The sequence below is a fragment of the Paenibacillus sp. FSL W8-0186 genome, from assembly GCF_037969765.1.
GTDB lineage: Bacteria > Bacillota > Bacilli > Paenibacillales > Paenibacillaceae > Fontibacillus > Fontibacillus woosongensis.
The window spans coordinates 4,360,344-4,418,014 of sequence record NZ_CP150207.1 but is presented as its reverse complement, the minus strand read 5'-3'; the positions used below and the strand labels follow the sequence as shown (position 1 = coordinate 4,418,014).

General features: G+C 50.6%; 47 protein-coding genes and 1 pseudogene (2 of these 48 cut by a window edge). 26 read left to right on the top strand and 22 right to left on the bottom strand.

What is annotated here, in order from left to right:
• Positions 1 to 172 carry the 3' portion of an AAC(3) family N-acetyltransferase gene (locus MKX50_RS19675; protein ID WP_339157622.1) on the top strand. 632 nt of this gene lie to the left of the window's left edge, so only the last 172 of its 804 coding nucleotides appear in the window; the start codon falls outside the window, past its left edge; its stop codon occupies positions 170 to 172.
• Between the two features lie 878 nt (positions 173 to 1,050).
• Here the strand turns inward: MKX50_RS19675 and MKX50_RS19670 are convergent.
• From MKX50_RS19670 to MKX50_RS19655, 4 genes are all read right to left on the bottom strand, one after another.
• Positions 1,051 to 4,683, bottom strand: coding sequence for a glycosyl hydrolase 115 family protein (locus MKX50_RS19670; protein ID WP_339157621.1), 3,633 nt, complete (start codon positions 4,681 to 4,683; stop codon positions 1,051 to 1,053).
• Positions 4,684 to 4,823: 140 nt separating this feature from the next.
• Positions 4,824 to 5,678: an SDR family oxidoreductase gene (locus MKX50_RS19665; protein WP_213594337.1), complete on the bottom strand. Its 855-nt coding sequence runs from the start codon at positions 5,676 to 5,678 to the stop codon at positions 4,824 to 4,826.
• Position 5,679: 1 nt separating this feature from the next.
• On the bottom strand, positions 5,680 to 6,777 hold the full coding sequence (gene uxuA, locus MKX50_RS19660) for a mannonate dehydratase (RefSeq protein WP_339157620.1): 1,098 nt from the start codon (positions 6,775 to 6,777) through the stop codon (positions 5,680 to 5,682).
• Between the two features lie 11 nt (positions 6,778 to 6,788).
• Positions 6,789 to 7,463 (bottom strand): GntR family transcriptional regulator, encoded by a 675-nt coding sequence (locus tag MKX50_RS19655; RefSeq protein WP_213594551.1) that lies wholly within the window; start codon positions 7,461 to 7,463, stop codon positions 6,789 to 6,791.
• Positions 7,464 to 7,604: 141 nt separating this feature from the next.
• On the opposite strand from MKX50_RS19655, the gene uxaC reads away from it, so the two are divergent.
• The 8 genes from uxaC to MKX50_RS19615 all read left to right on the top strand — a co-directional run bounded on the left by uxaC (position 7,605) and on the right by MKX50_RS19615 (position 19,504).
• Entirely contained in the window at positions 7,605 to 9,014 is a 1,410-nt protein-coding gene (gene uxaC / locus MKX50_RS19650; RefSeq protein WP_339157619.1) for a glucuronate isomerase, read from the top strand.
• 69 nt (positions 9,015 to 9,083) lie between these two features.
• On the top strand, positions 9,084 to 10,688 hold the full coding sequence (locus MKX50_RS19645) for a response regulator (protein WP_339157618.1): 1,605 nt from the start codon (positions 9,084 to 9,086) through the stop codon (positions 10,686 to 10,688).
• Complete coding sequence (locus MKX50_RS19640) at positions 10,685 to 12,439, top strand: sensor histidine kinase (protein ID WP_213594345.1); 1,755 nt, start codon at positions 10,685 to 10,687, stop codon at positions 12,437 to 12,439. Before MKX50_RS19645 ends, MKX50_RS19640 begins: the two co-directional genes overlap by 4 nt.
• Before the next feature lie 136 nt (positions 12,440 to 12,575).
• Entirely contained in the window at positions 12,576 to 14,279 is a 1,704-nt protein-coding gene (locus MKX50_RS19635) for an ABC transporter substrate-binding protein (protein WP_213594347.1), read from the top strand.
• A gap of 159 nt (positions 14,280 to 14,438) precedes the next feature.
• Positions 14,439 to 15,362: a sugar ABC transporter permease gene (locus MKX50_RS19630; protein ID WP_213594553.1), complete on the top strand. Its 924-nt coding sequence runs from the start codon at positions 14,439 to 14,441 to the stop codon at positions 15,360 to 15,362.
• Between the two features lie 27 nt (positions 15,363 to 15,389).
• Positions 15,390 to 16,328, top strand: a complete 939-nt coding sequence (locus MKX50_RS19625) for a carbohydrate ABC transporter permease (RefSeq protein ID WP_213594349.1) — start codon at positions 15,390 to 15,392, stop codon at positions 16,326 to 16,328.
• Positions 16,328 to 17,374, top strand: coding sequence for an endo-1,4-beta-xylanase (locus MKX50_RS19620; RefSeq protein ID WP_244996835.1), 1,047 nt, complete (start codon positions 16,328 to 16,330; stop codon positions 17,372 to 17,374). Before MKX50_RS19625 ends, MKX50_RS19620 begins: the two co-directional genes overlap by 1 nt.
• 594 nt (positions 17,375 to 17,968) lie before the next feature.
• Complete coding sequence (locus MKX50_RS19615; RefSeq protein WP_213594351.1) at positions 17,969 to 19,504, top strand: glycoside hydrolase family 43 protein; 1,536 nt, start codon at positions 17,969 to 17,971, stop codon at positions 19,502 to 19,504.
• Between the two features lie 92 nt (positions 19,505 to 19,596).
• Here MKX50_RS19615 and MKX50_RS19610 read toward each other — a convergent pair whose 3' ends face one another.
• The 4 genes from MKX50_RS19610 to MKX50_RS19595 form a co-directional block, all read right to left on the bottom strand.
• On the bottom strand, positions 19,597 to 19,974 hold the full coding sequence (locus MKX50_RS19610) for a rhodanese-like domain-containing protein (RefSeq protein WP_213594353.1): 378 nt from the start codon (positions 19,972 to 19,974) through the stop codon (positions 19,597 to 19,599).
• Between the two features lie 49 nt (positions 19,975 to 20,023).
• Positions 20,024 to 20,947 carry a cysteine synthase A gene (gene cysK / locus MKX50_RS19605; protein ID WP_213594355.1) on the bottom strand — a complete coding sequence of 308 codons (924 nt, stop codon included), beginning with the start codon at positions 20,945 to 20,947 and terminating at the stop codon, positions 20,024 to 20,026.
• Between the two features lie 178 nt (positions 20,948 to 21,125).
• Positions 21,126 to 22,013 (bottom strand): hypothetical protein, encoded by an 888-nt coding sequence (locus MKX50_RS19600; protein ID WP_213594357.1) that lies wholly within the window; start codon positions 22,011 to 22,013, stop codon positions 21,126 to 21,128.
• 743 nt (positions 22,014 to 22,756) lie between these two features.
• Positions 22,757 to 24,724 carry an ABC-F family ATP-binding cassette domain-containing protein gene (locus tag MKX50_RS19595; RefSeq protein ID WP_339157617.1) on the bottom strand — a complete coding sequence of 656 codons (1,968 nt, stop codon included), beginning with the start codon at positions 24,722 to 24,724 and terminating at the stop codon, positions 22,757 to 22,759.
• Positions 24,725 to 24,946: 222 nt separating this feature from the next.
• Here MKX50_RS19595 and MKX50_RS19590 point away from each other — a divergent pair.
• From MKX50_RS19590 to MKX50_RS19555, 8 genes and pseudogenes are all read left to right on the top strand, one after another.
• Positions 24,947 to 25,534, top strand: a pseudogene (locus MKX50_RS19590) (5-formyltetrahydrofolate cyclo-ligase); the annotation flags it as partial.
• Between the two features lie 54 nt (positions 25,535 to 25,588).
• Positions 25,589 to 26,083, top strand: a complete 495-nt coding sequence (moaC, locus tag MKX50_RS19585) for a cyclic pyranopterin monophosphate synthase MoaC (RefSeq protein ID WP_213594557.1) — start codon at positions 25,589 to 25,591, stop codon at positions 26,081 to 26,083.
• A gap of 98 nt (positions 26,084 to 26,181) precedes the next feature.
• Entirely contained in the window at positions 26,182 to 26,667 is a 486-nt protein-coding gene (locus MKX50_RS19580; RefSeq protein WP_055105663.1) for a MogA/MoaB family molybdenum cofactor biosynthesis protein, read from the top strand.
• Positions 26,668 to 26,808: 141 nt separating this feature from the next.
• Entirely contained in the window at positions 26,809 to 27,036 is a 228-nt protein-coding gene (locus tag MKX50_RS19575; protein WP_213594361.1) for a twin-arginine translocase TatA/TatE family subunit, read from the top strand.
• 52 nt (positions 27,037 to 27,088) lie between these two features.
• Positions 27,089 to 27,847, top strand: a complete 759-nt coding sequence (gene tatC, locus MKX50_RS19570) for a twin-arginine translocase subunit TatC (RefSeq protein WP_339157616.1) — start codon at positions 27,089 to 27,091, stop codon at positions 27,845 to 27,847.
• A 317-nt stretch (positions 27,848 to 28,164) separates the two neighbouring features.
• Positions 28,165 to 28,446, top strand: a complete 282-nt coding sequence (gene groES / locus MKX50_RS19565; RefSeq protein ID WP_110931659.1) for a co-chaperone GroES — start codon at positions 28,165 to 28,167, stop codon at positions 28,444 to 28,446.
• 66 nt (positions 28,447 to 28,512) lie between these two features.
• Positions 28,513 to 30,132: a chaperonin GroEL gene (gene groL, locus MKX50_RS19560; protein ID WP_213594365.1), complete on the top strand. Its 1,620-nt coding sequence runs from the start codon at positions 28,513 to 28,515 to the stop codon at positions 30,130 to 30,132.
• Between the two features lie 187 nt (positions 30,133 to 30,319).
• Positions 30,320 to 30,877, top strand: a complete 558-nt coding sequence (locus MKX50_RS19555; protein ID WP_339157615.1) for a hypothetical protein — start codon at positions 30,320 to 30,322, stop codon at positions 30,875 to 30,877.
• Between the two features lie 290 nt (positions 30,878 to 31,167).
• Here the strand turns inward: MKX50_RS19555 and MKX50_RS19550 are convergent, their stop codons facing one another.
• The 9 genes from MKX50_RS19550 to MKX50_RS19510 form a co-directional block, all read right to left on the bottom strand.
• Complete coding sequence (locus MKX50_RS19550; RefSeq protein ID WP_213594375.1) at positions 31,168 to 32,091, bottom strand: AEC family transporter; 924 nt, start codon at positions 32,089 to 32,091, stop codon at positions 31,168 to 31,170.
• 244 nt (positions 32,092 to 32,335) lie between these two features.
• A complete protein-coding gene (locus tag MKX50_RS19545; protein WP_213594377.1) occupies positions 32,336 to 32,644 on the bottom strand; it encodes a histidine kinase in 309 nt (102 codons plus the stop codon).
• Positions 32,645 to 32,895: 251 nt separating this feature from the next.
• Positions 32,896 to 33,312: a Na+/H+ antiporter subunit G gene (locus tag MKX50_RS19540; protein WP_244996837.1), complete on the bottom strand. Its 417-nt coding sequence runs from the start codon at positions 33,310 to 33,312 to the stop codon at positions 32,896 to 32,898.
• On the bottom strand, positions 33,290 to 33,574 hold the full coding sequence (locus MKX50_RS19535) for a Na(+)/H(+) antiporter subunit F1 (protein ID WP_213594379.1): 285 nt from the start codon (positions 33,572 to 33,574) through the stop codon (positions 33,290 to 33,292). The genes MKX50_RS19540 and MKX50_RS19535 overlap by 23 nt, the downstream gene beginning before the upstream one ends.
• Positions 33,574 to 34,056, bottom strand: coding sequence for a Na+/H+ antiporter subunit E (locus MKX50_RS19530; protein ID WP_213594381.1), 483 nt, complete (start codon positions 34,054 to 34,056; stop codon positions 33,574 to 33,576). Before MKX50_RS19530 ends, MKX50_RS19535 begins: the two co-directional genes overlap by 1 nt.
• A gap of 41 nt (positions 34,057 to 34,097) precedes the next feature.
• Positions 34,098 to 35,576, bottom strand: a complete 1,479-nt coding sequence (locus MKX50_RS19525) for a Na+/H+ antiporter subunit D (RefSeq protein WP_213594383.1) — start codon at positions 35,574 to 35,576, stop codon at positions 34,098 to 34,100.
• Positions 35,569 to 35,907 (bottom strand): Na(+)/H(+) antiporter subunit C, encoded by a 339-nt coding sequence (locus MKX50_RS19520; RefSeq protein WP_155611439.1) that lies wholly within the window; start codon positions 35,905 to 35,907, stop codon positions 35,569 to 35,571. The genes MKX50_RS19525 and MKX50_RS19520 overlap by 8 nt, the downstream gene beginning before the upstream one ends.
• Before the next feature lie 4 nt (positions 35,908 to 35,911).
• Complete coding sequence (locus MKX50_RS19515) at positions 35,912 to 36,334, bottom strand: Na(+)/H(+) antiporter subunit B (RefSeq protein WP_155611440.1); 423 nt, start codon at positions 36,332 to 36,334, stop codon at positions 35,912 to 35,914.
• A complete protein-coding gene (locus tag MKX50_RS19510) occupies positions 36,321 to 38,723 on the bottom strand; it encodes a Na+/H+ antiporter subunit A (protein ID WP_339157614.1) in 2,403 nt (800 codons plus the stop codon). Before MKX50_RS19510 ends, MKX50_RS19515 begins: the two co-directional genes overlap by 14 nt.
• Positions 38,724 to 39,125: 402 nt before the next feature.
• Here MKX50_RS19510 and MKX50_RS19505 point away from each other — a divergent pair, with 402 nt between their 5' ends.
• The 6 genes from MKX50_RS19505 to MKX50_RS19480 all read left to right on the top strand — a co-directional run bounded on the left by MKX50_RS19505 (position 39,126) and on the right by MKX50_RS19480 (position 47,737).
• On the top strand, positions 39,126 to 39,824 hold the full coding sequence (locus MKX50_RS19505; protein ID WP_213594387.1) for a universal stress protein: 699 nt from the start codon (positions 39,126 to 39,128) through the stop codon (positions 39,822 to 39,824).
• A gap of 291 nt (positions 39,825 to 40,115) precedes the next feature.
• Positions 40,116 to 41,570, top strand: a complete 1,455-nt coding sequence (locus MKX50_RS19500) for a polysaccharide deacetylase family protein (protein ID WP_213594389.1) — start codon at positions 40,116 to 40,118, stop codon at positions 41,568 to 41,570.
• A gap of 35 nt (positions 41,571 to 41,605) precedes the next feature.
• Positions 41,606 to 42,919, top strand: a complete 1,314-nt coding sequence (locus MKX50_RS19495) for a nucleotide sugar dehydrogenase (protein ID WP_213594559.1) — start codon at positions 41,606 to 41,608, stop codon at positions 42,917 to 42,919.
• Positions 42,920 to 42,956: 37 nt separating this feature from the next.
• Positions 42,957 to 44,825 carry a glycosyltransferase gene (locus MKX50_RS19490; RefSeq protein WP_213594391.1) on the top strand — a complete coding sequence of 623 codons (1,869 nt, stop codon included), beginning with the start codon at positions 42,957 to 42,959 and terminating at the stop codon, positions 44,823 to 44,825.
• Positions 44,826 to 44,864: 39 nt separating this feature from the next.
• Positions 44,865 to 46,631 carry a polysaccharide deacetylase family protein gene (locus tag MKX50_RS19485; RefSeq protein WP_339157613.1) on the top strand — a complete coding sequence of 589 codons (1,767 nt, stop codon included), beginning with the start codon at positions 44,865 to 44,867 and terminating at the stop codon, positions 46,629 to 46,631.
• A 38-nt stretch (positions 46,632 to 46,669) separates the two neighbouring features.
• Positions 46,670 to 47,737 carry a glycosyl hydrolase family 18 protein gene (locus tag MKX50_RS19480; RefSeq protein ID WP_339157611.1) on the top strand — a complete coding sequence of 356 codons (1,068 nt, stop codon included), beginning with the start codon at positions 46,670 to 46,672 and terminating at the stop codon, positions 47,735 to 47,737.
• Between the two features lie 162 nt (positions 47,738 to 47,899).
• On the opposite strand, the gene MKX50_RS19475 is transcribed toward MKX50_RS19480, so the two are convergent.
• The 3 genes from MKX50_RS19475 to MKX50_RS19465 are packed head-to-tail and all read right to left on the bottom strand — an operon-like array spanning position 47,900 to position 50,864.
• On the bottom strand, positions 47,900 to 48,820 hold the full coding sequence (locus MKX50_RS19475; RefSeq protein ID WP_283925591.1) for a glycine betaine ABC transporter substrate-binding protein: 921 nt from the start codon (positions 48,818 to 48,820) through the stop codon (positions 47,900 to 47,902).
• A gap of 3 nt (positions 48,821 to 48,823) precedes the next feature.
• Positions 48,824 to 49,666, bottom strand: a complete 843-nt coding sequence (locus MKX50_RS19470; RefSeq protein WP_155611448.1) for a proline/glycine betaine ABC transporter permease — start codon at positions 49,664 to 49,666, stop codon at positions 48,824 to 48,826.
• Positions 49,650 to 50,864: a glycine betaine/L-proline ABC transporter ATP-binding protein gene (locus tag MKX50_RS19465; protein WP_213594398.1), complete on the bottom strand. Its 1,215-nt coding sequence runs from the start codon at positions 50,862 to 50,864 to the stop codon at positions 49,650 to 49,652. Before MKX50_RS19465 ends, MKX50_RS19470 begins: the two co-directional genes overlap by 17 nt.
• A 251-nt stretch (positions 50,865 to 51,115) precedes the next feature.
• Between MKX50_RS19465 and MKX50_RS19460 the strand changes: the two genes are divergently transcribed.
• Positions 51,116 to 51,664, top strand: coding sequence for a GbsR/MarR family transcriptional regulator (locus MKX50_RS19460; RefSeq protein WP_213594400.1), 549 nt, complete (start codon positions 51,116 to 51,118; stop codon positions 51,662 to 51,664).
• 94 nt (positions 51,665 to 51,758) lie between these two features.
• On the opposite strand, the gene MKX50_RS19455 is transcribed toward MKX50_RS19460, so the two are convergent.
• Positions 51,759 to 53,999, bottom strand: a complete 2,241-nt coding sequence (locus MKX50_RS19455; protein ID WP_339157609.1) for an alpha/beta hydrolase — start codon at positions 53,997 to 53,999, stop codon at positions 51,759 to 51,761.
• Between the two features lie 251 nt (positions 54,000 to 54,250).
• Positions 54,251 to 55,603 (bottom strand): lytic polysaccharide monooxygenase, encoded by a 1,353-nt coding sequence (locus tag MKX50_RS19450; RefSeq protein WP_283928496.1) that lies wholly within the window; start codon positions 55,601 to 55,603, stop codon positions 54,251 to 54,253.
• A 458-nt stretch (positions 55,604 to 56,061) separates the two neighbouring features.
• Between MKX50_RS19450 and MKX50_RS19445 the strand changes: the two genes are divergently transcribed.
• Positions 56,062 to 57,030, top strand: a complete 969-nt coding sequence (locus MKX50_RS19445; RefSeq protein WP_213594404.1) for an AraC family transcriptional regulator — start codon at positions 56,062 to 56,064, stop codon at positions 57,028 to 57,030.
• 81 nt (positions 57,031 to 57,111) lie between these two features.
• A protein-coding gene (locus MKX50_RS19440; RefSeq protein ID WP_213594406.1) for a BadF/BadG/BcrA/BcrD ATPase family protein crosses the window boundary here: on the top strand, positions 57,112 to 57,671 show its 5' portion. Its footprint extends 439 nt past the window's final position; the window shows 560 of its 999 coding nt (coding positions 1-560); the start codon lies at positions 57,112 to 57,114; its stop codon lies beyond the right edge, outside the window.

Genomic DNA, 57,671 nt, shown 5'->3' with positions numbered 1-57,671 from the left:
CTACATGGATCTGGACTATGAATCGGCTGACTTTGACCGGCTGGGTGCAGATTTTGAGCGTTCAGGCGGGCGGATCATTCGCGGACAAATCGCCGGTGCCAGCGTGATGCTAATGCCGCAGAGAGAGCTTGTGGACTACGGCGTCCAGTGGCTGGAGCAGCATCGCCGCTAGCGCGGGAAGGCAAGCCTGCCGCAAACTGCAGGATGAAGCTCGGAGGAGTGGGCACACTTCGGATTAGCGGCAGCACATAGCGGGTGTATGCTGAAGCCGTCGCGGATTGGCTAGCAAGCAGTGTGAAACGGTGTGCTCATTTGTGGGCGGGCCTGTAGTAGGCAGGGTGAGTAGTGTGCGCATGTGTGGGTGAGCGCCTATAGTAGGCGTGGTGAGTAGTGTGCGCACGTGTGGGCGCCTGTAGTGTGTGCACATGTGTGGGTGAGCCGACGGTCGGTGAGCGATGTGCTCCTGCGTCAGTGAGCCAGTCGTGGGTAGGCTGATAGTGTGACCCTTGCGTGGGCGAGCCAGTCGTGGGTAGGCGAACGGTGTGCATGCCGGGTGGTCGTGCAGTCGTTCTGGCTGCGGATTACTAACGGACACAGGTTCCGCTATTTCAGAGAAATTGCCCAAAATAAAGGACTAACGGACGCAGAGGACCTTATTTGCATACAAGCAATCAAAATTTAGCTGATTATTGCCTAATAAGGCTCCCTGGGTCCGTAACAATCGGAAAATCCGCCGAAATATCGAAATAGCGCCTTCTGTGTCCGTTAGCAATTTAACCACCGTTATGTAACGCCGGCTACCGCTAGCTGGATCATTACTCAGCCTACTACACTAGGTGAAGGTGTAAAGACGCCGAATTGGGGAAAGTACCGATAAATCGTGGAGCAAGCAACATCATTCGGACCCGATGCCATCGAGGAAAGGGAGCAGACGTCGGTCTGAAACCAATAAACCAATAAACCAATAAACCAATAAACCATCATGCTTAATTACAAATAGCTGCCGGGGACCCCGGCAGCTATTTTATCTGCAAGCCTATATAAGAAAAATCAAAGAATCCAGTTCGAGCAGTGCGTCCGCGTGATGCCGTCATAGGTTACGGCAAGCTTCAGCTTATAGCGGGAAGAAGCTGCATGGAAATTCCCGGCTTCGTTGCTGTTTATTGGATGGCCATGATTTAAGGCTTCGCTGCTGCTCATCGCCTGGCCACTAAAGCCAGGGGACTCATTCTCCGGCCGTGAACCGGCTAGGCAGACGCGCTGCACTTCTTCGCCGCCGCGCGGTACAATGCCCGTTACGGTTGCCTCGTCCAGCAGGTGATCGTCTTCGCTATAGAGCGAGATGGTCAGCGCATAGCGGCAGCTGCAGCGCCCGTCGATGCCGAGCAAGCCGACCTGGGCGACTAGCGGCTTCTCCGGCAGCAGCCCGCCGCGCTGCAGCGATGGCCGAATGCGCAGCCGGTCCGGCGCAGCGAGCTCGAGCTGCATCTCCCCGTTCAGGGCGCGGCAGCGCTCAGCGGTAAACTGCAGCGAATGCCGGCCCGCCTCGAGCGGGAGATTCTCTGCGACATAGCGCAGGGATCCGCTCCCGTTCTCGGCCGGCGTCAAGCAGATCGGCCCAGGCAGCTCGCGCCCGTCGATGCTGAGCCGAAGCATCGGCTTGTCGCCCGGCTTCACAATGGCCGCAAGTTTCAGCGAGTACAGGCCGCTCTGCTGCACAAAAATATCCAGCTTCTCTTCAGGGGAGGTGCAGCAGCCGCCTAGAACGCCGGGCACAACGAACGGATCGAAGCCATCCCGGTCGGCCTCCTGCGCGGACCATGGCGCCGTTCCAGCGGGCAGCCCGTTGTAATAGCTCTCCGGCGGGCCGAGCAGGCTTGGCTTCTGACCGCCGGTGTCGATTACGAGCTTCTGCAGGACGACGATCGGATCGACCATCCAAAGGCGCAGCGTATGATAGCCCGGCTGCTCGATAAGGTGCCGCGTTGTTCCGGTACGGATGTTATAAATGACGCTTTGCTCCCAGTCGCGTTCATCGAATCCCCCGTCAGGCAGCTTTGCGATCAGTTCGGCAATGTGTACGGGCCCGTCATCGAAGGAGACGCCGATCCGCAGCCCCTGTCCAGGCACAAAATCAATGGATGGAGCAGCATACAGCGTGACGCTAATCTCCCCCGTACTCGTCATGTACACGGGATATTCCAGGCTCGGCGAGTTTCCGGCATCCGGCTGCTCTGCACTAGGCCCGGTTACCGGGAATACGGCAACCGAGGATAAGGTGCGTCCGTAGCCTGCAATCGGCTGCCACGCCGCACCGTTTGCACTGCGGCTTGCGGAGTAATGCTCCGCCTCGATAGCGATAACGCCGCCCGTTTCGATATGGCCGATCAGCGAGTCGCGGGTTGGCTCGGCAGGATGGAAGACGACGATTTGCACCGCGACTTCTTCCCCCGTTGGGCCGCTGATCATGATTTCGCCTTGCACATCATGGCCAATTGGCGCAGCAGCCCAGTCGATATCGACCCAAATCCGCTTCTGCGAGACGACCTCTGCTGTGGTCAGGGACAGCCTGATCCAGGGAGCTCCTGCCGCCGCGCGGAAAGTGAACGGCTCCGTACCTTTATTGAAGACTTCGATGTACCGCGCCTCCCGGGTAAAGCTATCGAATGCGGGCAGCCGGCATACCGTATTGGCCTGCGGCCATACGTCGGCCGAGCCCTCTACAGCGATTCCCATCTCAAAGTATTCCTTCGCTTCGACCGTGCTGGTCTCCGGCATAGCGTTTACCGGCGGCTGGTTCCAGTAGGTGTATCCGATATGAGTCTGATCCATCAGGTGATCCCATTTGCCCTGCGAGAGCATTTTATTGTAGGCCAAAGTCAGCCCGCGATCGGCTTCAAAGATCAGCTCCGCCTCCCGGGCGGCGATGTTGGCCGCCCTTCTTCCTTGACGGGCATACAAGCGGCTTCGCGCGGCCTGCAGATGCAGCTCCAGCATTTGCGCGGAAGCCTTGGCCGGATAGAGGGCTAATTGGAAAAAGGCGTTCCGCATCGGTTCCGGCAGCTCTTCATGCAGCTGCTCTGCTTGGCTGGAAATGGCCTTCAGCTCTGTAACCGCCAGCTCCGCTTCCTTGTAATCCGTCAGACTGTACTGCTCTACAGCGTTCAACAGCTCGGGTTTGATTCTACCGTTGAACTTGGCGTAGCCTGTCAAAATCTCTGCAACGGCTTCGCCATATTTGGCGCCGAATTGCTGTTTTGCCCAATGGACGGTACATTCCCTGGCATTGTCCTTCGTAAATTGCGAAATATCCCAGGCCATGCGGAGAAAATATTCCATTGGAAATTCCATCGGCTTCAGGTCGCCTACATTGACAATCCAGATGCGATCTGCACCGTACTCGTAGGCTTTATGCATTTGCTCCCAAATTTTTGGAGCCGGCACGGTATTGATCCATTTGTAGGAGCGAGGTCCGCCGACGTAATCGAGATGATAATAAATGCCTGCTCCCCCCGAGCGTTCCCGTTCCTCTGAAGTAGGGACGCGCCGCAGGTTGCCGTGATTGTCATCGGACCAGAGCAGCGTTACATCACCGGGCACACGCATGCCGTGCTCGTAATAATCCTGTACTTCCTTGTACAGCGCCCACAGCTGCGGAACTTCAGACGCGTCGCGGCCGGTTTGTTCAGCAATGATCTTCCGCTGGTCGCTGACGATTTTCTCCAGCAGGGCGATTTTTTCCTCAAAGGTCAAATGCCCGTCCATCGCTTCGTCCCCGTCGCCGCGCATGCCGAGCGTGACGATGCTCTCGTAGTCCCGGCTGCGGCGGATGCCTTCCTCCCAGAAGCGGTAAAGCACCTCTTCGTTCATTGAATAATCCCAAGGGCCCTGCTTATGCTTCTTCCAGTCCCCGTGCGGGCGCAGCATCGGCTCGTGATGGGAAGTTCCGATGATGATGCCGTACCGGTCGGCCATTTCGGCGTTCAGCGGGTCATCCTCGTAAAACGTGTTGTCCCACATCGCCGGCCATAAATAATTCGCTTTCAATCTAAGAAGCAGTTCGAATATTTTCTCATAGAATTCATGGGTAAAATCACGAAAATTCGCCCGTACCCAAGCCATGAGGGACGGCCCCTCATCATTGAGGAATATTCCTCTGTATTTTACGGATGGTTCTCCCTGTTTATAGGTGCCGGGGTGGATGTAAAGACTGCCGCGCCAGGCGACAGGAACATCAGCCCACCAGTACCAGGGCGATACTCCGATTTTTTCAGACACATCGTAAATGCCGAAGATGGTTCCCCTCTTGTCACTGCCGGCGATGACCAGCCCTTGCTCGATGCCTGGCAGGGGGCTGGCTACTGTCTGGATGACGAAGGATTCCCATTTGCCGGCAACCTCGCCTGCATCCAGCTTGCCTTCCGCGATCAGCGCGTCAATGACCGGGTTTTTGCCGATCGTACCTATTAGGACGGCGTGCCCAGCCAGCAGCTTGTGATCATGCATAAGCATGGGGCTGCGTCCGGACACCCGTTCCACATCCGCCTGAAGATCCTTCGCCGCCCGGATAACACCGGCATGATCCTCATCGGACACGTAGATGTCTGCGGACGCTCCCTCGTGGACGAGCTGAAAGGCGCCGTCGCCGCTAGATTGCTGAATAACATAATTTTCGCTGAACATGATACTCCCCCTGCATAGAAAATGGTATTCATCTGAGTCCGGAATGTGATTCAGTATATAAGATCCCCGCATGGGTCCGGGAGGTTTAAGAACAACATGTTTAATTGCATGGGGAAAGTGCTAAAGTTTTCAAAGCTTGTTTATACTCCCGAATAAGCCATGAAGCCGCCGTCCACCGGAATGACTGTTCCGGTAACGAAGCCGGACGTTTCCGCATCGGCGAGCCAGAGCAGCGTGCCGAGCAGATCCTCCGGTACGCCGAAGCGCCGCATCGGCGTGTGCGTAATGATTTTGTGAGAACGCTCGGTCAGCGAGCCGTCCTCATTGGTAAGCAGGTTACGGTTCTGTTCCGTCAGGAAAAAACCGGGCGCAATCGCATTGACGCGGATACCCGATTCCGCCAAATGTACGGCAAGCCACTGCGTAAAGTTATTGATCGCCGCTTTCGCTGCACTGTAAGCAGGCACTTTAGTCATTGGGCAAGGAGCGCTCATCGAAGAAATGTTCAGCACGACTGCTCCTGGGCGGCCGAGCATGGTTTTGGCGAACACCTGCGTAGGAATGAGGGTGCCGACGAAGTTCAAGTCAAATACCGTTCTAACTCCAGGAATGCTCAGGTCGAAGAAGGTCGTGATGTCCGGATTTGCCAAATCCTCGGAGCGGAAAATTTCGTTTGTCGTATTGGCGCTAGGCTGATTGCCGCCGGCTCCATTGATCAGAATATCGCAGGGGCCCAACTGCTCCCGGACGATCTTCTCCGCTTCACGGACACTGGCCTCGTCGGTAACGTCGCAAGCGACGGCGATCGCCTGGCCGCCGCTCGCTTGAATCGCTGCTGCAACCTCTTCTCCCTTCTCCTTCGTCCGGTTAAGAATGGCGACCTTGACTCCCTGCCGGGCGAGCTCCTGCGCCATGGCCCGGCAGAGCACGCCGGAGCCGCCGGTAATGACTGCGGTTTTCCCTTCAAGGGAAGAATGCTTAGGCAATGCACACATGTTAATTCCCCTCCCCAGCGCTTGCGTTAGGGGATTGTGCCTGCTGTCTCGAATAGGCATCCCATAGTCCCCATAAGTACATGATTCCGAGAGCGCGGTCATATAATCCGTATCCCGGACGGCATTGCTCGCCCCAAATATGTCTGCCGTGGTCAGGACGGCAGTAGCCTGTGAAATCGGTGTCATAATACGCTTTCACAACGCCGCTGATATCGACCGTGCCGTCAGAGGTTTTATGGGAGGTCTCGATGAAATCCCCATTATCCATAACGCGAACGTTACGGATATGCGTAAACGGAATCCGCCCCTGGAATTCGTGGATCATGGAGATGATGTCGTTGCTTGGCTTGGCTCCGAGCGATCCGGTGCACAGCGTAATGCCGTTGGCCGGGCTGTCATGGAGCGACAGCAGGCGGCGGAAGCCGGCTTGGTCGTTCAGGATTCGCGGCAATCCGAAGATTGCAAACGGCGGATCGTCCGGATGAACCGCCATCAGGATGCCATTTTTTTCGGCGACGGGAACGATTCTGTCTAGGAAGTACTTGAGATTGTCCCATAGATCCTCTTCCGTAACGTCCCGGTATGCTTCGAACAAGGAAGTGAGATGTGCGAGACGCTCCGGCTCCCAGCCTGGCATCGTCAGATCGCTGTTCTGATTGATGATTTTTACGAGTTCGAATGGATCTACTCCGTCTATTTTCTCCTTCTCGAAGAATAGAGCGGTTGAGCCGTCTTCCATCTCTTTGAACAAATCCGTTCTCGCCCAGTCGAATACCGGCATGAAATTGTAGCAAATGACCTTAACGCCGATTTGGGCCAAATTCTCGATTGTGCGAATGTAATTTTCGATATATTGATCCCGGGTCGGAAGCCCGAGCTTAATATCCTCGTGAACGTTCACGCTTTCGACGACTTCCGTATGCAAGCCGTGCTTGCTGGCTAAGTCGTGGATTTCCTGAATCCGCTCGAGCGGCCATACTTCTCCGGCGGGCACATCATGAAGTGCCCACACGATACCCTCTGTTCCAGGGATTTGTCTAATTTGATCCAGCGTAACTGTGTCGTTGTTCTCGCCGAACCAGCGAAATACCATACGCATGCCTTCACCGCCTAATGAATTTTTGTTTGGTTATTAAAATAATCGGGAAATTTCTCCTGCAGCAGGCCGAGATTATAAATGCTAAGAGCCAGATGGGTCTGCATCAGACGCTCTGCCAAGGCTTCATCCTTTCGGCAAATTGCTTCATATATATCGCGATGCTGCTCGAATAAATGATCCCAATGGGGATCGGTTCTCATCCACAGGATGCGGCTCCGGTTCAAATGAGCGTTCATTTGTTGAATGACGCCCCAGGTCCCGAGCTTGTTCACCCCTTCGAACAAGATACGGTGAAATTGCTCATCCAACTCGAACATGGCCATCCCGTCGTGCTTCATCAGGGATTCCCGCTGCAGGGACAAGTTGTTGCCGAGTTCTTCGAGCAGCTTCTCAGGGAATTGCTTGCATGCTAGCCCGACCACGGCCCGCTCCAGCTGCTCCCGCATAAATTGGGCTTCCATAACGAGGTCCGGATCAATCAGGGACACCCGCGTGCCGCGCTGCGGAAGCACTACCACCAGTCCTTCCTGGGCAAGCCGGACAAAGCTCTCCCGCACGGGAGTACGGCTCACATTAAAAGTGATCGACATTTCCTTCTCAGACAACGTAGTTCCCGGAGCCAGCTCCATATTGACGATTTGCTTCTTTAATTCGTTGTACACGGTATTCCCGGCCGATTCTTGCATTGGGGGATTCCATCCTCTCAATCGATCACCTCCTTACTTCTTCCATACTACCACACTTGTATGGTAGTATGGAACTGGTATTCATCAAGAATTATCATAGTGATTAGGAAGCAACGATTATATTCTGTCAGGGGGATGGAGATGACACATTTTTACACGGAAAACTTGCTGCTTACGAACAATAGTGCAAAAAAGCTGTACTTCGAATATGCAGCGGGAATGCCGATTTACGATTATCACAATCATTTGAATCCGGCAGATGTGGCGGCGAACAAGCAGTTTCGCAATTTGACGGAGCTATGGTTGGATGGGGATCATTATAAATGGCGGGCGATGCGCTGGCTGGGCATCGATGAATCGCTTATTACGGGAGAGGCTGGGGATCAGGAGAAGTTCATGGCTTGGGCCCGTGCTGTTCCACGGCTTGTCGGCAACCCGCTTTACCATTGGAGCCATTTGGAGCTCGCCCGTTATTTTGGCATTGAGGAGCGGCTGAGCGAAGAGAATGCCGAGGAAATCTGGCATCGCTGCAACGAACGTCTGCAGGAGAAATCGCTTCGCGCGGCAGGCATACTAGAGCAGTTCGACGTACGGGTTGCGTGTACGACGGATGATCCAGCCGACACTTTGGCGGCGCATGGGCAAATTGCAAACAACGGGGAGATTGCAGCCAAGGTTCTGCCGACCTTTAGACCGGACCGGGCTTTGAATATTACGGCTCCGGGATTTCAGGAATATATGGCAGAGCTAGGTCAGGCGGCCGGCTGCACGGTTGGGAGCTACGAGGATCTGTTAGAAGTGCTGAAGAGTCGAATCGATTATTTTCATGCGAAAGGCTGCCGCCTATCAGATCATGGATTTGGGGCTTTCCCTTTTGAGCGAACGACGGAACGGGAGGCCGGACAAATTTTTGCCAAAGCGCTCCGCGGAGAAATGCTGACGGAATCGGAAGAAAATCGCTATCGGACGTTTACGCTGCTTCGCTTGGGTGAAATGTATTATGACCGCGGCTGGGCCATGCAACTGCATATTGGCGCCATCCGCAACAATAACGACCGCATGCTGAAGACGATCGGCAAGGACAGCGGGTACGATTCCATCCTCGATTATCATTTGGCGGCATCTTTGAACGCTTTTTTGAATGAATTGGAAACCGGCAATCGCCTGCCTAAGACGATCGTTTATAGTCTTTATCCTTATCATTATGAAATGCTTGCGACAACGATCGGCAATTTCCAATCCAGCGAGAGCGCTGGCAAGCTTCAGCTTGGCTCGGCCTGGTGGTTTAATGACCAGAAAGAGGGAATGCTGCAGCAGTTGAAAGCGTTATCCTCAATTGGGGTCATCAGTACCTTCGTCGGCATGCTGACAGATTCGCGCAGCTTCATGTCCCTGCCAAGACATGAATATTTCCGGCGTGTCCTATGCCGGTTATTCGGGGAGTGGATCGAAGAGGGAGAGCTGCCGGCGGATTATGATTATATTGGCGGTATCGTTCAGGACATCTGCTATCATAACGCGGTCCGTTATTTTGGAATTTCCTTGTCATAACGTTGACAGCACCACCAACATCATGATGCCGGCTGTATGGATTGCAGCCGGCAGAGAGGAGGCATACCGATGGAACTTCATCGTGTCATTCTTGTGGATGATGAGGTGTTTACGAGGAAGGGATTAATCAAGTTAATCGATTGGGAGGCTAGCGGCTTCCAGATATCCGGCGAAGCTGACAACGGGGAGGACGCGCTGGAGCTGATCCGGTCCCAGCGACCCGATCTGGTTATCACCGATATCCGCATGCCGGTATTGGATGGACTTGGGCTGATCCGTCAGCTGATTGAAGAGGATGAGGAGCCGCCTGCGTTTGTCATTATTAGCGGTTATGACGATTTCAGCTATGCCCAGCAGGCCGTTCGCTACGGAGTTCATGATTTCATTCTCAAGCCGATCGATGAGGGCGAATTTACTGAAATGCTGCGCAGGCTGAGCGGCCGGCTTCAAGAGGAGCGGGAAGGGAAGGAGCGGGAGCAGCGGCTGGAGAATCAGGCGATGATCGAGTCGATTATCAGGAATGAAGCAGGGGAGCAATTCATCTCGAATTGGGAGGCGCAGCTGAACCTGACTAGCGGTGATTGCCTGTATTATATGTTCGTGGAACTGAATGATCTGCATCCGTGGCGGCAGGGAGGGGAAGAGCTGCCTCTTTACCAGTTTATGGAGCAGGTGGAGAAAGCGCTGCAGGAAATCGTAGGCGAAGAACAGCCGCTCTACCTTCATGAGCACCGCAGCCGTATCGGGGTGATCGTGCCTGAACGCCTGCTAAAGCCGTTCCATAACAACATCCGTTCGTTTGCAGAAGCGCTTCACACCAGAATAAAGGTCTGGGAGGGGCGCGTCTTTATATATGCCAGCTGCCCGGTTCAGGGATTGGCAGGCCTTCGCCGCGCGTATGAAAGCGCCAAAGAGGCATTGTTATATAAATATGTTCACGACCATGACGGCATCGTGGTTCATAGCCAAACGAGCGAATGCACGGTCCAGTATGTGCCGGTCGATCAGGAGCTATACCATCGCTTGATTGAGCAGATTGAGGAATATCGCCTGGAGGAGCTTGGACGTTCGATGAAGCAGATGTTCCGGCGTTTTCAGGAGAGGCGATATGCTCCTGAGGCTGTGAAGATGAACATTCATCAATGCGTCCTCGGCGTAATCGATATTATTCGCGGCATGGACGGAGACGAACGGTCGCTTGTCTCGCTGGACCCGATTGTCGGCTGGCATGATTTGAACTTGTCCCTGCAGGAACTCCAGCGGCTTTTTACCGCTTTTGCCGAGGAGAGCGGCCAGTATATCAGCGTCTTGCGCAAGGAGCAGCAAAAGGGCGGTATCCATAAAATCCGCGCTTATATCGAAGAGCATTACCACGAGAATATTAGTTTGAAATCGATCGCCGCCAAATTTTACATGAACCCTGTTTATTTAGGACAATTGTTCCGCAAAACCTATGGCGTGTATTTCAACGATTTCCTGCTGCAATTAAGAATAGGTGAGGCCAAGCGGCTGCTTCGCCAAACGGATATGCGGATATATGAGGTCGCCGACCGCGTAGGCTTCAGCAATCCCGATTATTTCGTGACACAGTTCGAGAAGCTGGAGAAGCTGACGCCGAGCGAATACCGTTCGCGGCTAGTGAAGGGAGGGGCGTCCGTCAGGACGGGCCGATGATACCCAATTTAAATAATGTCCGGCTGCGGGACAAAATGCTGCTGCTCTATTTTCTATGCGTGTTCGTGCCGATACTGCTTACGAATTTCATTTTCTATAACGTGACTACGACGAGCGTAAAAAATCAGCGGATGCAGGACATTTCCCGGGCACTGGAACAAGTCAAGAACGAGTTTCTTCAAGAAGTGGAAGATACCCTGCAGGTATCTTCCGTTTTTTATACCGATCATCTCCTGAACGAGATCATTGAGACGGAATACGAGCATCCTGCCGAGTATGTGGAGGCCTACGACTCATATTTGCGGCGGATTATCAACACCTCCAGCCCGGCTTATAATTCGGTGGAGGCAATCACCGTATATGTCGATAATCCCACGCTGCTGTACTCGGGCGGCATTGTCTACATTGATCAGAACGTCAAGGAGCAGGATTGGTATAAAAAAATATCCACGGCCAAGCAGTCTGCGCCGATTTTTATGCGCACGGGTCGGGATGGCCAGCTGGATACGTTCAGCGTCATCCGCCGGATGGATTACTATTACTTCTCGCGGCAAGAGAACGGGCATTTTCTGAAAATCGATTTGCGCATGCCGGTGATCCGGCAAATATTTAATAATTTGAATTTGCAGGGCCGCATTTACCTGCTGAATGAACGCGGGGAGGTTGAATATTCTAACGACGCCAATCTCGATTTGCATGCAGGCGCCATCCCTTTCGATCAGATCGTCGCCCCGGAGAGAACGATCGAATTTCACAAAGATTACGGGCAGAGCAATAATTTGAACGGCTGGAGCATTGTAGGCAGAATTTCCGAGGATGAAGTATTCCAGGAGGTCAGGCAAAACCGAAATTTCATCGTGCTGCTGACTTGCCTCAATATTCTGCTGCCGACCTTGATCATCGTCTGGATCACCCGATCGCTCAATGTAAGGCTTATCCGTATTTTGAAGCATATGAAGAAGGTAAAAAACCAGCATTTCGAGACGATCCAGGATGAAGGCTCCCGTGATGAAATCGGCCAATTAACCGGCGAGTTCAACCGGATGACCCTGCAGATCCAGAGTCTGATCAATAACGTGTACGTCGCCGACATCCAGAAGAAAAATCTGGAGCTGGAACGCCGTCATGCCCAATTGAATGCGCTGCAAAGCCAGATCAATCCTCATTTTTTATTTAATGCCCTGGAGACAATCCGTATGCGGAGCTTGATGAAGGACGAGGAGGAGACCGCGAGGATCATTCATAATATGGCGAAGATTTTCCGCAATTCTCTCGTATGGCGGAAGGATATGGTTACTTTGAAGGAAGAGCTGGAATTCATTTATTGCTTCCTGGAAATCCAGAAATACCGGTTTGGCGAGAAAATTGAATATACGGTCGTTGCGAACGAAGCTGATTCTTCGATATTGATTCCCAAAATGTCCATCGTTACCTTTGTAGAGAACGCAAGCATCCATGGAATCGAACCTTTGAAGCAAGGCGGAAAAATCGAGGTGGAAATCAAGCAGTCCGGTGACGAGTTGATCTGCGCGATACGGGATAACGGCGTTGGCATGTCCGACCAGCAGGTCGAGAAACTGTACCGCTACCTGGAGGGCGAAGAAGAGATGGGGGAACGCATCGGCATTCAGAATGTCATCTATCGCCTCAGAATGTTCTACAAAGACCAGTTGACTTTGAATATTCGCAGCAGACTGGGCGAGGGAACGGAGATTCTATTCATCATTCCGGTGGAGAAGCGGCTGATGTAGAAATGTTAGAAATCTAAACCGGGCTCCTATAGTTTTCAAAGTATCAACTTTAGATTGACGGGTAAAAGTCGCCGTCTGGCTCTCTTATAATGAAAGTGCTTACAAAAATGAAAGTCTGAAAGGGGAAGTCAAAAGCATGAAGAAAAGACGGTTTTGGCTAAGTTGTCTGACCATCGTAATGCTGGCATCGCTATTGTCTGCTTGCTCTGGCGGCAAAGACAATAGCAAGGCGGGAAGCAATACGTCGGCGGGCAGCGGCAATGGAGCCCAGGAAGAGAAGCTGGATAAAGTAACTTTTACTTACTTCAACGCTGTAGCAGGCAAGGACATTAATACAAATGAAACGACAATTGGAAAAATCTTCGAAGAGCAGACTGGCGTAAACTTTAAAATCGAGCATCTGGTTGGTGATGAGAATACGAAGGTAGGCACGTTTATAGCAAGCAACAGTTACCCGGACGTTCTTGTGCCAGGCGGCTCGATCGATAAGCTGTTAAGCTCAGGCTCTTTTATTCCGCTAAACGATTTGATCGATCAATACGGCCCGAATATCAAACGGGTATATGAGCCTTACTACAACTTGATGAAGGCTGAAGACGGCAATATTTATTTCCTCCCGATGAGCGCCGTAGTGGGCGAATATATTTCCGCTCCGAATATCGAGCAGGGGGCCTTCTGGATTCAGCGCCGCGTGCTGAAGGAAGCGGGTTATCCAAAGATCAAGACGTTTGATGATTACTTAAATCTGATCCGCGATTATGTGAAGAAGCATCCGGGTGAAGACTTGACGGGATATATCGCGTTGACTACGCAAGACCAGTTCTTTGCTCTTACGAATCCGCCGATGCACCTTGCAGGGTATCCAAATGACGGCGGCGTCATCATTGACATGGAATCTCATGAAGCAAATGACTATGCTGATGACGAGATTACCAAACGGTATTTGCAGGAGCTGAACAAGCTGAATGCAGAAGGATTGTTTGATAAGTCATCCTTTGTAGACAACCGCGACCAATATCTGGCCAAAATCGCGTCCGGCAAAGTGCTTGGCTTCTTTGATTACAGATGGCAGGTCGGCCAAGCGATGAACAACCTGCGTGAAGCTGCACAGCAAACTGGCAACGATGATCTGGAGTATATGGCACTGCCGATCGTTTTTGACGAAAACACCAAAGACCAGTATCTCGATCCGCCTTCCTTTGTTAACAACCGCGGGGTAGGTATCTCGGTCAGCGCGAAAGACCCTGTACGCATTATCAAATATTTCGACAACCTGCTCACCGATGAGAATCAGATCTTATCGAACTGGGGCATTGAAGGCGAGACCTATTCGGTAGATGAGAATGGCCGCTTCTATCGTACCGAGGAACAAATCAAGCAGACGAATGCGGAATCCTTCCGCGAGTCCTTCGGCTTCAAGTACTTCGAGTACAACTGGCCGCGTTACGGTAACGGTTCCTCGCTGCCGGACGGCAACTCCGTAGGAGCGGGCCGTCAGCCTGAGGTAGCGCAAATGTCTTATTCCGACAGCGACAAGAAGCTGCTGGAAGCATACGGCATCAAGTCGTTCTCGCAATTGTTTGCTGCACCTGATGAGCGTCCTTGGTACCCGGCATGGAGTATTCAGATCGAGCAAGGTTCGCCGGCGCAAATCTTTACACAGAAGAAGGGGGATTTGCAGCGCAAATACTTCCCGAAACTCGTTCTTGCCAATCCGGCGGAATTCGACAAAATCTGGGATGAATACGTAAAAGAGTTCAACAAACTTGGCGTGAAAGATTATGAGCAGCTCATGACAGACGAAGTTGCGAAGAAAGTCGATCTGGTTCAAGGAAAATAATAAACCGAGAATTTGAAATGGAGGGGCCGGATGATCTGGGCAATGAGAGGATTTCCGGCCCTTCTGTTATCTAAATTCCCCATTACTGGATAGGGAGGAGAAGAAACCGTGGACAATGTGACACAATTAAGACCGGCAGAGTCGCCCGAGGTTCATAAAATGGACGGCGGCTTGAAAGGTTTCTTCCATAAACTAAGCAAGCAAAGAACGCTCGTCTTCATGTCGGTGCCTTTTCTGATTTGGCTGATCATCTTCAAATATTTGCCTCTGTGGGGCTGGAGCATTGCCTTCCAGGACTACAAGCCGGCCAAAGGGATGTTCGAGCAGACCTGGGTAGGTCTGAAACACTTCAAGTTCCTGTTCCAGGACGAGCATTTCGTCCGGGTTATGCGCAATACACTTGCCATGAGCTTTATCAATCTTGTTCTGGGTTTTGTTACAGCGATTACTTTAGCGATTCTTCTTAATGAGCTCCGTAAAGTCGCCTTCAAGCGCGTTGTGCAGACGATCAGTTATTTACCGCACTTTATTTCGTGGGTTGTAGCCTCAAGCATTATCTCGACGGCGTTGTCAGCGGACGGCGGCATCATTAACGATGTGCTGATGTGGCTCGGCATTATCAAAGAGCCGATTCTCTGGCTCGGGGAAGGGAAATATTTCTGGGGAATACTCGGTGTTTCGGAAGTCTGGAAAAACGTAGGTTGGAACACCATTATATATTTGGCGGCGATGACCAGTATTGATCCGTCTCAGTATGAAGCCGCGGAAATCGACGGAGCAGGACGGTTCCAGCGCATTTGGAATATTACGCTGCCGGGCATTAAGTCTGTTGTCGTCATATTGCTGATTATGAACATCGGCAACCTGCTGGAGACCGGCTTCGAACCACAATACCTGCTCGGCAACGGCATGAACGTCGACTATTCCGAGAACCTGGATATCTTTGTGCTTAAATACGGGATTCAGATGGGGAACTTCTCCCTCTCGATCGCGGCGGGTATGTTCAAGACGGTGGTCAGCTTCATTCTGTTGTTTACAGCTAACCATATCGCGAAGAGACTGGGCGAGGACCGGCTGTTCTAAGGTCGTATTTCTGAAGGAGGATTCAATATGGCTAAGTCGCTATCGAAAGCGCCTAAGATGCATGCCCGGTTCAAATCGCCAGCGGACCGGCTGTTCGATACGTTTAATATCATCTTCATGATTTGTCTTATGATCGTCACGCTGTATCCGTTTCTCAACACGCTCGCCGTGTCGCTTAACACGGCCAACGACTCCATCAAGGGCGGCATTTATTTATTGCCGCGGGAATTTACGTGGGAGAACTACAAATATGTATTTGAAGAAGCGACGATTTTCCATGCAACGCTGATTTCGGCGCTGCGTACCGTGATCGGTACGGTGCTGTCCGTGTTCTGCTGTACGATGGTCGCCTATACGATCGCCCGGCCGGAATACGTGCTGCGCAAGTTTATTTCGATCGCGTTTATTCTGACAATGTATTTCAGCGGGGGGCTTATTCCCAATTTTCTGCTTATCCGGGAGCTCGGCATGATGAACAGCTTCTGGGTCTATATCATTCCGGGTCTGATCGGTGTGTTTAACGTCATTATTATCCGTTCATTCATCGAGAAGCTGCCGGAAGGGATTCTGGAGTCTGCCCGTATCGACGGCGCAGGCGAGTTCACGACGTTTCTGCGGGTAGTCCTGCCGCTCTGTCTGCCGGTTATCGCTACCGTCTCTCTGTTCTCGGCCGTAGCGCAGTGGAACTCCTGGTTTGATGTGTTCTTATACAACTCATCCAATGTGAACCTGAGCACTCTTCAGTATGAGCTTATGAAAATACTGCAGAACTCGAATACTTCCCTGAACAGCGGTAACGACTATGCGAGCATGTTCTCCGGCTCGGAAGCCGCTATCAACCGGGTAACACCGACATCCATCCGCGCAACGATGACGATTGTGGCAAGTGTGCCTATTATTTTGGTATATCCGTTCCTGCAGAAATACTTCGTACAAGGGATGACATTAGGAGGGGTTAAAGGATAATGAGCAGCGTTATGAACCGAAACGAACCGAAGCTGAAGGAAGTTTTCGCGGACTGCTTCCAAATTGGGGCCGCTGTGAACCCGCGGACGATTCAAACACAGGAGGAATTGCTCGCTTATCATTTCAACAGCATTACTGCGGAAAATGAGATGAAGTTTGTCAGTCTGCAGCCGGAGGAAGGGAAGTTCACGTTCGGGGATGCGGATGCTATCGTGGACTTCGCCAAACGATACGGCATGCAGGTCAGAGGGCATACGCTGGTCTGGCATAACCAGACGACGGATTGGCTGTTCGAGGACCGGGCTGGAGGCCTGGTCAGCAAAGAGACGCTGTACGCCCGGATGAAGGAGCATATTCACACGGTGGTAGGGCGGTATAAAGAGCATATCTATGCTTGGGATGTGGTGAATGAGGTCATCGCCGACGAAGGGCAGGCGCTGCTCCGGGAATCGAAATGGACGGAAATCGCCGGGATTGAATTTATCGCCAAAGCGTTTGAGCTTGCGCATGAAGCCGATCCAAACGCCCTGTTATTTTACAATGACTACAATGAATCGAATCCGCTAAAAAGAGAAAAGATCTACAGGCTCGTCCAGCTTCTGGTGGAGCAGGGCGCCCCTATTCATGGCATGGGCCTGCAGGCCCACTGGAATCTGTACGGGCCATCGCTGGACGATATTCGCGCAGCGATCGAGAAGTACGCTTCACTTGGGCTTCAACTGCAGTTAACCGAGCTCGACGTATCGATGTTCGCCTTCGACGACAAGCGAGCGGATTTGAAGGAGGCGCCGGCTGAGCTCATCGAGCTTCAAGCACAGCGGTATGAGCAGATGTTCAAACTGCTCAAGGAATATAAAGACATAATCGGCGCGGTGACGTTCTGGGGAGCGGCTGACGATTATACGTGGCTTGACAATTTCCCGGTTCACGGGCGCAAAAATTGGCCGTTCCTATTCGATGACCGTCATCAGCCGAAGCCCGCTTATTACCGGGTGGCCGAGGTAGCCGGCTCAAGAACGAGAACTTCAGGGTTGATGGATTCTTAGAGCTTAATAGGATGTAACCGGGGCTGTCCAATAAGTTCCCAAAATTAAAAATTGGGCGGGAAGACGTAAGTTTTTCCGCCCAATTTTTTTCATACACCTGCTTTTGTAGACACGTAGTGAGGAGGCGGCCTGCTATTTTCAGTAGATTGTGGGCGGGGAGAAGCGACGAAACGAGCAGTTGCCCTTGATGTGACCTGCCCTTATCTAATGGATTTATAGTAGTTATTTTCTGCGGTTAAAAATGAAATGTAAATTTAAATGGATTTCATGTCGTTAGAAGAAGGGTGAGGACCATCATGGACGGGATTCTTGACTTTAGGCGCATCAAATCCATCTAATTCCAAAAGATGTTCGTATAGAGTAGAATTAGATACATAAATTCCATTAGTTTACGTCATAGCGTAGTGTTCGACAGTTTTTATAGAGGAGCTAAAGAATGAGGGTGTCCCTCTGTTATCTAGGATCATTCTAGGGACAGCCCTATGCTAATTAGGGCACAAAAAAGCAGCTTGGTTAAAAATGAGGAAGTACGGGGTGTGCCAGATGCGCGGGGGCGCACGTTTTATTATGAATCAAGGAACAGGAGGACAAAGTATGAAGCAGATTTACAGCAACCCGGTATTGCCGGGTTTTTATCCCGATCCCAGCGTAATTAGGGTGGGCAGCGATTATTATATGGCGGCGAGCTCGTTTGAGTATGTTCCCGGTTTGCCGATTTTTCACAGCAAGGATCTCATTCATTGGCAGCAGATTGGGCATGCGCTGACGCGCAAGAGCCAGATCGATCTGTCCGGCCGCAGAAGCTCGGAGGGGATTTATGCGCCGACCTTAAGACATCATGAGGGCGTCTTCTATATCATTACGACGGATGTGATGGGCATCGGCAATTTCTACATGACGGCTGCCGATCCTGCCGGACCGTGGAGCGATCCGATACGTATCCCTTACGGGAACATCGATCCGTCGCTAATGTTCGACGATGATGGAACGGTGTACGTGACCGCGCAAATGGGGGCGGATAAGGATTCGCATATTATCCAGTATGAGATCGATATTGCAACGGGGGCAGCGCTAAGCGAGCCTGTCGTCGTGGCCCGGGGCGACGGAGGAGTATGGACGGAAGGGCCGCATCTCTATAAAATCAAAGGCCGCTATTATTTGATTTGCGCCTGCGGAGGCACAGGCCGGGATCATCGCGTCCTGGTCTACCGGGGCGATGCGCCTTACGGGCCGTTCGAGATGATGCCTTATCCGATGCTGACCCATAACCGCCTTGCTGATGATCCGATACAGAATGTTGGTCATGCCGACTTGGTCGAGGATTCGGAAGGAAGATGGTGGGCAATGTTCCTTGGCGTCCGTCCCGTAGACGGGCAGTACAGCGTGCTCGGACGGGAAACCTTCCTGGCTCCCGTGCAATGGACCGGGGATGGCTGGCCCGTGGTGGACAATAATGAAGGAACGGTCAGATTGGAGATGGCTGCTGAAGGAACATTCATCCCGCTGCCATCCTTGGCATCGGCGGCTGAGCCATACTGGCGGGATGATTTTACGGACGCGCAGCTAGGGTACCGCTGGGCATTTCTACTGGCTCCACAGGAGGAACAGATACTGCTGGGCACGCGGCCTGGTTACGTGATGTTGACGGGGAACAGCCTTGCTTTGCGGGATACAGGTCCTGCCTTGTTTCTTGGCGTCCGTCAGCAGCACCGAATTGTTGCGGTGTCTACGGAACTTCATTTCGTTCCAGAGAACGATGGCGAAGAGGCTGGAATTGCTGTCAGGCTCAATGAGCGGGGAAATCTGACGCTCGGAATCCGACGGAAGGGAGGCGCTCAGCTTCTGATCGCTATGATGACGGATCAGGGACAGACGACTGTCTTGGCAGAGAAGCCGGTTCCTGCGAAGCGTGTGTGGCTTCGCGTGATCGCCAAGGAAAGAGAGTATGCGCTGCTGTACTCATTGGACGGGGAGGCATGGCACGAAACGGGAGCGGCGCCAGCCCGGGCATTGTCCCCGGAGGGCAACGGCGGCTTTACCGGGGCGCTGCTCGGGATGTACGCGACCGGGAACGGCCGGGATTCCAAGACGCCAGCTTACTTTGGCTATTTCAGCTATCAGGCGGATTAGAATAATACAAGAAAATCTCTCCTTCAAATAAGGAGAGATTTATTATTAATACTTCATAACATTACATTTGATGGCAAGGCCAACGCTTTACATTATCTCTCCAGTTTCTTGGGATCCAAAGGATGCTCAATGACGTTCTCTAGGCCCGTGGCCATTTCCCCGTCCCAATCAAGCATGCCACCGGCATAATTATGCACTGCATCGAATCCATTCTGTTGGAAATATTTAGCTACATTAAAGCTCCGCTGCCCGCTCCGGCATATGAATACGTATTCCCGTTCCGGGTCCAAATCGTCCATATAGCCGATAATCTCCCCCATAGGAATGAGCGGTACGCCCGGAATATGGGCCTGAATGTACTCCTCCGGTTCTCTCACGTCGATAAGAATAGTTCGGTTGCCGGGATCCTGCAGTATATCGCTCAGTTCTTTCGTGTCGATATGGGATACTCCCTGAATGATTTCGCTCATGGCTGGGCACCTACCTCTGTTTTGTACTTGGTTGGTTTATTATACCTCTTTAATTGAAGATGTCCATGCTTAAATATCGTTCGCCTGTATCCGGCGCAATGCATAATATCCGCTTGCCCGCTCCAAGCTGGTGTGCAAACTGAATCGCCGTCCAGACGGAGGCTCCCGCAGAGGGGCCAACCAGAATCCCTTCCAAGGCGGCCAGGCGGCGAGTCGTCTCCAGCGCATCCTCGTCGGATACCTGAACGATCTCGTCGTAAACGCCGGTATTGAGAATAGGCGGGACAAAACCTGGACTCGTGCCGACAAGCTTATGCGGTCCCGGCTCTCCGCCGGACAGCACCGGCGAACCCATTGGCTCAACGACGGCGATCCGGATGCCGGGAATATGTTTTCGCAAATATTCGCCAGTTCCCGTAATCGTACCGCCGGTTCCGGACGTGGCGACGAAAACATCGAGCCTGCCGTCCATTTGCTGCACGATCTCAGGACCGGTGGTCAGGCGATGGATTTCCGGATTCGCCTCGTTCTGGAATTGCTGCGGCATGAAACTGCCGGGAATTTCGGCAAGGAGCTGCTTCGCTTTTTCGATAGCCCCGGGCATCCGCTTGGCTGCGGGTGTGAGCACCACCTGCGCGCCATAAGCCTTCAAAATGTTAATGCGCTCTTTAGTCATATTATCGGGCATGACAAGGATCGTCCTGTAGCCTTTGGCCGCGGCGTTCATCGCCAGTCCGATGCCGGTGTTGCCGCTGGTCGGCTCGATGATGGTTGCCCCCGGCTTCAACTTGCCGGCCTTTTCCGCTTCGCGGATCATGTGGGAAGCCGCGCGGTCCTTGACGCTGCCGCTCGGGTTGAAATATTCCAGCTTAACATAGACCTCAGCGTCCTGCACGCTGACCAGACGGTTCAGCCTCACGGCTGGAGTGTCTCCGACGAGCTCGGAGATGTTGTTAACGACTTTGCGGGTCATGGCGCTCCCCTTTCTTTAGCCCTGTATGACAATATATTGTAGCGGTTGGAAGAGCCGGATTCAAGTTGCGGACAACAGGAAGAACCTTGGCAAGAGGCACTGGGCGCCTCTTTGGCCAAGGTTTTGAATGCTGCTTTTTGAGATATGAGAAAGTATATACATGTCTGGTGATTAGCCGTTACCAGGATGAGAGCTCCGTCCGTTTCCAGGTATCCTTGGCGACGCAAACGTAAATGTAATTTTCGTCCCAAGCAATGTCTCCTTTATTTCCCGGAGCGCTGGAGGAGGCGGGAGTCTTCGCTTCGCGAATGGATATGCCGTCGCCGTTCACATCCAGCTTGCTTTGGGGTTCACTCGTCCCCACGCCGATTTTACCGTCGCTTCGTTTCATGAATAATGCGCTGTCGATCGCCTCGCCCTCGTCTGAATAGCGCACGACGTTGAAATCCCCTCCTGTGTTATTGCCGGCAAGTTCGGAACTGTCGGCTCTCAGGCTCCAGAGCGGAGTCGTTTCGTTTTCTTCCCCCGTCTTGGCAAACTGCAAGTCCCGGTGTCCTTCGCCTGCCACTCTTAAAATGCCATCCATCACATTAAAGTTGGAGGAATGGGTGCGAATTTCCGATACGTCGGTATCGTAAGGGATTTCAAGGCGCGTGAATAACTCGTCCTTATGCTCCCCGTCCGGGGACATCGTCGTTTCGATCGAAATATGTTTATGGTCATGCTGCTCAGGATTGTTGGCTTTGTCATGGGATACGATGGCCGTCTTGTCCATACCCTTCTCATCGGCCCAGGCAATGGCTGGCTTGGCGCGTTCGGCCGTCCACTGCAGGCGGATCAGATCCGATAAATGCCCTTCGCTGGCCACCCATTTCTGGTCAGTTGACAGATGTATCCGTTCATTATGCGGAAATGCGATGCCTCCTCCCGGAAGGGTAGAGGACTGGAATGCCGGTGTCTGTGCTCCCGTGGAAGCTTGTTTGGAAGCGCCGCTGGCCTGGCAGCCCCCTAAATAAACCAAACTTAGACTTAAAATGAAGAGTGCGGCGGTTTTTAAGGTTTTCATTTGACTCTCTCCTTTCATGATTAACACAAGATCATGATCCCGTCCAAAATGTAATTCTTTTTTCTCTCTATATTTAATTCTAAGCTGCCATATTGCGACAATTGCTGTCGGAAAGCTGGACGCGAAGGCTATTAAAGATGATAAAGAGTGTCGTCTGGTTCTAGCAATAGGCTGTTAGATGGGTTTGGTCTTTGCCAGGAATGCCTGTGTGCTTGCAAGATTAGGCAGATAGAAGCAGGAACGAAGGTTATTGTGTCGCTAGAGCAGAACCCGGTTTGGAACGAAAGGGGGTATTGTTTTTAATTGATATATCGGTAGTTATGCCGAGCATAGTGCTTCTGGAATTCAATTTTGGAATTCATGGGACGGGTAGAGGATAGCAAACGTGAAATTAGGGAACGAAGCACTAGAAAAAGAAAGTGAATACTTCTACAATAAAACACAGCTCCTTGTCAAGATGTGGACAAAGTTATCCACAGCTTGTAGACTAACTTCATGAAAAATGGATGAAAGCTTACGTACCAAGAGATTGATCGTTTTACGAAATTGAGGAATGATTTTTTCTGAAAACTGTGGATAATGTGGATAGTTCGGTGGATAATCAACGTTATTTCACAAAAACACGATTATAAAAGGGAAAAAACGGCCGCACAGGCCGTTTTTTATGGTTAGTCAGCAGTGGAATTGTGGATAATCTTGTGCATAACTGGTGTCGTTTGTAAATGCCATGTAAAAAATATTTTTTAAGCTTCAGCCAGTGTTTCCCATTCCTCATAGGCTGCTGTCAATTGCAGCTTGCGCTCGTCGATGAGAAGCTGCCGCTCTTGTACGGCCGTATAGTCCTGATAAACCTCGGGCAGAGTTAATTCCGCTTCAATGGCCGCGATCTGCTCCTCCAGCTCGGCAATCGACTGTTCGAGCTGCTCCAGACGGCGCTGCCTCATGCGTTCCTCGCGTTTTGCTTGTTTCTCGGCCTCGAATGTTGCCGCTCCATTTTTGGCCGCGGCAGCGTCGGCTCCAGAGGGGCTGTCGTCTGCTGGTGCAGGATTGGGTGTTGGGCTTGTGGCGTTTTCATCAGCCAGCTCCGCAAGCTCTTGTAATTTCGCTAAATAGTCGTCATAATTCCCCAGGAAATGATGGGCCCCGCCAGGGTGCAGTTCGACGATCCGTTCCGCCATCTTGTTAAGGAAATAACGGTCGTGCGAAATGAACAGCAGCGTTCCGTCGTAATCGAGCAGAGCAGATTCAAGCACCTCTTTGCTGAATAAATCCAGATGGTTGGTCGGCTCGTCGAGAATGAGGACGTTGGCCTTTTGCAGCATCAGCTTGGCTAGCGCAACCCTTGCTTTTTCGCCGCCGCTCAGCGCGGCTATTCTCTTCTGAACGTCATCGCCGCTGAACAAAAAATTACCCAGCACCGTGCGGATTCTTGCCTCCTCCATATGGGGAAAGGCGCTCCACACTTCCTCGAGTACGGTATTTGCGGCATTGAGGTGGGTCTGCTCCTGATCATAATACCCGATTTTTACTTTGCTGCCCCACACGATCGATCCGGAAGAAGCCTTCAGATCGCCGGTTAAAATTTTGAGCAAGGTCGACTTGCCAATACCGTTCGGTCCGATCAGGGCAACAGTCTCGCCGCGCCGCAAATAGAAGGATACATTGCGAAACAGCGGATGCTTATCGTCGGCAAAGGAATAGGACAGGCCGTCAACCTGCAGCACATCCTTGCCGGTCATGTACTCTGCTTCAAAGGAAAAGCTCGCCCGCTTCAAATCCCCGGTCGGCCTTTCCATGATGTCCATCTTCTCCAGCGCTTTGCGGCGGCTTTGCGCCCGTTTCGTCGTCGAAGCCCGGACAATGTTGCGCTGAATGAAGGTTTCCATACGGGCAATTTCGTCCTGCTGTTTCTCGTACATTTTCATCTGGCTTTCGTATTCGGCAGCCTTCAGTGCGATGTAGCGCGTGTAATTGCCTGTGTATCTTTTCGATTGATGGCGTTCGATTTCGACGATGGCCGTGACGAGCCGATCGAGGAAATAACGGTCATGGGACACGATCAGCAGCGCCCCGGAATAGTTGCGGAGGTAATCCTCCAGCCAGGTTAACGTCTCAATGTCCAAATGGTTCGTTGGTTCGTCAAGCATGAGCAGATCGGGAGCCTGGAGCAAAATCCGGGCCAAAGCGAGCCGGGTTCTCTGCCCCCCGCTCAGCGTGGAAATGAGCGTATCCGGCGGGAAGCTGCCGAAGCCCATGCCGTGAAGCACGCTGCGAATGCGGGTTTCGATTTCGTAACCGCCATTATCTTTGAACCAGTCTTGTTTTCGGGCGTACCGCTCCAGTAATTCCTCGTAGGCCTTGTCATCGTCATGATGTTCGGCCAGCGCGGCGATTTCTTGCTCCATGCTGCGCAGCTCGCGCTCCGCATCCAGCAGGGAAGCGAAGACGTTCAGCATTTCCTCCCAGATCGTGAGCTCCGACTGCAGCCCGCTGTTTTGAGCGAGATAACCGATCGTGGTTTCCTTCGCTTTATAAATCTGCCCTTCATCATATGACAATTCCTGAGCCAATATTTGCAATAGCGTCGACTTTCCGGCCCCGTTGACGCCAACCAGGCCGATGCGGTCCCGCTCTAAAACCTGCAGATTAATGCCATGAAGTATTTCGGTAACACCATATCGTTTCGTAATATTAGTCGCTTGAAGTAGCATAACTTCTGAATCCTCCGCTTATTCTTTCTACATTAAGTGTACATGAAACGGCAGCGCATTGCATCGCTCTTTATGCAAGTCCCTTGTCTTATAAAATCATACAATTTCCGATGCTATGAAAATGTGCGTATTTATGATATTTTTTCAGAAATCGCTTTAGTTTTCATTTTGCTTCAACAATGATAAACTAGATGAGAATATATCATTCTATGAGGGATTTATATGATGGATATCCCAGATCTTAAACATCATTTGCGCCGTGCGATGAGAGAACGCCGGTCCCAAATTCCAGAGCCATTGCGGCAAGAGCAGTCGCTGGCGGCCAGCTTGCTGGCGGAACGGGAAGTTCTGGGGCCCCTGCGGGACGAACGGAACAGACCCCTTACAGTATTCATTTATGCTTCCTTTCGGGACGAGCCCGATACCAGCGAGTTGATGAACAACTGCTGGAGGCAGGGGGATCGCGTATTGGTTCCGAAGGTCATCGGAGCTGGGCGATTTGAGCTGCATGAATTGAAGGAAGCCGGCGAACTGCTGCCTGGTGCATGGGGTATTCCCGAGCCAGCTGAGCATACGGGCATTTGGCCCGAGAACCGCTGGTCTGAAATCGATCTCGTCGTGGTTCCTGGCCTTGCCTATGACAGGGCAGGAGGCCGGATCGGCTTCGGGGGAGGATTTTACGACCGTTTTATGGACGCTTTGCAGCGTTCAGAGGGCGGCGGGGCAGGCGCTATTATTGGAGCGCTCGCTTTTCAAGAGCAAATATTGACGGACTGTATTCCGATGGAGCCCCATGATTTTAGGGTGGAGCTGCTGTTTACAGCCTCCGGTACGATATATATCAATGAAAGTAGTGAAAAATTTATGTCTTCGGAATCCCAGGAAGGGAAATTGACTCATTTTAATGAACAGGGCAGAGCGAATATGGTCGATATTTCAGGGAAGCAGGCAACAGCCCGGACTGCGGTGGCCGTATCGACAATTACGATGCATCCGGACACGCTTCGCGCCATCAAGGAAGGCCAGGTTGGCAAAGGAGACGTGCTTGCCGTGGCGCAAATTGCTGGAATTCAGGGAGCTAAAAAGACCTCTGACTGGATTCCCATGTGCCACCCATTGCCATTAACCGGAGTTAACCTCATTTTTACAGATAACGGGCATAATGAGCTGCATATTGAGGCAACCGTGAAAACAGAAGGCAAAACGGGCGTGGAAATGGAGGCGCTCACCGCTGTTTCAGCCGCGGCGTTAACGGTGTACGACATGTGCAAAGCGCTGCAAAAGGATATGGTTATCGGCCCGACCCTGCTCCGCAGCAAGACGGGCGGAAAAAGCGGAAACTATTTATCTGGGTTTTAATTATTGCTTCTATAGTAATGAACATAAGTCGTCAATTTAAAAGGATTTAATTCAGACATTAAAAACGGAGTTCCTATGTGGATGAGGAGGGTGACTTCATGGTTTGGAAAACGGCGATCCTGACGGCAAGCGATAAAGGCTCCCGGGGAGAGCGTGAGGATACGAGTGCCCAGGTTATCCGGGAACTTGTAGAGGAAGAGCTCGGCGGAGAAATTATAGAATACCGCATCGTTCCTGATGAACCGGATGAAATTATCGCGGCTTTAATTGAAATGACAGATTATTTTCAGGCAGATTTAGTGCTTACTACCGGAGGTACGGAGCTGGCTATCCGGGACGTGACCCCAGAGGCGACGCGGCGAGTGATTGAACGCGAAGTGCCAGGGATGGCGGAAGCGATGCGCTATTCGGTTATGCAGAAGAATCCTGCAGGCATGCTGTTTCGCGGGATCGTCGGCATTCGCGGCCGGACGCTGATTGTGAACCTGCCGGGCACGCCAAAAGGAGTTCACGAAAATTTGGCGGCCATTATGGATCAGCTGCCTGAGGCGCTGCTGATGGTTACGGGGCAATTTCGGCTATAGGCGAAAGAAGGGAATGAGTGCCGCTAATTTGACTTAGAGCGGCACTGTTACTGTGATATTAGTTATGGTATGATGTGGGCGTATGAAAGAAACGGTTGTGCAAGCCTATATTTTTTAAGTGCATTTGGAAGGGGAATCAGCATGAGTGCAGGCGGATTGTTATTGATTATCATCGCAGCGCTATTAATATTCGGGCCGAATAAACTGCCAGAGCTTGGCCGTGTCGTAGGCCGCACCTTCAAAGAATTCAAGGATGCGACGCAGGATATTATGGAGGATCGGCCTCAAGGGGATAAGTCTCAGCCCCAGGAGCTCTCAACTTCTGTGCAAGAGTCGTCCAAACCAGACGAAAAACGGCTGCCGGAGTAAGTGTGGTAGTTTGTATGCTCAACAGTAATTTAGAAGTCAGGGAGGACGGCATATGGCTGAAGAGACGCAGCAAAGCGTGGTCGAACATTTAACGGAACTTCGCCGCCGGTTATTTTGGGTACTGCTCGTATTTGTGTTCGTGCTGGTCGCGGCTTTCTTCGTAGTCAAACCAATATACAATTACGTCACGGTCAACGCCCTTTCAGGCGTGAAGATTAACCTGAATGCCTTCTCTTTCTGGGACGGCGTTGGCGTATATATGAAAATAGCAATGATGGTAGCGCTAGGCGTTACCCTGCCCTTCACGCTGTATCAAATATGGGCTTTTGTAAGTCCCGGACTTAAGCCTGCGGAACGGAAGGCTACGCTTAAATATATTCCTTACGTATTCCTGTGCTTCTTGATCGGGATTTCTTTCGGTTATTATGTCGTATTTCCGCTGGCCATGGCGTTTACCGGAGAGCTCAATGCGGAGCTTGGACTGATCGAAACCTATGGAATGGCGGATTATTTCAAGTTTTTATTTAATATCATTATCCCGATATCGCTGCTATTTGAGCTGCCGATCGTTATATTGTTTCTCACTCAGCTGCGGATTCTGACCCCAAGGCTCCTGCGGAAAATGAGAAGGGTGGCGTATTTTGCCCTTGTAGTGATTTCCGTAATGATTACGCCTGCGGATTTTCTTTCCGCGTTTCTGGTACTGATTCCGCTCATTATTCTGTATGAAATCAGCGTGCTCCTATCCTCGCGTATCCATCGCAAGCTAATGGCAGCGGATGCCGAGCGGGAAGCCGAATATAATTCATAGAGGCATTCTGCCATGACAAACACATCTTCAACAGAGAAGATGTGTTTGTTGCTTTTTAGGAACCGTTTCTAAAAATGGGAAGGAATCCATAGATTCGAGAGAGCCAATTGGAATATTTATAGATATATGAGGATATCATGAAAAGGGCCCATGGAACGATTCCGCCAAACTTACGAAAAAAATGCAGCAGGGAACTTGAAATCTGGATTCATTTTGAGTATCATAAAAAGTGGTTGTTAGCACTAATGTGTATCGAGTGCTAACACATCGATAACGTTATTAAAATCAACAAAACATATTTAAAGGAGGACATTTTCATGATCAAACCTTTAGGTGAACGCGTACTGGTAGAACCGATTGAGCAAGAGGAAACGACTGCATTTGGCATCGTCCTGCCAGATACGGCGAAGGAGAAGCCGCAAGAAGGTAAAATCGTTGCCGTGGGCAGCGGAGCACTGAAGGACGGGGTGCGTGTTCCATTGGAAGTGAAGGAAGGCGACCGCGTACTGTTCTCCAAATATGCGGGAACGGAAATCAAATACGAAGGCAAAGAATACTTAATTATGAAGGAAAGCGACATCCACGCCATCGTGGGTTAAGCGTACATCAGCCTGACCTTGTGAATAAAGAGCAAATCAACAATCATTCAGGGAGGTAATTGAATTATGGCAAAAGAGATTAAATTCAATGAAGACGCTCGCCGTGCGATGCTGCGCGGGGTAGATGCTTTGGCAAATGCGGTAAAAGTTACTCTTGGACCAAAAGGCCGCAACGTGGTATTGGAGAAAAAATTCGGCAGCCCGCTAATTACGAATGACGGGGTAACCATCGCTAAGGAAATCGAGCTGGAAGATGCATTCGAGAACATGGGTGCCCAACTGGTTAAAGAAGTAGCTACGAAAACTAACGATGTTGCCGGTGACGGTACGACTACTGCAACAGTATTGGCTCAAGCGTTGATCCGCGAAGGCTTGAAGAACGTTACGGCAGGTGCTAGCCCAATCGGTTTGCGTAAAGGGATCGACAAGGCGGTTCGCGCTGCGGTAGAAGAGCTTCAGAAAATTTCCAAATCGATCGAGGGCAAACAATCCATCGCTCAAGTTGCGGCAATTTCCGCTGGCGACGAAGAAGTGGGCGAACTGATCGCTGAAGCAATGGAGAAAGTCGGCAAAGACGGCGTAATCACCGTTGAAGAATCTCGCGGCTTCTTGACTGAGCTTGAGGTTGTAGAAGGAATGCAGTTCGACCGCGGTTATATTTCCCCGTACATGATTACGGACACAGACAAGATGGAAGCAGTTCTGGATAACCCGTACATCTTGATTACAGATAAGAAAATCAGCAGCACGCAAGAAATTCTGCCAATCCTGGAGAAAATCGTACAGCAAAGCAGACCGCTTCTGATCATTGCTGAAGATATCGAAGGCGAAGCGCAAGCCATGCTGATCGTGAACAAGCTGCGCGGTACGTTCAACGCTGTTGCGGTGAAGGCACCAGGCTTTGGCGACCGTCGCGAAGCCATGCTGCAGGATATCGCTGCTTTGACTGGCGGACAAGTGATTACCGAGAAGCTCGGATTGGATCTGAAGAGCACCAGCGTAGAGCAGCTGGGTAACGCTCGCCAAGTTATCGTTACGAAAGAAAACACAACCATCGTTGACGGAAGCGGAGACAAAGCTGACATTACAGCTCGCGTGAACCAAATCCGTACGCAATTGGAAGAAACTACTTCCGAATTCGATAAAGAGAAGCTGCAAGAGCGCCTGGCTAAGCTGGCTGGCGGCGTAGCCGTAGTTAAAGTTGGTGCAGCTACCGAGACCGAACTGAAAGAGCGCAAGCTGCGCATCGAAGACGCATTGAACGCTACTCGTGCGGCTGTTGAAGAAGGTATCGTATCCGGCGGCGGCGTAGCCCTCGTGAACGTATACAATGCTGTAGCTGCGCTTGATGTGGAAGGCGACGAGAAAACGGGCGTGAACATCGTATTGCGTGCTCTGGAAGAGCCAATCCGTACGATTTCCGCGAACGCAGGCGAAGAAGGCTCTGTTATCGTTGAGCGCCTGAAGAAAGAGCAAGCAGGTATCGGTTTCAACGCGGCTACCGGCGAATGGGTGAATATGATCGAAGCAGGTATCGTTGACCCTGCTAAGGTTACTCGTTCCGCGCTGCAACACGCTGCATCCGTAGCTGGATTGTTCCTGACTACCGAAGTGGTTATCGCAGACAAACCAGAACCAGAAAAACCAGCTATGCCAGACATGGGCGGCATGGGCGGTATGATGTAATAAAGGGCTGTAAGTCCTGTAATAGCGCATGATAAAGAGGCTCCCGAGAGGGAGCCTTTTTATATAAAATCACATAACAGTCACAGGGGCATTTTTTTTATTGATGTTTTTAAAAGTTTCTCTATACGTCCCCCCCAGTTATCTAATTATGGTAGAATAATAGGAAAATATTAGGGAGGGCCTTTTGTTGAAAAAATTTATATCCGGCTGCATTGTAGGTTCTTGTCTCATGTTGGGAACAACGGTTTATGCAGAACAAATTAAGCAGTTCATATTGACTCCTGTCACTTATCCAATAGTTGTCGATGGCGTAGAGTATAAGGATGCTGAACGGCCAGTGTTAAATTATGAAGGCAGCACTTATGTTCCTCTTGCTAAGTTAGGCGACATTACTGGTGTAGACTATGTTTGGAATGATCAACTTGGAAGAGTGGAAATCAACACTGGAAAGGGACAATTTTATTCTGAATACAATGGTGATATTCCTAATTATGCAAGTGTAAATGGTATCTCATCCGGAAAAAGAATAGAGCTATCAGACGGAAAAACTGTGATGTATGCATATGATGTTACTGATGCAACTGATGGAAATATCCAAAAGTATGTTAATGAATTGGAAAAGCAAGGGTATGTTTATGAAAGTGATACATCCGATGATGAGGTTTCCTATTACTCCAAAGGGGATATCTTTGTAGCACTTACTGTAATGGGATATGACTTCAATGTTATTATCTCTAAGGAATAATATGTCTACATTTATGGAAAGGCGCTCTTTTAGAGTGCTTTTTTCTATACCAAAGAGCAGGTGAATTTGCGGCCACAGTTTCAACGGGCTAAGTAATATATATCAAATGCCTTATGTTCTTAACAAAGAACCCGCAGCGCGCGAGGGAATTGAGGTTATTTGAAGTAAACCCTCAAGAGGAATTTAAAATAACAACCGGCCAGAAGGAAATGAAGCCAACTGGACCGGCTATTAATTAAGGAAATTATCGAGAATCGCAGGGCATTTGCCGATCGACATGTTCCGATAAATTACCCCACGAATTTGGATAACGAGATCAGTGCCGTTACGGTTATGACGTTCAGCAGCGTAGAGATGAGTACGGTCTGGGACGCGAAGTCTGGCTCGTTATCATACTCTTCAGCAAGAATCGTACTGTTGACGCCTGTCGGCATACCGGAGGCGATGAGCAGCGCTTGAGCCGGGATGCCTTTCAGGCCAAGCGCGAGAATAAGCAGCAGCCCGATAGCCGGACCGACTAGCAGCCTTAAGAAGGCGCTGATGTATACATCTAACCGATCCAGGCGAAGCGGATATTGGATAATTTGCGCCCCTAACGTCAGTAAAGCGATGCTGACCATGGAATCTGCGATATAGCCCAGCGGCTTTGCTGCGAACTCTGGCAGCGGCCAGTGCAAGACGTGAAAGACTAGGCCAAGCACGAGCGCGTACGGAACCGGCATTTTTAGAAACCCAATTAATGCTGCTTTCAATGTTCCTCCTGATTTAGCGCGTTGAACCGAGATTACGCCATAAGTAAAGGTGACGAGGCTTTGAAAGGTCATGACGAGCGCCTGGATCGAAGTCGCTAGCGGATCGCCCTTGAATGCGAGCTGATTGATAGGAAGTCCGTAGTTACCCGAGTTGTCGAGAATGAGGCTGTTCGTGAATGCGGCCTTCATACCCGGCTTGAATCCCCTTTTCCAACTGACAATAGAGCTGACAATATATTGGAGTGAAATATATAAAGCATAGAACAGGGTAACGCTGCCCAATAATAGGGGCGACATTTCCGAATTGTACATGCTCAGGAACACAACAGCGGGAGTGATATAATAAAAGTTGATTTTTGCCAGTGTATATAAGTTGAGCTGAAAAGCACGATGCATCAGCGCTCCAAGTCCAATCAGCACAAAGATAGGCAGGACCACATCCGTTACGATTTCGATAATCATCTTGATGTCCAACTTCCTTCTAATAATGAAATCCGAATTGACAAGCAGTGTTATTATACCATGTTTACGGCACTAAATTACTAATTCAGATTACATACGAAAACCTCGCCATAAGGGCGAGGCTCATTTAAGGGCATGTTATTTATTCTTAATGCTCTCTAAATCAGCTTCCAGTTTGAGCTGGCGGCGGTTAATAATATCAATGCTGTACTCATGGGTGTTAAGCTGGTTGGTCACTTTTCTTTCAAGATTTTTGGGACAAATCAAGGCGCTTGGTAATTTCCAGCGTCTCCAGGACAGCCTGTCTAATTAACGGAATATCCGCAGTGTTCGCTTTAATCTCCTTTAGTTCGGCCTCGAAGCTAACTTGCCTAGCTTCCAGAGCTTCTTGCCTGGTGAGTAAAGCCTTCTGTCCACTTTCCAGAGCCTCTTGCCTGGTGAGTAAAGCCTGCTGTCCACTTTCCAGAGCCCCTTGCCTGTCTTCCAAATTGCCCATGCGATTGTTCAGTGATTTGAGTTCACCTAGAATTTGCGTTAGAATCTGATCGCTCATCCGGATGTATCCCTCCTTTTTTTGAACTGTGATGGTGTAATGCTATATATTGATTCGCTTCTAGTTGTCCATAATTTAGGTAATAAGGCATGAGAGCGGCTATGATACTTGCCTTGGAATAAGTATAACTTAATGGGTAGTAGGCCGCAATTGAAATGTAAAATATGTCGATTTAAGGAATTCATCAAGGCGTTGTTAACGAAAAAGGCCGAGCAGAGATCAATATGATTCCCTTGCCCGGTCTTTTAATCTTACAGGCTGCCTTGCGGCTGCTCTGTTCCTTGTTCATGTTCATTACTTTGTTTCTTCTTCTGCCCGCTTCCATGCAGGACAGGCTTTAATTCATCTTCAATCGTTGAATCCGCCAGCTTGACGTTGGAGCGATAGGCAGCGCGAATAATGAGATGCCCGGACACAGGAGCCGTAATGAATACGAACAAAATACCTAGGATAACCCTTACGCTGATAAAAGCGTCGCTGAACCATATATATAGAAAGGTTCCGATAAGGGTCAGCAGAACGGCCAGCGTAGAGCTTTTGGTAGCGGCGTGCGCTCGTGTATATACGTCCGGAAAACGGATGATACCGATGGCGCTGATCACACTAATAATGCTGCCGATAAGAATCAAGGCGGCTCCAACAAATTCACCCACTGCGTTTACGTTCAATAATAACACCTCTCTCGATAAATCTGGAGAGCGAAATCGTACTGATAAAAGCCAGTAAGCCTAAGACGAGTATAACCTCCAAATACGCTTTGGTTCTCAGCAGTATAGATACCGCGGCGATCCCCGAGATCAGGTTCACGCCGATCATGTCCATCGCGATAACGCGATCGGGAAGGGAAGGCCCCTTGATAATACGATACAGGGAAATGGCAATCGCTACGCTGAACAGGGTAAGGGAAACCCCCAGCATTATTTTGATCATTATCGAGTCACCTCCATGATTGCTTTTTCAAACCGGCCTAAAGAACGGATCAAATCGTTTTTGTAGCGCTCAATATCTAGTGCATGGATATAGAACGTATCTCCTTCGGGTGAAACCTCCATAACGACCGAACCTGGAGTAAGCGTGAGCAGCAGCGCCAGCGTGGTTACTTCCCAATCGCTTTTCAGGGCAGTTTTGTAAGTGAAAATACCCGGCTTGATATCTATTTTTGGACTAATAATATGCTTCATTACGACAAATGCCGACTGGAACAGCTCGGAAATGAAAATCAGGATTAGCTTGACGACCCGGTAGAAGCGATGCAAATAAAATTGTTTTCCGAAAAAACGCTGCATCACAAAGATGATCGCGACCCCAACAAGGAAGCCGGCAAAAAACGTCGTAAATCTCAACTCGTCTTCATCATTGAGAACCATCCACAAAAAAGCAATAAATAAATTCAGCAGAAACTGAGCAGGCACCTATTTCACCCCTTTTTTCATATCATGCATTTCTAATTTCATTATTTGTTTAGGACCGCATCAATATAGATGTAGGGATTCGTTAAAGTTGCCGCCGCGTCAGCGATGTAAGGCGATATATATTCCGCCCCGAATCCAAGAGCGATAGAGGCAGCCGTCAGTAGAGCGCATGGGATGATCCAGCCTTTGCTTAGAGGAGCCGCATCTTCCTCGCTGGTCGTAGATTCTCCCCAGAAGCAATTCAGGAAAATACGCAGCAGGGAATATAGCACGAATATGCTGGAAATCAGGGAAAGTGCGAGCAGAATATACGACCCGCTTTCAATCGCCCCTTGACCAATGAGGATTTTCCCCATAAAACCGCTTAGCGGCGGAATACCAGCAAGAGCCAGCATAATGATGAAGAACGACCAGCCTAATATCGGATAGTGGCGAATCAATCCGCTCATCCGGTCAATCATCGTCGTACCGGTAAGAGCCGCCATGGAACCCGCAATCAGGAACAAGGCTGCTTTGACAAGCATGTCATGCACCAGGTAATAAATCGACCCTTCGATCGCTGCCGGGGTGGCGACGGCAAGACCGACCAGGATAAAGCCTACCGCGATGACTACGTTAAAGGATACGATTTGGCGGATATCCCTATAAGCTATTGCCCCGAAGGATCCCCCGATCAGCGTAATGCCAGCCATGATGCCAATGATCGTATGTGTAATTGAAGGCTCATGATAGAAGAGCAAGGTGAACATCCGAAACATGGCATATATGCCGACCTTCGTCAGAAGCCCTCCGAATAATGCGGCTACGGCCGTCGGCGGGACGCTATATGAGCCAGGCAGCCAGAAATAGAGCAGCAGTCCGGCCTTTAACCCGAATACAAGCAGGAACAAAATGCTGATGACGGTGAGCAGCGGAGTTTGTCCCGCTTCGGCAATCCGTTCGGATAAATGAGCCATGTTCAACGTGCCTACTGTTCCGTACAAGTAAGCGATGGCTACAAGAAAGAACCAGGAAGAGAGCACATTAATGGCTACATATTTAATGGATTCTTTCAACTGGGCTTTGGTGCCCCCGAGTGTAATGAGCGCATAGGAAGCTAACAGCATAACTTCAAAGCACACATACAGATTGAACAAATCCCCTGTCAGGAAGGAGCCGTTAACGCCTGCAACCATGAGCAGGACAAAGGGATAGAAGAACATTCGCTCCCGCTGCTCCCCGATGGAATAGAAGGCGTAAATCAAGCAAATCGCGGCAACGAGGCTTGTCGTTAGCACCAGTAGCAGGGAGAAGGAATCACCGACAAAAAGAATGCCGAACGGCGGCTGCCAATTCCCAAAGTCGAGGCGGATGATTCCCGCATTTTGAATCATGTTTAGAATATAGATGCTGATGCCTGTAACCGACAGGATGGCAGCCAGGCTAAGCCATCTTTGAATTTGAATATGCGACCGGAAGAACACAAGCAGAATACCGGCCAGTACCGGAATAACGACGGGGAGTACAAGGATATTATTCATTCAGCATACTCCTTAACTCGTTTAAGTTATCGCTTCTGCTCTCCTGGTACAACCGGTAAGCAAGCACGAGAAGAAAGGCGGTAACCGCAAAGCTGATCACGATGGAAGTCAGGATCAGGGCTTGCGGCAGAGCATCGGTAAAGGTAGTCGTTTCTTCTCCGAGCACGGGCACGCCGCCGGTCTTCAGCCCGCCCATCGTCATAATCAGCAAATGTGCCGCATGCGTTAGCACGGCTGTTCCTAGAATAATCCGAATAACATTCCTGGAGAGAAACAGGTAAGTCGCAACGGACACCAGCACTCCCGTCAGGATGATGATCAACGTTTCCATACACTTACACATCCTCGCTAATACTTAGAATAATCGTGACGACGACGCCGACTACACCCAGGGCTACACCGAGTTCAAAGATCGTGACCGTAGCGAGCCCGGTTTTGCCAAAGACGGGAAGATTGAAATAAGAATAAGCGTGGCTCAAAAAAGGAATATCCAAAAACAAAGAAGCGGCTCCCGTTGCTACAGCAATGAAGGCTCCCACGGCAGCGACCATTTTGAAGTCCAAAGGGATTCTTTTCATGATGGTTTCCGTATCGAAGGCGAGGAATAACAGCACCAGTGCGGAAGCGAGCACAAGTCCCCCGATAAAACCGCCGCCGGGGCTGTTATGTCCGGACACGAACAGATAGACCGCCATCGTCAGAATAATGAAAACTACGATTTTCGTAACGGTTTGTAAAATGACGTCATTGATCTTCAAGGTTCTGCTCCTCCTTCGTCGACTTTAGTTTGATCAATGTGTATACGCTCAGGCCACCGATGAAGAGGACGATCACCTCAAGCATCGTATCGAACGCGCGGAAGTCGCCGAGGATGGCGTTAACGATGTTCTTTCCGCCCGCCAGTTCATAGGCGTTTTCAAAGTAGCCGGAGATCGTATCGAACAGTTTGCCACCCCGTACAGAGAGAGCAACCAAAACGAAAATGATTCCTACGGCTATGGAAATGACAAGGTTGGTGCGCTTCGTGCGGCGAGGCGTCTCCTCTTTCTTCCATTTTGGAAGGAAATAAAAGCAGAGCAGGAACAACGCTGTCGATACCGTCTCCACCACGAGCTGGGTTAACGCCAAGTCAGGTGCACGGAATACGACGAAGAACAGAGCCATGGAATAGCCAAGCGCTCCATTGAGCAGAACGGCGTTTACGCGCGATTTCGCCAAAGGGATGGCAAGCGCAGCAGCGACCATGACGAGCACCAGAACGATTTCATATACGCTGATCGGAGCATCGCCAGCAAAATCAAAGGCGTAAGCTCCTGTAAACAGCAGCGTGCCTCCTACAGCGGCGATGAAAAACAGGAAAATATAAATCGAATAACTTCGCAAATAGCCTGTCATATAGAAGGAGGTGATCCGGTTTGAGATTTTCTCCATTTGGATCAGACTATTGTTATACAAGTTGTCCAGCGTCCAATTCTCGGGCAGAAGCGAATAGATTCCTTTCCACCGCCGGATCGACAGATACATCAAGGTGCCGACAGCAATGACTCCGAGCGTCATCCATAAAGCGGGATTGAATCCATGCCAGGCTGAAATAGGTTCAATCATGCCTTCGAGTTCTATCGAAGGGAGGATGCTGGCCATCGCCGGACGCAGCAGATAATCGCCCAGCACGTTAGGGAAAAAGAAGATCCCTACAACCAAAACTGCTAGAATGATCGGTGAAATCAACATGCCTGCCGGAGCTTCATGGGCTTCATGATCGAGCTTCTCCGGCTGGTATGGCCCAAGAAACGTCTTGAATACGATGATCATGCAGTATATGAATGTGAATACACTGGCAACCCAGGCGACGACAGGGAATAGTACCTTGGATACATGCAGGGAGAAAATTCCGGACTGACTTACGCTGACAACGGCTTGAAAGAACATTTCCTTGCTCAGGAAGCCGTTAAATGGCGGCAAGCCTGCCATGGAAAAGCTGCCGATTAAAGCGATGGTGAATGAAATCGGCATTAACGACATCAGTCCGCCAAGGCGGCGAATGTCACGAGTGCCTGCTCCATGGTTTACGATACCGATAACCATAAATAAAGCGCCTTTGAACGTAGAGTGATTAACCAAATGGAACAGGGCCGCAAAGGTCGCCTGCGTATAAATCACGGTCTCTTCACCGGCCCCCATGGACAGTGCTGCCGAACCAATACCAAACAGGGTCATGATGAGACCGAGCTGGCTAATGGTCGAGTAGGCGAGCAGCGCTTTAAGATCCGTCTGGCGAACCGCGTTGAAGGAGCCCCAGAAAAGCGTGATGATGCCGACGCTGCTGACGAGCCAGAACCAGGTTTCATGGCTGCCGAAAATGGGCGTAAACCGGGCCACCAAATAAATGCCCGCTTTGACCATCGTTGCCGAATGCAGATATGCACTGATTGGCGTCGGCGCTTCCATAGCGTCAGGCAGCCAGATATGGAACGGGAATTGGGCGGATTTGGTAAAAGCGCCGAGCAGCAGAAGGAGCATTGCCGGAATAAATAGCGCATGGCCGTAATCAATGGTAGAAATAATTTCCCGGATGCTCATTGTGCCAGTCATGACATAGATCATAATGAAGCTGGTCAGCATGGCGATTCCGCCGGTCACCGTAGTTAATAGAGCTTTTTTTGCGCCGTATCTGGATCTTTTCCGGTGGTACCAAAATGCAATCAGGAGGAAGGACGAAATGCTGGTCAATTCCCAGAAAGCATAAAACACCATCAGATTGTCGGAGAAGACAACGCCAAGCATAGCTCCCATAAACAGCAGCAGGTAAATATAAAAGTGGCCCAGCGACTCTTCTGCGGATAAATAATAAATGGAATAAATGATGACCAGGCTGCCGATCCCGGTGATCAATAGGCCGAAGATGATGCTCAGCCCGTCAAGATACGTGGTAAAATGGATGCCGTAGGAGGGAATCCACGCGATCGTGCTCAAGTAAGTCTCGCCCCCGGCGACAGACGGAATGTAGCGAGCTAGAGAAACAAACAGGACAACCGGCACGATCAGGACGAACCAGCCGATATGTTTGCGTGAAACTTTGGCGTATAAGAATGGTACGAGTATAGCGGCAAGAAAAGGGATCAATATGGCTAAGTTCACGGATAACAAAGTCAAACCTCCATTTTCATGATGATGGTGATCTTCTTTATATTTGAGCAAAAAACAGCCTTATAAAGAAGGATTCCCGCAGGACTTGACTCCTATGTCAATAAGCGGGATAATAAGAAGCCATAAGTCTTATGATCGCCTATGGCGTAAGAAGTGAGGACTTCGCTTAGGAAGTGAATTGGGAGTTCTGGAAAAGCAGCCGGCAGCTTTAAAGCGGGCTGTTCGAAACAACCCTGTTGGCGTATTGCGTATATCGGCCAAACGATAAGGAAAAATTATAATAATAATCTAATTATACAATATAAATCGTGCCGATGTACAATAAATACATTCCATGTATAAGCTTTTCTTATAGAGAATGATATAAATACAATGAATTATTTAACGAGGTGAATTTTCGTCATGAAGAAGGTAAAGGGTCGTATGGATGAGAGTATTCTCGTTTGCGTATATTACGGTCCCAATGGTGAGCGGTTGATTAGACGCGGCCATAAAATGGCGAGTATGTTGAATTGCCCGCTATATATCCTGACGGTGGATCCGCTCCCGTACGATGAGTTTGATGCCGAAAAATCGGGATACATCGAACGCTGGAAGGAACTGGCTGAGGAATGCGATGTTGAGGAGTTTATTCTCCTGGATAATGAAAAGCGGCCTACAGCTAAAATGATTGCCGAGGTTGCCCATAAATACAACGTCACGCAAATCATTATCGGACAAACCGCCCAGAATCGCTGGGAGGAGATCACGAAGGGTTCCTTCGTCAACGTGCTTCTTCGCGAAATCACTTTCGTTGACCTTCATATTGTATCGCTGGATCGCACCATCAAGAGCGAGGACGAAATTGAGTATGAGGCCGGCGTTCGCGGTTATCTGCTGAAGGAAGGGGACAGCTACAGACTATGCTTCTCCTGCCAAAAGAACATGAGCTATGAAGGCATATTCTATAAAGAGATCGGTACGGATTTTAACAACGGCATGTTCAAATTCGTTTGCAATGGCATAACCCACCAGGTCCATGTCGCCGATGACAAAGTGACCGAACCGATCGATGCGCCATCCAACGTAAAGTATGAGCATAAGGCCCATGATTTAATCTAAAATATAAATAGCGAAATAAGCCCCAGTGCCTGTAAAGCACTGGGGCTGTTGTGTTTTGCCAAGGGGCTTATGCAATGGGGGAAATGTCCTGATTTTGCTTCGTGCTGATGGTTCCTTCCTGAATATTCGTTAGGTTATAATACCTATAAATAATTACAAGTAACTTCCTTGTAATAGATAGATTGGACAAATCTGTTTAGAAAATGTATAGAACGTCCTGATATATTATTGGACGATTCAGGAGTTTGATACACAGGTATTCTATTATTTGGTAAAAAGAGGGGCTAGAACATGAAGAGCAATGACAGGTTGAATAGAGAACGAGCGCTGATTCGAGTTACGGCTCTGTTCATGAGCCTGGTCTTGTTGACCAGCTGCGGAATATTTGGTTCCAGCGGCAGCCCGGCAGATCCTGCGGAGGGCCAGATGCAAGGCCAGCAGACCATCGAGCGCTTTAATGGGGAGAAGAGCAGGGTAATCTCCTCTGTGTATACGGCCAGAAAAGAGCTGAGCCTTACCTTTAACGGTATGGGGGATGCGGAAACGATGGATCGGCTGCTAAACGAGCTGGACAAGTATGATATCAAAGCGACGTTTTTTCTTCCGGGAATACGGGTAGCGGAGGAGCCGGATATTGCAAAAAGCATTATCGAACGGGGCCATGAAGTCGAAAATAACACGTTGAATCACCTGGATTTAACCAAGCTTGGCTATGAGCAAATCTATAAGGAAATCCAGTTGGCCAACGAAGTGATCGAAAAAGAAACGGGCGTTACTCCAAAATACATACGAACGAAGTCAGGCGACTACTCCGACGATATTCGGCTTGTAGCCGCGCAGCTTGGAATGGAGGCCGTCGTTAATTACAACATCAACCCGAAGGACCGCGATATGAAGAACGCGAAAGAAATCGGCGATTATGTGGCTAGATACATGTCAAGGGGAGGCGTCATCTCGCTGAACACCGACATTAATCCGGAAGTCGTGCCGGCGATCGGTTTTATCGGCGAGGCTGCAGAGGAGCTCGGCTATAAACTGATTACGCTGAGCGAGCTCGTCAAGAACGGCGGAGTTCGAAAGCCGCTGGAGGAAATTCCCGGGTACGATGCAGCCAAACTGAATCCCGACTACAAAGGCACTCCTTATGAGCTTGTATACAAGGCCAATACGAGGAAAAAGGAAATCGCCCTTACCTTCGACGATTGGGCGACGGACAAGACGGTGACGCGAATTTTGGACATTTTGGCCGAGCATGATGTTAAGGCAACGTTTTTCTTGCGGGCGCAGGGCGTGGAGCAGAATCCGAATCTGGCAAGAGCCATGATTGAAGAGGGGCACGATGTGGCCAATCATTCCTATGCCCATCAGGTTGTAACTACGCTGACTCCGGAGGAGCTGCAGGAGGATGTTGTTAAAGCCCATCAAGTCATTACGGAAGCGATCCAGCAGCAGCCGTTAATGCTGTACAGGCCGCCGACGGGCGTGGTGGATGAGAAGACGGCAGAAATTATCGCGGCTACGGGGTATCCACGCATTGCGATGTACGACGTGACCACGCTCGATTGGGACGTGAAGAACAGCGCCGACGATATTATAAATGGGGTTATGAAGCAGACACAGAACGGAAGTGTTATCCTGCTTCATATTCTTGACGGCATTCATACGGCAGAGGCGCTGCCAACCGTATTGGAACGATTGAAGGAGAAGGGCTACACCTTTGTGAAAATGAAGGATTTGATTCAATAAAGAGGCGGAACATTTTGACGGACGGGGATGGAGAAATGGGATTGTACGAAGATATCGTTAATCGGCGCGAAGGAATTGCCGTCATTGGACTCGGGTATGTCGGCCTGCCGATCGCAGTCGCTTTTTCGAGAAAAACCAATGTGGTTGGATTTGATGTGAACCGCAGGAAAATAGATAGTTATTTGACGGGAATCGATGTGACGGGCGATGTGGGCGACGACGTCATCCGGACATGCGGCGTGAAATTTACCTCCGATGAGGAGATGCTGGAAGGAATTCGCTTCTTTCTTGTGGCCGTACCAACTCCGATTCAAAGCGGAAATGTGCCGGATTTGAAGTATGTGCAGAGCGCCAGCCGAATCGTCGGAAAGAAGCTGACCCCAGGGGCGGTCGTCGTGTATGAATCCACGGTATATCCCGGCGTCACGGAGGATGTATGCATACCTATTCTCGAAGAGGAATCGGGATTAAGGTGCGGAGTCGATTTTAAGGTAGGCTACTCGCCTGAACGGATCAATCCCGGCGATAAAGTCCACCGTCTGGAGAATATTGTGAAGATCGTATCCGGCATTGACGATGAAGCGCGAGAGTTGATTGCCCGGGTGTACGAGCTTGTAATTGAAGCCGGCGTATACCGGGCGGAGAGCATCAAGGTCGCCGAGGCAGCCAAGGTTATTGAAAATGCACAGCGGGACATCAATATCGCCTTCATGAATGAACTATCGATGGTGTTCCACCGCATGGGCATCGACACGAAGTCTGTGCTGGAGGCGGCGGGGACGAAGTGGAATTTTCTGCATTTTACCCCTGGTTTGGTAGGCGGGCACTGTATTGGCATAGATCCTTATTATTTAACTTATAAAGCAGAGGATACGGGCTACCATTCGAAAATCATCTTGGCGGGGCGGCATATCAACGACAGCATGGGAGCCTACATTGCGGACAGTATTATTAAAATATTGGTCCGGCAGCAGCTCGATATCCGAAATACGAGAATCGGCCTGCTGGGCCTGGCCTTTAAGGAGAACTGCGCGGACATCCGGAACACAAAGGTCACGGACATTATCAATGAACTGAAGGATTATGGGGTGACGACTTTAGTCGCCGACCCGCTGGTAGATCCGCAGGAGGCTTACGAGGAATACGGCCTCGAATTAGCGGACATGTCCTCGTTCCAGGACTTGAACGTAGTCATTGTCGCGGTTCCGCATACGCCTTTTGCCGAAATGGGAATTGAGGATTTTAAGAAAATGTACAATGGCAATCAGACGAAGATCATGATTGATGTCAAAGGGATATACTCCAAAGCGGAGTATGAACACAGCGGTTTCTACTACTGGAGGCTGTAGGCTGCAGGTATACCAATAATGATTGGGGACGCAAACAGTGATTAAAAGTAAGAAGAAAAAGGAAGAAGTACTGACAATACCTAAAGTTGACAGGCGTACATTGTCGCATGTGCCCGATCCTGAGAATATTCGGGGACGGCTCGACCGCAGGGGACTGCGGGGCGATGGGCCGGAACCGGAGCTGGACGGCAATGATCTGGATTTCCGGGAGAAGCTGCGGCTGCTCAGCCTTCGTTACATCGCGGATTTTGATGTTCTGCTGATCCCCGAGGGAGGAAAGAAGAAGGCAGGCATTCAGGCCCGGGCCGTCGATATATCGTCAACAGGTATATTGATTGAGCTGGGCACTGAAGCGGGCAAGTTTGAGGTAGGCGACCGGTATCAGCTTCGCTGCCACATCCCGCCGGGAACGATGCCAGAGGGCTTCGAGTCTTCCGTTAGGCTAGGCGCGGACGTCGTCCGCCTGTTTACGCAGGAGGCGGATGGACAGGTTAAACAGATGGTCGCCCTGCAATTTGCAAAGCCGCTGACCGAGTATTTCCAGAAGAAACGCTGGGGATATTCGATTTATACGGCGAGCGGAATGCTGTTCATCGCCGTCGCCATCATTATGCTGATGCGCGTGGAGAGCGTCATTTATTTTAAATACAATTTCTGGCTGTATTTATACAGTTTGATCGCGGCGATCTTTTTGCTGAGCCGGTATTTGTTTGGGGCGTTTTACCGGGATGTGCCGGTCAATCCGGATTATACGCCGGGCGTGAGCATCATTATACCGTGCTTCAATGAAGCCGAGTGGATTCACCGGACGATACTAAGCTGCATCAACCAGGATTATCCGGTCGATAAGCTGGAGGTGATCGTCGTCGATGACCGGTCGACCGATCATTCCGCCGAGGTAATCCGCAGGACGATAGAGATGGTTCACCAGGAAGCGGAGCGCTACGCCACCAAGGAAAGGCTAGAGATGGTCGTATTGCCGGAGAACGGGGGCAAGCGGGTCGCATTGGTGAAGGGCGTGGAAATGGCCAAGCATGATCTCGTCGTCTTCGTGGATTCCGACAGCTTCCTGGAGCCGACGGCCATCAAGCATTTAGTACAGCCGTTCCAGGACCCGCGCATGGGCGGCGTCGCCGGTCGTACGGATGTCGAGAACAAATATACGAATTCGATCACGAAGCTGCAAACCGTGCGTTATTATATCGCGTTTCGCATTATGAAGGCAGCAGAATCGTATTTCGATAGCGTCACCTGCCTGTCCGGCCCGCTGTCCTGTTATCGCAAGGATCTTGTACTGCAGCATTCCGAAGCCTGGCTGAACCAGAAGTTCCTGGGACAGCCGGCGACCTTTGGCGATGACCGGAGCATGACGAATTTTATTTTAAAGACGCATCGTACTGGCTACCAGGATAGTGCGATTTGCTCCACGATCGTGCCGTCGAAGATGAGCGTGTTCCTGAAGCAGCAAATGCGCTGGAAGCGTTCATGGCTGCGCGAGTCGCTGCGGGCCTCGGGGTTTATTTGGCGTAAAGAGCCTTTTATGTCGCTCTTTTTCTACGTTGGGGTTATCGTGCCGATCGCTGCGCCGGTTGTCGTACTGTATAACCTGGTTTATGTCCCGCTAGCTTATCAGATTTTCCCGGGCACGTTTCTGATGGGACTGCTTCTCATGGGACTGCTGATGAGTCTGGCCCATCTATTGTTCCGCAAGAGCAGGCTGTGGGTATACGGACTGATATTCTGCGTATTTTACGAGGCAGTGCTTCTGTGGCAGATGCCGGTGGCTTGGGTGACGTTCTGGAAGTCTACCTGGGGGACAAGGGAGACGCCGCAGGATATTGAAGCTAGAGAGAAGAAGGAAGCGCGAAGGCAAAAAAATAAAAAAAGAATCGGATTGCCGTTCTAAAGCAATCGCCTGAAGATTCATAGAGTGAGGATAGCAGAAATGTTAAAGAAGAACCGGAACTCTGCCCTGGATTATCGCAAGAAAAATCGCAGAAAATGGATCAGGACCATCGTGCAAAGTGCGATTTTGCTGGCCGTGGGCGTATTGCTGTTCGACGCCTTGTTCGGAATCCGGCGATATGAGGAGCCTGACAAATCCGAATGGCGCAATCATAAAGGTTTTATCGCCATATCTTATTTCGGTGTAGGGCGTTCAGCCACGCCGAAGCTGGTGGCCAAGAGCGAGCTTGATCAGCAGCTGAAGGCGCTATATGCCCAGGGCTACGTGACGATATCGCAGCAGGATATTTTGGATTTCTATTTTCATCACAAACCGCTGCCGGACAAAGCGCTGTACTTATCGTTTGAGGACGGACGAAACGACTCCAGCCTGTACTCCCAACCGCTGCTGGAGAAATATAATTACAAGGCGACGTTTTTCTCTTATGCGAACAAAATGGGAAAGAGCGAGCGCAAGTTCGTGCAGCCAAAAGAGATGCTGAACATGATGAAGTCAGGCTATTGGGAGCTGGGGACTAATGGAAATCGGCTGACATACATCAATATTTTTGATGATCAGGGCAGCTTCATTGGGATGAAGGAAGAGAACGAATTAACCAATAAGGGGCATATCGAGTATTATAACCATTATTTGATGGATTTCATTCGGGACGAGAATATGATCCCGGCAGAGAATCGAACGGAGATGGAAGCGCGGATTCATAGCGATTATGCCGCGATGAAGGACATCTACACCAGCAAGCTGGGATTTGTGCCTCAAGTATACATGATCATGCACGCAAACGCCTTGAACAACGGAATGAACCCGCTGGTTGCTCACGCAAACAACACGAACATCGAGCAGCTGTTCAGCATTCATTTCAATCGGGAAGGCGAGGCCTTCAACTCTGCTGACGCAGATGTGTATGATTTGACGCGGGTACAGGCGGCGCCGTACTGGTACACCAATCATTTGCTGATGAAAATACAGAAGGATACGGGAGAGAAGATGCAGTTTGTCCGCGGTGACGAAAAGCTTGCCGAACCTTGGCAGCTCGTTGGCGGAGCGGCGCAGTTTGCCGACAATCGGATTATTCTGACTTCCCCTCCGGCAGCCCCGGGCATGCTGTACTTGAACAATAGCGAGAACAGCGAGAATACGGTAATCTCCTACAAATTAGCGGGGAACGTGGTCGGCAAGCAGACCGTATATGTCCGTTATGACCGTCGGGCGGGAGCTTTTCTAAGGGTGGTCGTCGAGAACAACCAGCTGCACATCGAACAGCAAAAAGCAGGCGGCAAGGCCGAGCGCGTATTCTCCAGCCCGCTGCAGCCGATAGCTTGGAGCGAAGAGGATCTCGCTTTCTCTAAGGCTTCGGTATACACGAAGGAACAAATTGCCGCAAGCGCCGGGCCGAAGGAGGAAGAGTACCCGACGAATATTCGGCAGATAAGGCAATTGCAGGTGGAGCTGAGCGGAGACCAGCTGACCATCATAGTCGACGGTGATCGTATTGCTGACGGAATGGCGCTTGACGGTGTGGTGAAAAACGGCGGCATTGCCCTTGAAGCGGAATACAGCGGGCAAAATAAGAAGGACGATATTTACGACGGCGTATTCGAGGATTTTGAAGTGGCGCGGATAACGAAGGAGGACGGCAGCCCTGATGTTGTGTTCAGCCATAGAATCACTGGCTTTCAGGGTATCGTTCACGGCCTCAAAAAAGGGTTGGACGCCTCCATAACTTGGGTGATGGACACCTTCTAATAACGGAATAGAAAGAAGAGAAAGGTGTCAGAGCATAGATGACGAGACGATGGGTATATATTATGGCTGCTGTAATTATAGTCATTATCGCGGGTATTATATGGTTTTACAGGCAGGAGAATGAGGAGCAAACAATCCGGGCGGTGGACGTGGAGCAGGATTTGGAAATGTCCGCATGGGTCGTGGATTGGAAATGGGAATCCGGTGTGGCCGATTTACAGCAGATCAGCAGGAATCTCGACCGGCTGCAGGCGTTTGCCGCTTACTTCGACAGTGAGAACCATCTCTATTTTACCGACGACATGCATAAGGCGCTTCCGCATATATTCCAGACGGCGCGGAAAGGCGGCGTAAAGTACGTGGATTTGACGATCGTCAATGACCGCTGGAACCCGGATGGAACGGCAGTGCAGAAGGATCCGGGCATTGTTTCGCGTATTTTGGCCACGCGGGAAAGTCAGGAGCAGCATATCGAAGAGATCATCGACACCGTGGAACGGTACGGATTTGACGGCGTTGAGATGGATTTTGAGAAGATTGGGGACGCGGACTGGGAGAAGCTCTGCATTTTCTATGCAAAATTGTATGAACGCCTGCACGCCAAAGAGAAGTCGCTCCGTGTTATATTGGAGCCGCGTACCCCTATAGAGCGGCTGGCGCTGCCTGAAGGTCCGGTGTATGTGATGATGGCTTACAATTTGTTCGGCAGCCATAGCGGTCCAGGTCCGAAAGCGGACCATGCGTTTATTAGGAAGCTGGCTTCCCGCATGAAAGTGCTGCCAGGCGAAGCGGCGATCGCTTTCTCGGTGGGCGGCTTTGACTGGACGGATGGCGGGAAGGTGACCTCCTTGACGGAGAAGCAGGCGGCAGAACTGCTGCGGCAGAGCAGTACGGCCGTACCGATGAGGGATAAGGCTAGCGGAAGCCTCTATTTTTCTTATAAGGATAAAGAGGGTCTGAAGCATACCGTCTGGTATGCGGATGGGGAGACGATATCGCAATGGATTCACATAGCCCAGCAGTCGGGGTATGATAATATCGTTTTATGGAGGCTGGGCGAGTTCGAACAGGGTACGCTCAATAAGCTGAAAAAAAACCATTTTTAATTTCTTTTTCAGGTTATGATAATGTGGCATTAAGGAAGGGCAGTTAAAGTATAGATACTCCCTTTTTTATAAAGGAACCCATCCCGCTGAAGCGGGATGGGTTCTATGCCGTTAGGCCAAATGAATAGCCGCAAGATTGAGTTGTATTTTACATAATGAGAATTATTTCAAGTCTTCGATGGAGTTGGCTTCTACATAGGACGGAACGACAAGTCCGGTACGGACTCCGGTCATATTTGCACCAAGATCCTCTACCTGATCCTTGTACTTATCCCAGTAATCAGCATGGGTCAGCGGCAGCCAAGCTGCAGCCGTTGCATCCACATCGCCGTTGGCTACGCCCGTCCACATAGGGCCTGCTTCTACCTGAAGCGCAGTTACCTTATATCCAAGGCGGCTCTCCAAAATGTATTGAATCAGATTCGTGCTGGCGATCTCGGAATCCCATGCTACATAGCTGAGTTTAAAGGTGTCGCCGTTGACCGGCTGAATATCCGCCGTCCAAACGTCAACACGGTCGCTGTGGCTTTCGGCCCAGGCTTTGGCCGCTTCCGCTGGATCCTGTCCTTCCTGGATGGCCGTCATAATTTCGCCCATCTCGTCCGAAGTCCACTCGAAGCGTTCAAGGAATTCATAGGCTTCCGGATGAGCTTCCTTCAGTCCTTTGCGAACGACGGTATGGATTTCCTCTGCCTCTCCAAATACTTTCTTTGGGTCTTCCAAATATTTCAGATCATATTTGGCGAACATCCAGTGGGGCGTCCAGCCCGTAATAATGATCGGCTGCTCGGATTTGATCGCCTTGGCCAGTGTTGCCGTCATGGCCGCGCTGGAACCTTCGATCAATGTCCAGTCGGATAGTCCGTATTCCTCGATGGCTGCGCTAGCCGCCTTCATGATGCCGGCACCAGGATCAATGCCGATGATTTCATGCTTTACTTGGTCGCCGAGCGACTTGCCTCCGGCATTCCCAGCTGTATTGCCGGCGTTACCCCCAGCATTTCCTGAATTTCCGCAGGCAGACAGCAGCAGTACGGCTGCCAAGCTTAACAACATCCATATATTAGTTTTCCTGTTCCTCATGAATTATGCACCTCTTTTTTTGGATTTGAATAAATTTTGCGAAAAGCGGTCCAGCACAATAGCAAGTACGACGACAGCCAATCCGGCTTCGAAGCCCTGCCCGATCTTAAGCTGAGTCACCGCGCGGTATACCGTCGCTCCAATTCCTTGCGCACCGATCATCGAAGCGATTACGACCATCGAAAGGGACAGCATAATCGTCTGATTTATGCCGGCCATCATCGTAGGCATTGCCAGAGGCAACTCCACTTTAAACAGCTTCTGCCACGAGGTCGAACCGAAGGCGTCGGCAGCTTCGGTAAGCTCGCCGGATACCTGCTTGATACCGAGATAGGTCAAGCGGATTGTCGGCGGAATCGCGAAGATGACAGATGCGATTACACCCGGCACTACCCCAAGACTAAAGAAAGTCACGGCAGGCAGAAGATAGACGAAGGCAGGCATCGTTTGCATGAAATCAAGCAATGGTGAAATAATGCGGTGAGTAGTTTTGCTATAGGCACTCCATATTCCGATAGGGATACCTAAGACCACTGAAATAATGCCGGAAGTGACTACGAGGCCTAACGTATTCATCGTTTCCGTCCAATAGCCGAGATTGTCGATCAGCAGGAAGCCGATCACTGTAAATAACGTGAGCGGTACTCTTCCGATCAGGTAGGCCAGGACACCGAATATAGCGATGAATAGTAGCGGGTGCGGTAAGAGAAATAGCCACGAGAAGAACTCGACAACACTTTCAATGATCTTGGACAGCCCCTCGAAAAAGCCCCCCAGGTTGGATTCCATCCAATCTACGATTAGTTCGATCCAATCCGCGAGAGGAATTTTAGGAATGAAGTTCATGCTGCTTCACCTCCATCTCGCGCACATCTCCTGCAAGCGCGCCTAACACGGCACCCCGTACAATAACGCCCAGCAGCCGTCTCTGCTCATCGACAACAGCCAGCGGCACCTTAGTGGAACTGGTCGCTTCGAATAAGTCGCTAAGAACAGTATCCGGCGGTACTTGCGGGCTATCGCTGATCAGAATATCCGAAAGCGTTTTGCCTGTCTTGTTCGCGTCAGATGCATCTTCCGCGGTAATGACGCCAAGCAAGCGCATGGAGCGATCGACGACGAAAAGATTTGAAATTCCCCGTTCCCGCATCAACTGCAAGGCTACCCGCGGACCGCGATCCAGCGTAATCGTCTCGGGTCTGCGCATCACATGCGAAGCAGTCAGCACCTTCGAGAGATCCACATCTTCAATAAATCGTTCGACATAATGGTTAGCCGGCTGAGTGAGCATTTCTTCAGGCGTGCCAATTTGGATGAGCGAGCCATCCTTCATCAAGGCGATCCGATCCCCGATCCGCAAGGCCTCATCAAGGTCATGCGTAATAAAGACGATCGTCTTCTTCATTTTCTCCTGCAGCTCGATCAGCTCATCCTGCATATCCCGGCGTATTAAGGGATCGAGAGCGCTGAATGCTTCATCCATCAGCAGCACCTCGGGGTCATTGGCCAAGGCTCTGGCGAGGCCAACTCTTTGCTGCATGCCGCCGCTGAGTTCATCCGGCATTTTGTCACCCCAGCCCTTTAGCCCGACAAGTTCCAGAGCTTGTTCTGCTTTCTGTTTCCGGGTATTTGCGTCGATTTTTTGGATTTCCAGGCCATACTCAACGTTTTGCAGCACCGTTCTGTGTGGAAACAGCGCAAATTTCTGAAATACCATACTAATGCTCTTTTGACGTATTTTCCGCAGTTGGGCTTTGTTCATTTTCAGCAAATCCTGACCGTGAATGAGAATTTGACCTGAGGTCGGCTCGATCAGCCGGTTCAGCATCCGGACGAGGGTCGACTTACCGCTTCCCGATAGTCCCATAATGACGAAGATTTCTCCCTGACGGATGTCCAGGCTGACCCGATTCACGCCAACGGTGATGCCGCGGCTAGCCAACTGTTCTTTCGTTTGTCCCTGCTCAAGCAGCTGAAGTCCCTGCTCTGCATTCGGGCCAAACAATTTAGTAACTTGCTTTACTTCTAGAATGGGTTCATCCAAATTATCCACTCCTTTTCTAATGAAATTCTAAGGTTGCACGGGCCTGCAGCCTCACATGGTACTTAGTCTAACAAAAAAGAGGGAATCTAAACAACCGTTAATACGGTTCGTATAGAACGTACAGAAAAAACTGTACAGAGTGAATGGTATATATACTCCCTTATCCTTACAAATGCTCGCTAAGCCGCCACTTTACTTTTATCTGGCCTTTTTTTAAGATATAAGAAGTATCGTGATAGGAGGTTGCAAGCATGGGCTTGGACCAGCTCACCCCAGAGCAGCAGGCGGATATAATGAAAGTTCGTAAACGGGTTATTGAAGCCATTGGCAGAAACATGGATTTATACGGGATTTCGTTGTCGACAGGTCATCTTTACGGTCTGCTTTTTTTTGCAGATAAACCGATGACACTGGATGAAATGGGTCTGGAGATGAAGATGAGCAAGACAAGCATGAGCACGGGCGTGCGGACTCTGCTTGATCTTAAAATGGTGAACAAAGTGTGGGAGAAAGGCTCCCGTAAGGATTTATATGAGGTCGAGTACGACTGGCATCAGACATTTACAGATTATTTCGCGATCAAGTGGAGAAAAGCGGTGGAATCCAACATCCTCATCCTGCGCAGGTCGATCGAGGAGATAAATAAATGGCTGGCCTCTGAACCGGAAGGAGCCATTGCGGCTATCCTTGAGGAGGATCGCAAAAAAATGATTGATGCCGTTAAGTACTACGAATGGCTTGACCGTTTGATTGATGCTATGGAAAGCGGCGAGATTTACCAGCTTGTTCCGAAAGAGTAGATCACATCGTTAAAAGCCGGCTATCAGCCGCCGCAACAAAACCGCCATCCCCGGCAGGGATGGCGGTTTTTGCATGTTGTTGCCGCATTGTTGCTTAGTATATACCGATATCATCGAGCATGATCTTGCCCGGGCCTTCGGAAAAATAGAAAGTAATTCCCTTAAGCGCGGACAAATCCAGCTGGGGATTGATTTTGGCGAACTCCGCCAAGTCTAGCATTACCGTCTGAAATACCGCCTCCTGCGGATATTTGTATTTGCCGTCGGACAGGCGCTTCTCTACCCAAGGAAGGATGGTAAAGGCAACATCCGGCGGGGGTGCAATCTTTATATAGTCGGCTAGTGATATACGGGCCGTTTCGCCGTTAGTGCTCTGCAGTTCCACCTCAGCCTGCAGCCCGGCGGAGGATGCCGCCGGTTCAGTGAGCTCGAAGCTGCGGTCAGCTATTGAAAACGAAAGGATTTCGGGAGGTGTGCTCATCTTCCTTGGCAGGAAGGAGGAGTTCCATGATAACGAATAGGAAGCAGGCTCCTCGTTATTTGCTCTATCTGCCCATTCCAAGGTTATGGCCCGGGTTCCTTTGTTTACGGATTTGCGGTTTGTGACCTCTTCTTCCACCCAGGTTAAATGATTGCCTTGAGCCAAACCGCCATTTGGAAGCGTGCCCCGGTTCAAATCTTCATCGTGCCAGGCCATCTTGTGGAAAAGGGCGCTCTCAAAGCGGCCGAAGTATCCGGTGTCCGCGGGAAGCCAGTGAAGTCCTGTCCTGTAATCCTGGAATAAAGGCAAGTAGCTCTCATTCCCGTGAAGCGTTGACTCCAGGAAGGCTGAGACGTATATCTTGGCAATGTCCCGCTGCTCTTTGGGACCGATGATCGCCTGCTGGTTCAAGAAGATTCCCTTCGGAAAGCTGATATCCCGAAAGCCCCATTCGGTGTTAAATTGGCTGTGATTGGCGTCCGTGATATATACGGAAGACTTGAAGTGAGCGGATGGTTTCGTGAAGGAAGTCCTAATATACTGACGGTCGCCATCAAAATCGTTCACATCCGCGTCCCGCGCCCCTTGCAGAGCCAAGTAGCTGACGTCCTTGATTCTGGCAAACTCTCCGTCCACCTTCTTGTCCGTGGGCGAAATCGCTATGATGGCCTGAATGTTGTAACGCTCCAAGTCGCCTAGCGTCTCGTCCGCACTGAACCAGCGTCCCGCGTCCTTCGCCATGGCGACCGCCTGACCGCCCCGGGAATGTCCGATTAATCCGATTTGCGCAAAATTCACTTTCTGGTAAAAAGGGGTTGCTGCATCGCCTGCATAGCTTTCGATCTGTTGCAGATGCTTCAGCAGGATCCAGGCACGGACTTTCATGTCATTGTCCGGAATCCCCGTCCAGACGGAATAATTCAAATAATTCTCATCAACCGATACAGCGATGAAGCCTCGGCTGGCCAGGAGCTCGCCTAAATAGCCATAGCCCTCATCAGAGAAATCCTCCATCAGGTGATTGCCGTGGACCATGAGCACCAGCGGAAAGGAGCCGTTTCCTTCGGGCATCCAAACTCTGCCGTTCAGGGGAAGCGAGCTTTGATCGAATCCCCAATAGCGGGTACGGAAAGCAGGCCATTTCTTAATATATAGGGAGGCGTCTACTGAAGTCGAAACAAGATCGGCCTCCTTGCCGTATTCTGTCCGCCAATAATCGTTTCCGCTTCCGTAGTCGAACGTAGTATAGCTGTAATGTCCCGGTCTGGCCGGATTCTCCGCTTCGATGGGTGCTGCGTGTTTCGCTATGCCCGGGTATGCCGCCGGGTTGTCTGCAGGCCATACCGCCGCGGACACGCATAGGAGCCCAAGCACGGCAGCTGCATAGAATCTCAGCCGTCGGCTAAATCGGGTACGAAGCATTCCGGCGCCGATTCCCAGCGCGATGCCCGTCAGCGTGAGGACAATTGCAGTAACCGCGGAGATGACCGTATCATGATCCTGCCAAAAAATAAAGAAAATGACCGTAAGCGCATATATCACTGTGCCGGCATACAGCCGGGGAAGCGGCAGGCCGATTAGCGCGAGCAGTACGGCAGCCAAATGGGCGGCGATAAACAGCCCTGTCGTCCCCACGGAGATAAAGGCCAGAATATCCGCCAAAGCGCCAAAGCCGGTAGGCATGCCCAGCGCAGCCAAAGCAAATACGAACATCGCCGCTCCCCATGGACCGACGACAGCCATTCGCCAAAAAACGCTATCATAGCGATAGGTGTCGCGGATTCTACGGCCAAGCCGCGCGCGCAGCGGCGGCTTTGAGGGAATATATTCGGTTTGAAGCTGCTGAAGTTCCATGGTTTCTCCCACCCGGTTATTGATCTCTATTTATTGTAACATGCTTCGCCTAGCTGGAAAGCTAGTAGTCGCTGGATTAAACCTGATGTTAGAGGAATGTTGGATTTAGTTCAATTTATAGGATATGTATTCCGCCATAAACGGCGCAAAGCCCCTTTAGCTGCCGATGGATCAACCTGGAGGTTGTTGACCGGCAGTTTAAAAGGGGCGAGGCTGGTTCGGCTATATCATGCCGGATCAGTCATCCGGTTCTACTTCAAAAGCCATAAGGCTGGCGTATTGTCCGGTTCCCATCCTTGCAGGGAAGTATGGGCCTGGCGGCATTCATATACCGAGCCGTTATACGTTACAAGCGTTCCAGCTGTGTAAGCCGTATTCGGCTCCCATGCCTGGGCTGCCGGCGCTTCGGCCGTCTTGGCGCTGACCGAATTGCTTGCCGCGGATTGGTTGCCAGCAGCGTCGAAGGCTCGAACTGTGAAAGTATATGTCGAATTTGCGCCAAGTCCTGTAACGACATGATCGGTGGTCGCGCCGGAGACCGTCGCAACCAGAGCCGTACCGTTGTAGATGCGATAACCTGCTACGCCCACGTTATCCGTGGAGGGACTCCACATCAAAGAGACGCTGGAAGAAGTGGGCGTACCCATGACATGCAGATTGCCGGGAGCCGAAGGGGCTTCAGTGTCCGCAATAACTCCTTCCGTCCTTACGGTAACCGGATTACTGGCATTCGACAGGTTGCCAGCGGCGTCTTTAGCTTTCACGGTGAAGGTATATGAAGTATTTGCGGTTAATCCCGTAACGGTATAGCTCAATGCAGAGCCGGGAACCGTTGCGACAAGCGAGCTGCCGTTGTAAATTTCATATCCGGTAACGCCCACGTTATCCGTAGATGCATTCCAAGCCAAGGACACACTCGTTGAAGTAGTTCCAGTAGATGTTAGAGCTCCAGGCGCGCTTGGGGCAATCGTATCGGAAGGGGGATTGCTGCCGCCGAAATTGACATCGATGACATTGTAGAAGGCATTCGCCGTATCAGCGACTTCCCAAACTGCCAGGATGACATGGTATCCGCTGCGCTGCGGAACATTGCAGGTATTCGAATATTCGAATGGAGGGCGTGCACCACCATAGTCTACGGAGCAAAAAGGAGTCAGATCAAAGGAGTTTCTGGAAAGAGGCGCATTCGGATCCCAGTTGTCTTTCGTGATATAGTATTTCCAGCTGGCGGTTGCATGAGCTGCGGTAAGCTTCCAATTGAACGTATTCGTACCCGCATTGATGTTCACCTTTGTCCAGCGCGTAGCGGACTGCTCGTCCAGTTTAGGGAAAATTCCGCCCGCGCTGGCAATCTTGCCGTCCGCAGGTCCCGCATGAGGGAAGCCTTTTGGCGCTTCTAGGCTCTGAGGCTCATACACAATTGCACCGCAGTCCTTGTTTTGCCCGTTTTTACAGAGAATTGCCCGGCTGCCCGGACTGTCTACATAACCGTGTGCCGATGCTTGTTCGGCAAACAAAATCATCAAAAAGGACAAAAGAATCATTACGCCCAAAGAAGTAATCGCTTTCAAAACAACCGAGTGAGATATACGAATAGCTGACATTACGTTAGCCCCTTTCTCAAATTGAATAATACCCTCTGTGTAGCTGTGCTTGAGTATGGTTGACAACGCAGGACTACCTCCTTATACAATGAATTTGCAGGTCGTCTTTACTTAAGATCACCTCCTTGCGAAGTTGATTTTATATATAAACTCTAGTCCAGGTACTGTTCCAAGGAGCTCCGATTGGCAACAGCTTGTGACAGAGTTCATACCTAAGTTAGAGGCAAAGCATGACGAAAATCAGCATAAATCACCAAAAAGAACCAAAAAACCACCATGTAGAATTATGGTTTTAATTCCGAATATAAACAGTTATTACAAATCGTTAACAAATTTAAGTAACATAGTAACGTTCTGGATGCTGCTCGTCAAGCCTATTTTTTTTGCAAAATTTTAACGGGAGCTTACAAGCCCCCTATTTATCAAGAACGTGAACCCGACAACAGGAGGTAAAAAAATTGAAGCCGTCATCCATTTCCATTCAGCGAGATCAAATCAATCTGCCCCTGCAATTTCCGCTGCATGTCTCGAAAACAGAAGGGGTATCCCCGCTGTTCCAGCGGCTTCATTGGCACCGGGCGCTCGAGATCAACTGGATTACCCGCGGCAGCGGAATTTATGTCATCAATGGGCAGGAATATCCGTTCAGCGCGGGCGATATTTTCCTGATCAATTCGGATGACCTGCATCGTGCCTACGAAGGGAAGGACCTGGAGATGGTTATCCTGATGATGGAGCCGGCTTTGCTTGCCACCGAGCAAAGGTATGATCCGGAAATTTTGCTGCCGTTCCGCGACACCGGGTCTCATTTTTCAAACCATATTTCACGTGAATTGCCAGGAAGCAAGCGGCTGGCCGGATACATCGAGACGATCTATACCGAATTTGCGGCCCAAAAGCCGTCGCATGCCTCGATCATTCGCGGTTTATTGCTGCAGCTGCTGGGCGAGGTGAATCGCAGCTTCAGGCTGCAAGACATCATTCCCGGCGGAGCCATTGGAGCGGGTGAAGCTACAAGCCTAAATACAAGCGTAAAAACAAGCCGCTCTGCTTCCGGCCGCAGACAATTGGAGCAGATGAGAGCAGTCATTTTGGCGTTGGAGGGTGATGTTTCCCATCCATGGACGCTGAAGGAGATGGCGGAGATCGCTCATTTGAGCCCGTCCCGCTTCAGCGTGCTGTTTAACCAGGTGGTCGGGACCTCGCCGCTGCACTATCTCCTTCAGCTTCGGCTCGATCACGCGGTCGAGCTGCTGGAGCAAGGAGAGCGAAGCGTACTTGAAATCGCCGGGCAGTGCGGGTTCAGAAATCTCTCGAATTTTAACCGGCTGTTTATGAATTATTTGGGCGTAACCCCGACCGCCATGAGAAGGCGGCTGCAGGGGGAAGAGGTCCCCAAATCTTCTGCAGGCGATCCAAAACAGTAAGATTGTATCAGTTTTAAGCTTGATTACAGAAGAAATCGGCAGGTTATCCTCGTATCCTAAAGGGAGAAGGAGAGATGACCTATGAACATCTTTTTGGGTGTCGACGCTGGCGGCAGCAAGACATACAGCCTTATCGTCAACGAGAAGGGCGAGACACTCGGCCGCGGTGCAAGCGGGAATGGAAATCATCAGACTAACCCGGCCCACGCGGAGAATAATATTGCTTCAGCCTGTCATCAGGCGCTCCGGGAAGCAGGCTTATCCACGAAAAATATTACGCATGCTTATTTCGGTCTCGCCGGAGCGGACCGCGAGCCTGATTATGCGGTGCTGCGTCCGATGATCCGAAGGTTAGGCTTCCCGCAGCATTCCATTGCCTGCGATACGATGATTGCGATGCGTTCGGGCACGGCACGTTCTTACGGGGCTGTCGTCATCAGCGGCACGGGATTCAATGCCGCCGCTCGTAATCTTGCCGGCGACGAGGTACAGTATGGCGGGTTCGGATATATTTATGGCGATGGCCAGGGCTCGGGAAGGGATCTCGCGAACTTCGCGTTTCGTTCTGCAGTACGGGCCTGGGATTTGCGAGGCAAACCTACGGCACTCCATGATCTTGTACTGAAGGCTACAGGCTTCCA

Coding starts and splice junctions, on each gene's coding strand:
- MKX50_RS19670 (WP_339157621.1), bottom strand. CDS start 4,683: ATGTTCAGCGAAAATTATGTTATTCAGCAATCTAGCGGCGACGGCGCC.
- MKX50_RS19665 (WP_213594337.1), bottom strand. CDS start 5,678: ATGTGTGCATTGCCTAAGCATTCTTCCCTTGAAGGGAAAACCGCAGTC.
- uxuA (WP_339157620.1), bottom strand. CDS start 6,777: ATGCGTATGGTATTTCGCTGGTTCGGCGAGAACAACGACACAGTTACG.
- MKX50_RS19655 (WP_213594551.1), bottom strand. CDS start 7,463: ATGCAAGAATCGGCCGGGAATACCGTGTACAACGAATTAAAGAAGCAA.
- uxaC (WP_339157619.1), top strand. CDS start 7,605: ATGACACATTTTTACACGGAAAACTTGCTGCTTACGAACAATAGTGCA.
- MKX50_RS19645 (WP_339157618.1), top strand. CDS start 9,084: ATGGAACTTCATCGTGTCATTCTTGTGGATGATGAGGTGTTTACGAGG.
- MKX50_RS19640 (WP_213594345.1), top strand. CDS start 10,685: ATGATACCCAATTTAAATAATGTCCGGCTGCGGGACAAAATGCTGCTG.
- MKX50_RS19635 (WP_213594347.1), top strand. CDS start 12,576: ATGAAGAAAAGACGGTTTTGGCTAAGTTGTCTGACCATCGTAATGCTG.
- MKX50_RS19630 (WP_213594553.1), top strand. CDS start 14,439: ATGGACGGCGGCTTGAAAGGTTTCTTCCATAAACTAAGCAAGCAAAGA.
- MKX50_RS19625 (WP_213594349.1), top strand. CDS start 15,390: ATGGCTAAGTCGCTATCGAAAGCGCCTAAGATGCATGCCCGGTTCAAA.
- MKX50_RS19620 (WP_244996835.1), top strand. CDS start 16,328: ATGAGCAGCGTTATGAACCGAAACGAACCGAAGCTGAAGGAAGTTTTC.
- MKX50_RS19615 (WP_213594351.1), top strand. CDS start 17,969: ATGAAGCAGATTTACAGCAACCCGGTATTGCCGGGTTTTTATCCCGAT.
- MKX50_RS19610 (WP_213594353.1), bottom strand. CDS start 19,974: ATGAGCGAAATCATTCAGGGAGTATCCCATATCGACACGAAAGAACTG.
- cysK (WP_213594355.1), bottom strand. CDS start 20,947: ATGACCCGCAAAGTCGTTAACAACATCTCCGAGCTCGTCGGAGACACT.
- MKX50_RS19600 (WP_213594357.1), bottom strand. CDS start 22,013: ATGAAAACCTTAAAAACCGCCGCACTCTTCATTTTAAGTCTAAGTTTG.
- MKX50_RS19595 (WP_339157617.1), bottom strand. CDS start 24,724: ATGCTACTTCAAGCGACTAATATTACGAAACGATATGGTGTTACCGAA.
- moaC (WP_213594557.1), top strand. CDS start 25,589: ATGTCTTCGGAATCCCAGGAAGGGAAATTGACTCATTTTAATGAACAG.
- MKX50_RS19580 (WP_055105663.1), top strand. CDS start 26,182: ATGGTTTGGAAAACGGCGATCCTGACGGCAAGCGATAAAGGCTCCCGG.
- MKX50_RS19575 (WP_213594361.1), top strand. CDS start 26,809: ATGAGTGCAGGCGGATTGTTATTGATTATCATCGCAGCGCTATTAATA.
- tatC (WP_339157616.1), top strand. CDS start 27,089: ATGGCTGAAGAGACGCAGCAAAGCGTGGTCGAACATTTAACGGAACTT.
- groES (WP_110931659.1), top strand. CDS start 28,165: ATGATCAAACCTTTAGGTGAACGCGTACTGGTAGAACCGATTGAGCAA.
- groL (WP_213594365.1), top strand. CDS start 28,513: ATGGCAAAAGAGATTAAATTCAATGAAGACGCTCGCCGTGCGATGCTG.
- MKX50_RS19550 (WP_213594375.1), bottom strand. CDS start 32,091: ATGATTATCGAAATCGTAACGGATGTGGTCCTGCCTATCTTTGTGCTG.
- MKX50_RS19545 (WP_213594377.1), bottom strand. CDS start 32,644: ATGAGCGATCAGATTCTAACGCAAATTCTAGGTGAACTCAAATCACTG.
- MKX50_RS19535 (WP_213594379.1), bottom strand. CDS start 33,574: ATGATCAAAATAATGCTGGGGGTTTCCCTTACCCTGTTCAGCGTAGCG.
- MKX50_RS19525 (WP_213594383.1), bottom strand. CDS start 35,576: ATGAATAATATCCTTGTACTCCCCGTCGTTATTCCGGTACTGGCCGGT.
- MKX50_RS19520 (WP_155611439.1), bottom strand. CDS start 35,907: ATGGAAACGTTGATCATCATCCTGACGGGAGTGCTGGTGTCCGTTGCG.
- MKX50_RS19505 (WP_213594387.1), top strand. CDS start 39,126: ATGAAGAAGGTAAAGGGTCGTATGGATGAGAGTATTCTCGTTTGCGTA.
- MKX50_RS19500 (WP_213594389.1), top strand. CDS start 40,116: ATGAAGAGCAATGACAGGTTGAATAGAGAACGAGCGCTGATTCGAGTT.
- MKX50_RS19495 (WP_213594559.1), top strand. CDS start 41,606: ATGGGATTGTACGAAGATATCGTTAATCGGCGCGAAGGAATTGCCGTC.
- MKX50_RS19485 (WP_339157613.1), top strand. CDS start 44,865: ATGTTAAAGAAGAACCGGAACTCTGCCCTGGATTATCGCAAGAAAAAT.
- MKX50_RS19480 (WP_339157611.1), top strand. CDS start 46,670: ATGACGAGACGATGGGTATATATTATGGCTGCTGTAATTATAGTCATT.
- MKX50_RS19475 (WP_283925591.1), bottom strand. CDS start 48,820: ATGAGGAACAGGAAAACTAATATATGGATGTTGTTAAGCTTGGCAGCC.
- MKX50_RS19470 (WP_155611448.1), bottom strand. CDS start 49,666: ATGAACTTCATTCCTAAAATTCCTCTCGCGGATTGGATCGAACTAATC.
- MKX50_RS19460 (WP_213594400.1), top strand. CDS start 51,116: ATGGGCTTGGACCAGCTCACCCCAGAGCAGCAGGCGGATATAATGAAA.
- MKX50_RS19455 (WP_339157609.1), bottom strand. CDS start 53,999: ATGGAACTTCAGCAGCTTCAAACCGAATATATTCCCTCAAAGCCGCCG.
- MKX50_RS19450 (WP_283928496.1), bottom strand. CDS start 55,603: ATGTCAGCTATTCGTATATCTCACTCGGTTGTTTTGAAAGCGATTACT.